The following is a 40,845-nucleotide window of genomic DNA, read 5'->3' as shown; positions in this document are numbered from 1 at the left end:
CACCGGTCTTGAAAACCGGCAACCGTTAATAGCGGTTCTAGGGTTCAAATCCCTATCCCTCCACCACCATTAGAAAGCCCGCTGAGAAATCAGCGGGCTTTTTTCTTATCTGCGATATACATAAATAAAAGGGAAGGGCACTGACGTGCTCTTCCCTTTTTTGTATTTAAAACAATGACGACTAGTCCGCTAAATATTTTCCTTCTGCAACTTGCCAGAACGCTCGAATTAGAGGGTTATCTAGCTGTGCTCGCTTACAACATACGCCTAACTCAAATGGCTTGATAGGTTCTATCTTTAAGCGGCTTACTTTATCTCTTACAGGGCTGTTGTTTATGACCACATCAGGTGCGATGCCAACTCCACACCCTAGGGCCACCATACTTACAATCGCCTCATGGCCAGAAACTTGCGCGTATATGTTGGGTTTTATCTTCATCTTTTTAAACCATGCATTGGCTCGTTCACGCGCTGTACCCGCTTCAGGGATGATAAAAGGCACTTCATTCCAGTTTGGCTTGTCGGATTGTAGTTGTTGACCAAAACTACTGACGCCAGATGGGATGATGACAGATAGTGGTATATCACTGATGGTTTCGAATTCTAATCTTGAGGGGAGGATGTCTGGTTTCGCTGAAATCGCGATGTCTGCTTCGTCATTTAATATCTTATCGATAGATTGAGCAGGGTCGCCTGTAGAAAGCTTGAACTCGATATATGGATGAATGGCTCTGAACTCGGTAATTAGCTCAGGAAGATGGCTATAGCTTGCAGTCACGGAGCAAAATATCCTGATCTCCCCTTTTAACTCTTGTTCACCGCCTTTTAGGTGAAGGTTATATTGCTGCCACTCTCCAACAATACTCAACGCTACTGGCAATAGGTGTTTTCCCGCCGGAGTGAGATCAACGCTGCGGTTGTCCCTGATAAGCAGTTCCTGTCCTGTTTCTTCTTCAAGCTTTTGTATCTGACGGCTCAGTGCAGAAGGGCTGACATGCATGGCTGCAGCTGTTTTGCTGAAACTCTTGCTATCACATAAATGTATAAATAATTGTAGAGATTTTATGTTCATGTTTTGCGATCGTTTCCATGTTGCATTTATTGCAATAACTAATTGTGAATATATCACTTTCAGCAACGGAATGTCTGTTTTAGTATGAAGTCATTCGATAGAGAGATATCGACCTTACGGACTTATTTTTAAAGGAGTGCCTCAAATGGCTAACTATTTCAATACATTAAACCTTCGTGAACAACTAGACCAACTAGGTCGTTGCCGCTTCATGGATCGTGAAGAATTTGCGACAGAAGCTGAATACCTTGAAGGCAAGAAAATCGTAATTGTTGGTTGTGGTGCTCAAGGCCTTAACCAAGGTCTAAATATGCGTGATTCAGGCCTAAACGTGGCTTACGCTCTACGTCAGGCGGCGATTGACGAGCAACGTCAGTCTTACAAAAACGCAAAAGAGAACGGATTTGAAGTAGATAGCTACGAGAAGCTGATTCCTGAAGCGGATCTAGTAATCAACCTAACTCCAGACAAACAACACACTAACGTAGTTGAAACAGTAATGCCTCTAATGAAAGAAGGCGCTGCACTAGGTTACTCACACGGCTTCAACGTAGTTGAAGAGGGCATGCAAATCCGTAAAGACCTAACCGTTGTAATGGTTGCACCTAAGTGTCCAGGTACTGAAGTACGTGAAGAGTACAAGCGTGGTTTTGGTGTTCCAACACTAATCGCTGTTCACCCAGAGAATGACCCTAAGGGTGAAGGTTGGGATATCGCTAAAGCTTGGGCTGCTGGTACAGGTGGTCACCGCGCAGGTTGTCTAGAGTCTTCTTTCGTTGCTGAAGTTAAATCTGACCTTATGGGTGAGCAAACAATCCTTTGTGGCATGCTACAAGCGGGTTCTATCGTATCTTACGAGAAGATGGTTGCTGACGGTATCGACCCAAGCTACGCAGGTAAGCTTCTACAATACGGTTGGGAAACGATCACTGAAGCGCTTAAGTTTGGTGGCGTAACTCACATGATGGACCGTCTATCTAACCCAGCTAAAATCAAAGCATTTGAGCTTTCTGAAGAGCTAAAAGACCTAATGCGTCCGCTTTACAACAAGCACATGGACGACATCATCCAAGGCGAATTCTCTAGCACTATGATGGCTGACTGGGCGAACGACGATGCGAACCTACTAGGCTGGCGCGAAGAGACAGGCGAAACAGCATTCGAAAACTACCCAGCTTCTGATGTAGAAATCTCTGAGCAAGAGTACTTCGATAACGGCATCCTACTTGTTGCTATGGTTCGTGCGGGTGTTGAGCTAGCGTTCGAAGCAATGACAGCATCTGGCATCATTGATGAGTCTGCATACTACGAGTCTCTGCATGAGCTTCCACTAATCGCGAACACGGTTGCTCGTAAGCGCCTATACGAAATGAACGTTGTAATCTCAGATACTGCTGAATACGGTAACTACCTGTTCGCTAACGTTGCAACACCACTACTACGTGAGAAGTTCATGCCTTCAGTAGCAACAGACGTAATCGGTCGTGGTCTAGGTGAAGTATCTAACCAAGTAGATAACGCTAAACTAATCGAAGTTAACGAAGCTATCCGTAACCACCCAGTTGAGTACATCGGTGAAGAGCTACGTAGCTACATGAGCGACATGAAGCGCATCGCAGTAGGCGGTTAATCTCTTAACTCGATAACATCGAACAAATTTAAAGAGCTCCAAAAACTGGAGTCATAAATAAAAACACAACATCTAATTAAAAGGCTTGGTCGCCGTTGACCAAGCCTTTTTGTTTATTGGGAAAGATGTATCGCGACTCGGAGTGTTGTTTGGAGTCTAGACCGAAAAACTCGAGTGAATAAAAAAGGGCTGACGTTTTCACGTCAGCCCTCTTATCTTTGCTCGCTTGAGTGCTTACTTGTCTGCAAGCTTAGCTTCTAGCTCTGCAAGCTTTTGTTCCATTTCAGTCAGCTTTTGACGAGTGCGCAGTAGTACTTGAGTTTGAACATCAAACTCTTCACGGCTTACAACATCTAGTTTGTTTAGCTGGCCTTGGATAACTTGGCGAACTTTCTGGTCTACGTCTGAACCTAGTTCTTTCACTGGCTGAGGCATAGAGTCGTGGATCTGCTTAGCAATTTGCTCTAGTTTTTTTGGATCAAACATATCGATTAAAACTCCTGACTATTTATCACTATTCTATTTAATCACATCTAAGATGTCGCCTATCGCGTATAAAAAAAGGCCACCGAAGTAGCCTTTTTGATTGTTTTACGACTTAGCGATTACTTGTTGTCTGCTAATTCTCTGTGCGCTGCTTTTGCTTCATCAACGCGAGCTAGTTTTTCTAGATCTTTGTCTTCAACAAATACAGGAAGAGGTTTGTGTTTTTCAGCTAGGTAGCTGTAAATCACTGGCAGCACAAACAGCGTAAAGATAGTACCAATCGCCAGACCTGCAACGATAACAATACCGATACTGAAACGCTGAGCTGCACCCGCACCACTTGCGTACATCAGTGGGATTAGACCCGCGATCATCGCTGCGGTTGTCATCAGGATTGGACGAAGACGAACCTTCGCAGCTTCCATTACCGCTTCAATACGAGTCTTGTGGTGATGCAACTGTTCTTCTTTTGCAACCTCACAGATCAAGATACCGTGCTTGGTAATCAGGCCGACCAGCGTGATTAAACCTACTTGTGAGTAGATGTTCATCGTTGCCGCACCCCAAGCTAGAGCAATTAGGGCACCACAGATCGCCAGTGGTACCGATACCATGATAACCAATGGATCTTTTAGAGATTCGAACTGAATCGCTAGTACCAAGAAGATGATTGCTAACGCTAGACCAAAGGTTGCGTAAAGTGCGCTACCTTCTGTTACGTATTGACGTGCTTCACCCATGTAATCGTGGTTGTAGCCACTTGGTAGCTTGTTCGTTGCCGTATCTTCAAACCATGCAATCGCATCACCCATTGCAGCGCCTGGAGCCGGTACTGCACCGATCGTAGCTGAGTTCAATTGGTTGAAGTGAGGAAGAGAGCGAGGCTCTGCCACAACATCAATCGTAATTAAACTGCCCAGTGGCACCGCTTTACCATCCGCAGCACGTACATAGTAGTTATTCATCGATTCAGGGTTCAAACGGAACTTACGTTCTACTTGAGGGATAACCTCATAAGAACGACCGTTTAAGTCGATACGGTTTACGTAGCCATCAGACATCATAGTACCAAGTGTGATACCAATATCTTGCATGGTCACACCGTATGCGCCTGCTTTGTCTTTATCGATGTGTACCTTCATCGTTGCTGAGTCGTAGTTCAGATCAAGATCTGAGTAAACGAACAGCGGGTTCGATGCTACATCAGCCAAAATATCAGTAGTTATTTGGAACAAGCTCTCAAAACTGTTTGGTGTTGTAATAACAAACTGAATTGGAAGACCTGAACCTGCACCTGGTAGTTCTGGCATTTGGAATGCAGTTACCGCCATTCCCGGAACATCTTTAACTAAACCACCAACGCGGTTTGCTACGTCTGATTGGCTTGCCTCACGCTCACTCCATGGAACCATAGATGCGATACCAAACGCTTGGTTTGCATTAGGTACACCAGTAAACACCTGTGCGTAAGCGACTTCTGGCTGATCAGACAGAATCGCGTTTACGTCGTTCATGGTATTTTGCATGAAGTCTAAGTTCGCATTTGATGGCGCTGTACCCATCAGCATGATTACACCTTTATCTTCAGAAGGTGCTAGCTCACTTGGGATGAACTTAAACAGCATCGGTAAGCTGGCAAATACGATAACCGCAAAGCCAATGAATACTGGGCGATGGTTCATTACCGCACCAAGCATACGCTCGTAACGGTTAGTCATACCATCCAGTACGTTATGTACCTTTTGTTCAAACTTGCTTGGCTCTGCGTGAGCTTTAAGCATTTTTGAACACATCATTGGCGACAGCGTTAATGCCACGATACCGGATACAAATACTGAACCCGCTAGGGTTAGCGCGAACTCTTTAAATAGCGAGCCTGTGATACCACCCATCATCGCGATAGGAGCGTATACTGCGCCTAGCGTTAACGTCATTGCAATAACTGGTACCGCGATTTCACGCGTACCGATGATTGCAGCACGGAAAGGGGACTCCCCGAGCTTGATATGTCGGTCGACGTTCTCAAGTACTACGATCGCATCATCTACCACCAGACCGATGGCGAGTACCATTGCCAGTAGTGTCATCAGGTTCCAAGAGAAGCCCATCGCCTGCATTACCATTGCCACACCAATCAAAGATAGTGGGATAGTAACGATAGGGATAAGAACCGCACGGAACGAACCAAGGAACAAGGTGATGACAACCAGTACGATTAATGCCGCCTCAAGAATAGTCTTGATAACCTCTTGAATCGATTCGTTAATCGCAATCGTCGAGTCATACATTACGTTCATTGAGATGTTACTTGGTAGGTTCTTCTCTAGCTGAGGAAGAAGCTCAAGAACATCGGCTGCAATGTTGATAGGGTTAGCACTTGGTGCCGCGTTAATTGCTGCAACAACCGCTTCCTGACCGTTCGCACTTGCACGGTACACGTCGTGGCTTTTCTCTAGAGAAACCTTAGCAATGTCAGATAGACGGATGATTTCGCCTTCACCGCTACGAACTACAAGATTCTCTAACTCTTCAACGTTAGATACCTGGGTATCAGCACTGCCATTGTAGAGAACGAACTCACCGGTTGCTTGACCCGTTGCCGATTGGTAGTTGTTGGCATTCAGTACCGACATCACATCGCTAGCGGTTAGATCGACTGCAGCCATTTTTGACGGGTCTAGCCATACGCGTAGTGCGTATTTCATACCACCGTATAGGTCAACTTTCGATACACCGTTTACCGTAAATAGCTGCGGGTTGATTACACGCTCTAGATAATCGGTAATTTGGCTCGACACCAACTCATCACTAGTAAAACCAATGTAGAGTACCGCCGTTGTTGAACCGGTCGACATGGTTACCGTTGGATCTTCCGCTTCTTTTGGAAGCTGAGAACGAACCGAGTTTGTCTTAGCCAGTATGTCAGACAGCGCTGCGTTCGGGTCGGTGTTCAACTTCATGTTAACGGTAATCGTAGAGCTACCGAGTACAGAAGATGAAGTCATATAATCGATGTTATCCGCTTGTGCCACAGCTTGTTCGAGGGGCTGGGTGATAAAGCCTTGGATAAGATCGGCACTTGCACCGTAGTAACTCGTGGTCACGGTTACGACGGTATTCGTCATTTCAGGGTATTCACGCACCTGCATTTTGAAGATTGCTTGTAAGCCAAGCAGCGCAATCAAAAAGCTGATGGATACCGCTAGAACTGGACGTTTAATAAAAACATCAGTAAAGCGCATTGTGCCTCCGGTTACAGCATAGGTGTTTCAGATGGTGGTGTGATTGCATCACTTTCCACAACCTTAACTTTGGCACCGTTACTTAGACGTACTTGGCCAGAAGTCACAACGGTATCGCCCGCTTTCACACCTTCAAGGATGTGTGCGATATCAGCAGTACGTTCACCTACTTTTACAACATGTTGAGTAACGCGTTGAACGCCGTCTTCTTCAGTTAGGATGTAAACATTGTCGCCGTATAGAGTGAAAGTAATCGCTGTTTGAGGCAGAGTTACTTGGTTCTCTAATTTAGGCAGAATGATGTTAGCGCGTGCGAACATACCGCTACGAAGCTTGCCATCATTGTTTGGAATGTCTGCTTGAACTTGAATAAGACCACTTTGCACGCTTACTGCAGGTTCAATTGCGCTGATAGAGCCCTCAAATGGGATTTCTGGGTAAGCGTCAACGAAGATATCAACTGCTTGACCCACACTGATGCGAGAGATGTCAGTCTGAGAAACCGTGAAGCGTAGGCGCATAACACTGGTGTCTTCTAGACGAACAATATCAGTACCTGATTGTAGGTATTGGCCTAGGTAAACATTGCGGATACCAACGGTACCATCGAATGGTGCGCGAATTTCGCGACGATCGATAGACGCTTTTAGACTTTCAATATCAGCTGAAAGAGAGAAGTAGTTAGCTTCTGCTTCATCGTAAGCTTCTTTAGAGATAGAGCCTTTCTTGAATAGACCCTGGTAACGCTTGTACTTAGCTTTTGCTGCAGGTAAGCGAGCTTCAGAACTCTTAAGGTTCGCTTTCTCTACGTCTGAATCAAGGCGAACGAGTAGTTGATCGCTCTTAACTTCAGTACCTGACTCAAAAGAAATTTGGTCGATGACACCGCTAGTTTCGTTTGCTAGCGTGACACCTTGGTTTGGTTCAATGAAGCCGATAGCTTCAATCACCGGAACCCAATCGATCGGCTGAACTTCAGTAACCGTTACTGGAAACTCTGGTTCAGGGCGGTTTGCCATGTACTCAGCAATTTTTTGTTGTTTGAACATGTTGAACCCAATAACGCTGCCGAAAAGTAATACAGCGATGAGTAACATGAAGAAAGTCCACTTTTTCATTATGGTCAAAACTCCGATCTAGTGTTTAATTATTGCATCCCAACTCGCTTCTATTGCAGCTTCTAGTGCTGCCTCATCGAGTTGGTAAAATCCTAAAGAATGCTTTCGCGCTAGAGATACACTAGCCGCTAAGCTCAATCCGCTTAATACTTCATTATGCAGCGGTTTAAACAATCCTTGCTCTTTACCCTCATTAAATAGCAGCTCAACTTGGGCAAACATTTTGCGTTCAAGTTCCCTGAAGTTTAGGCTATTTGTGATAGGTAGAGAGTCATACTGAACTCGATTTTTAATCGCAGCTAAGTTGGTTCCCGCTAAGTTCCATATGTTGAGCCACATGGTTCTGTAGCGTTGCTTTATTGGATCCGAATCATTAACTCCGTCTTGTACAGCATCTGCTACTCGTTGTGTTACGAGCACTCGAACGTCTTCGATCAAGTGATCCTTATCATCAAAGTAGCGATAGATAGTGCCTGCAGCCACTCCCGCTTCTTTTGCTAGTTTTTGCATTGAGAGGCCTTGAAAACCGACCTCAGCAATTAGCTTCTCTGCTGCAGAAAGTATTTGTTGGCGTTTATCCTGAGGTGCATGAGTAGTCATATTTACATCACCGATGAATGAACGTTCATTCATTATAGCCTAAGAACCATACACATGTGCAACAAAGTTTTGCATAAATGACGTAAAATTCTTGTAGAAGAGAACGTAGCATTCGTGATGTTGCAGCATTATTATAGGCGCGCAACCAATTCGACCTTGTAAGAACAGATAGAGAATCAAATGAAACTGAACCCAAGACAAGATGAAGCCGTGAAGTATGTTTCAGGTCCCTGCTTAGTATTAGCGGGCGCTGGATCAGGCAAGACACGTGTTATCACCAACAAAATTGCTTATTTGGTTCAGGAGTGTGGCTACAAGGCGCGTAACATCGCGGCAGTAACCTTTACCAATAAAGCTGCGCGTGAGATGAAAGAGCGTGTTGGGCAAACCTTAGGTAAAGGTGAAGCGAAAGGACTTATCGTTTCGACGTTCCACACTATGGGCTTGACCATTATTCGTCGTGAGTACAAAGCGCTGGGCTTAAAAGCAGGCTTCTCTCTGTTTGATGACCAAGACCAGTTAGCCCTGTTAAAAGAGCTAACAGAAAGACAAATCGATGGCGATAAAGATTTATTGCGTGCATTGATGAGTGCGATTTCGAATTGGAAGAATGACATGCTGACGCCAGATCAGGCCAAAGCGCGCGCTCAAGGTGAGCAAGAGCAGCTATTTGCGTTCTGCTTCGAGATGTATCAAAAGCAGATGAAGGCCTACAACGCCCTCGACTTTGATGATTTGATTGCACTGCCGGTATTACTGCTGAAAACCAATCAAGAAGTGCGTGAACGTTGGCAGTCGCGTATTCGCTACCTACTTGTGGACGAATACCAAGATACCAACACCAGCCAGTACGAGTTGGTTCGCCTACTAGTTGGAGAGCGTGGTCGTTTGACGGTAGTAGGTGACGATGACCAATCTATTTACTCATGGCGTGGTGCGAAACCGCAAAACTTAGTGTTGCTGGGTGAGGACTATCCTAACCTTCGCCTGATCAAGCTAGAGCAAAACTACCGCTCAACCAGCCGAATCTTACGTGCAGCGAACATCTTGATCGCCAACAACCCGCACGTATATGAGAAGTCTCTATTCTCTGAGATCCCAGACGGCGAAAAGCTTAAGGTATTGAATGCCAAGAACGAGGAGCATGAGGCCGAGCGTATTACCGGTGAGATCATCGCGCACAAGTTTTTGAATCGTACTGAGTATAAAGATTATGCAGTGCTTTACCGTGGTAACTACCAATCGCGCTTAATTGAAAAAGCGTTGATGCAGAACCGTGTGCCTTACAAGATCTCTGGCGGCACCTCTTTCTTCGCTAGAGCCGAAATTAAAGACATCATGGCTTACCTACGAGTGTTGGTGAACCCTGATGATGATAATGCTTTCCTACGTATTGTAAACACGCCGCGCCGTGAGATCGGCCCGGTGACGCTAGAGAAGTTAGGTAGCTACGCCAATATGCGTGGTAAGAGCTTGTTTGAGGCCAGCTTTGAGATGGGCTTAGAGCAAACCTTAACTGGCCGAGGCTTGGAGAACCTGCGTCGATTCACTGATTGGATTGTTCGCATCTCGGATAACGCAGAGCGTGGCAATACCGTCGATGCAGTCCGTGCTTTGGTTCGTGATATTAACTACGAAGATTGGTTATACGAAACTTCAGCAAGCCCGAAAGCGGCAGAGATGCGTATGAAGAACGTCTCTGATCTCTATAGCTGGATTGTCGCCGATTTAGAAGGTGATAATTACGATAAAGAAGAGAAGTCGCTACGTGAGGTTGTGCAACGCTTAACCCTGCGCGACATGATGGAACGAGGTGAAGATGATGACGATGCTGACCAAGTACAGTTAATGACACTACACGCATCGAAAGGCTTGGAGTTCCCATATGTGTATTTGATGGGAACAGAAGAGGGCATCTTGCCGCACCAAACCAGTGTTGATGAAGGGAATGTGGAGGAAGAGCGTCGCCTGATGTATGTGGGTATCACTCGAGCGCAGAAAGAACTGACTTTTACTAAGTGTCGTGAACGTCGTCAGTTTGGTGAGTTAATTAAACCAACACAAAGTCGTTTTCTGGATGAATTGCCGCATGATGATGTGGAATGGGAAAGCGTGAAGAAGCCACAGTCCGCTGAAGAGCGAATGGAGAAAGGGCAGGCGCACATTGCCAATATTCGAGCGATGTTCAATAAGAAGTAATGTTCTGCTTGATGAGTACTATATAGAAGACAATAAAAAGGTGACCCGTTGGTCACCTTTTTTGAATTTTGCATTTTTAACTATAGCTCGGCAAATTACAGACCAGCAATCATGTGCTCGATAGCATCTTTGATTTCGTCGTCTGAACAGTCCATACATGAACCTTTCGCTGGCATCGCGTTAAAGCCGTTGATTGCATGGTCAGCTAGGATATCGCGACCTTGAGCAATACGAGGACCCCAGTCACCAGCATCACCTGTTTTAGGTGCGCCGCTTACGCCAGATGCGTGACAAGCGATACAAAAGGTACCATAAACTGTTGCGCCATCACGAGGGCCTGTTGGTTCAGCGGCTACTGGCTCACTGCCGACTAGGTATACTTGACCAACTGGTTTGATGCGCTCAGCAATTGCATCTTGCTCTGCTTCGCTAAGGCCTGAAGCCATTGCACCAGTTGAGAAGGTTAAAACTGCGATGACAACGCTTAAAATTCGACGAGACATATCCATTAAACTCACTTTACATTCCCAAGGTAAGTACATGCTTACCAAATTATAGTGTTGGAGGGGTGTTTTGGCTTTAACCAGTAAAGAGCAACTGTTAAACCAATGTAAATAATGGGTGATTATATCCCGATAAGTTGTTGCAATAAACAACAACTTATAAGCTGTGGCGGGTTGTAGTACTCAAATAAGGGGTTTATCACATATTAACTGTCGAAAAAGAGACCAAACAGAAAAAAAAGTTAAAAAAGTACTAGACGGCATTGGGTGATATACGTATTATTCCACTCCGCCGACAGGGCATGCGCCTGTAGCTCAGCTGGATAGAGCGTTGGCCTCCGGAGCCAAAGGCCGAAGGTTCGAATCCTTTCAGGCGCGCCATCCGGTCACTTACTTCGGTAAGCGAGAAATTGGCAAAAAAGAAATTATGGTGGCTATAGCTCAGTTGGTAGAGCCCTGGATTGTGATTCCGGTGGTCGCGAGTTCGAATCTCGTTAGCCACCCCATTCTTTCTTTACAAATTATCGGTAGCTTCGGCTTCCAGTGTTGATTCACTATCCCAAGAATCGATACAAAACTAGTCGGTGAATAGCGCAGCTTGGTAGCGCATCTGGTTTGGGACCAGAGGGTCGGGGGTTCGAATCCCTCTTCACCGACCACTATTTCAATAATCGCTTGTTAAGCGGTTATACAAAAAATTAGTGGTGGCTATAGCTCAGTTGGTAGAGCCCTGGATTGTGATTCCGGTGGTCGCGAGTTCGAATCTCGTTAGCCACCCCATTAATTTTGTCGGTGAATAGCGCAGCTTGGTAGCGCATCTGGTTTGGGACCAGAGGGTCGGGGGTTCGAATCCCTCTTCACCGACCACTATAAGAAAGCCTCGTCAGAAATGACGGGGCTTTTTTTCGTCTGGAGCTTAGATTACAAGAAAACTCACCTCTTCGAAGTGTTGCACGCTCAATGTGACCGCTCTTCTCCTCAGCTTTCTCCACACAAAACCATAATTCATTAAGCCGGTCGATCTATATCTAATTTTATATAATTTACTGGCTAATAAATTCGACAGATTGATAGGTTTGGTCTAGAGACTTTTACGAAAAATGAAATCTAACCCCCAAATTGTCGATTAATGGCTGTATTTAGCATTTTTCCTCCTCCCAAATCGCCGAAAATTCCAACTAATTTATCCATCCGCTTGTTTTGTTATCTTATATTTGCCATCTCTATGTTAGTGGTTGTAAATATGGCTTAACCAACGCTATACAGTTGTTTTGTTTGGGGTAAATAGATAAATTAGGTTTTGTTTCTATAGTGTTAATTGTTTTTTGGAATAATTATTTGTTTTTAGTGATTGGTAGTGAGATCTGCTCTTAACCATGACTTTAGCTCTACAAGTAAGTTGTGGTAAGGGTTTTGTGAGTATTTATTACCACTAATATAATGCTGTTTTTTCTTACTATATGCTTTTGTAGTGAATAGTTATGTGGTGGTTTTGCTTGTTAAGCGTTTAATGTCGACTTTTTATCCTATTTTTGTTGCTTTTCTGTGAATTATTTGCCAAATTGTCAGCCGTATAAAATATCAGAACAATATTCTGGTAAGAATGGATTCAATTTTGCAGACAGGGCAGAAAGCTGCCAAAGCAGTAGAGGTCTGGTAATGTCACTTTTAGAAGTAAAAAATCTTCGTATCGAATACCCATCTCGTCATGGAGTTCACGCCGCAGTTAAATCGCTTTCGTTCAATATTGAACGTGGTGAGATTGTTGGTGTTGTAGGCGAATCTGGTGCTGGTAAGTCAACGGTAGGTAACGCGGTTATCGATCTGCTGAGCCCTCCTGGTCGCATTGCTAGCGGCGAGGTATTTCTGGATGGCGAAAAAGTCTCTGGCTTATCTCCTGAACAGATGCGTTCTGTTCGCGGCTCAAAGATTGGTTTTATCTTCCAAGATCCAATGACGTCTCTTAACCCTCTATTCACCGTAGAACAGCAGTTAAAAGAAACGATTCACGCCAACATGAAGGTTTCCGATCAAGAAGCCTATGAGCGTTCCCTCGACTTGATGAATCAAGTAGGTATTCCACAGCCGGAAAACCGCTTAAAACAGTATCCTCACCAATTCTCTGGCGGTATGCGTCAGCGTGTGGTTATTGCGATTGCATTGGCAGGTGAGCCTGACCTTATCATCGCAGATGAACCAACCACCGCACTGGATGTATCTATCCAAGACCAAATTTTAGGTTTGATTCGCGATCTATGTATTAAGAAAAACGTAGGTTGTATGTTGGTAACGCACGATATGGGCGTGGTATCTAACGTAACCGATCGCGTAGCCGTAATGTATCGTGGTGACTTGGTTGAGTTTGGCCCAACAGCCAAAGTGCTTGGTACGCCAGAACACCCATATACACACAGCTTGATCTCTGCGGTTCCACGTTCAGACCGCAAACTCGACCGTTTCCCACTTGTGAGCTACATAGAAGAAGCACACGAGATGGAACCACTTGATGTGAAAAATCACTGGTTGGGTCAAAGCCAAGATCACCGTGATTACACAGGTCCATTATTAAATGTTGAAAACGTAAACCTGCGTTTCACCACTAAAGATTCATTCTTTGAGAGCCGTCGTGAGTACGTTCAGGCGTCAAACAATGTGAGCTTTGAAGTACATGAAGGCGAGACGTTTGGTTTGGTGGGTGAATCCGGCTCAGGTAAATCAACGATTGCTCGTGTAATTGCTGGTTTGTACGCACCAAACTCAGGCAAGGTAACGTTTGAAGGCGTTGACCTTACGGGCCTGAAATCTGAAAAAGAGCGTCGCCCTATGCGTCGCCAAATGCAGATGGTTTTCCAAAACCCTTACACATCAATGAACCCTCGAATGAAGATATTCGACATCATTGCTGAACCTATTCGATTCCATAAGCTTACTCGCAACGAAAATGAAACTCGTCAGATCGTTAATGACCTGCTAGAGCACGTTGGTTTAGGCAAAATGGCTGGGGTGAAGTACCCACACGAATTCTCAGGTGGTCAACGTCAGCGTATTTCTATCGCTCGCGCTTTGGCGACTCGCCCACGTCTTTTGATTTGTGATGAACCAACATCGGCACTGGATGTGTCTGTACAGGCTCAGATCCTTAACCTACTAAAAGACTTACAAGACGAGCTAAACCTAACCATGCTGTTCATCAGTCACGATTTACCGGTTATTCGCCAAATGTGTGACCGTGTTGGTGTGATGCAGATGGGGACACTATTGGAAGTTGCGCCTACAGAGCAACTGTTCCAATCACCTCAGCATGAATACAGCAAACAACTGATTTCTTTAATGCCTGAATTTACAGGTTTAAGAGAAGAAAAAGCAGTGGCACAAGCCGCGGTATAAAAATCAGCAGGCTGGAGTTTAGCTTGCTAACAACAATAAACAGACGCAAATACAACAACTAGGGATCTGGATTCCCGCATGAAGGAGTTATGCAATGAAAACCATGAAAAGCAAATTAGCAGTAGCTTTGATGGCAGCTGGCCTAAGCTTTAGTGCAGCAGCAGCAGATATTACCGTTGGCTACGCAGCTGACCCAGTATCACTTGACCCGCACGAGCAGCTGTCTGGTGGCACACTGCAAATGTCTCACATGGTGTTTGACCCTCTAGTACGTTTCACTCAAGAGATGGATTTCGAAGGCCGCCTAGCATCTAGCTGGGAGCGTGTTGATGAAACGACTTTCCGTTTCAACCTACGTAAAGGTGTGAAATTCCACTCTGGTAACGAACTGACTGCTGATGATGTTGTGTGGACTTTTGAACGTCTACAAGCTTCTCCAGACTTTAAGTCAATCTTTACGCCATACGAAAAGATGGTAAAAGTGGATGACTACACAGTTGAGCTAGTATCAAAAGCGGCTTACCCACTAGTACTACAAACAGCAACTTACATCTTCCCAATGGACAGCAAGTTCTACTCTGGTAAGACAGCGGAAGGTAAAGACAAGTCTGAGCTAGTTAAGCACGGTAACTCGTTCGCTTCGACTAACGTTTCAGGTACTGGTCCTTTCATCGTAACGCAGCGTGAGCAAGGCGTTAAAGTAACGTTCGAACGTTTCAACGATTACTGGGACACAGAGTCTGAAGGTAACGTAGACAAGCTAACACTTGTGCCAATCAAAGAAGACGCAACACGTGTTGCTGCACTTCTTTCTGGTGACGTAGATATGATTCACCCAGTAGCACCAAACGATCACAAGCGTGTTAAGAACGCTAAGAACATCGATCTGGTAACGCTACCTGGTACTCGTATCATCACGTTCCAAATGAACCAAAACAGCAACGAAGCTCTTAAAGATGTTCGCGTTCGTCAGGCGATTGTTCACGCAATCAACAACGAAGGTATCGTTAAGAAGATCATGAAAGGCTTTGCAACAGCTGCTGGTCAGCAAAGCCCAACAGGCTACGCGGGTCACAACGAAGAGCTAGTTCCTCGTTACGATCTTAAGAAAGCGAAAGAGCTGATGAAAGAAGCGGGCTACGAAGATGGCTTTACGCTAACTATGATGGCACCAAACAACCGTTACGTGAACGATGCGAAAGTAGCGCAAGCGTCTGCGGCAATGCTATCTAAGATTGGTATCAAAGTTGATCTTAAGACTATGCCTAAAGCACAGTACTGGCCTGAGTTTGACCTATGTTCTGCTGACATGATGATGATCGGCTGGCACTCAGATACTGAAGATTCAGCGAACTTCAACGAGTTCCTAACAATGACTCGTAACGAAGAGACTGGTCGTGGTCAATACAACTGTTCTGGCTACTCAAACCCAGAAATGGATGCGATTGTAGAAGCTTCTAACACTGAAACTGACCCAGTTAAACGTTCTAAGATGCTGAAAGGCGTTGAAGCAACACTATACAACGACGCTGCATTCGTACCGCTACACTGGCAAAGTGAAGCGTGGGGCGCGAAGTCTAACGTAGGTGCTGCAGACATCGTAAACCCAATGGTTATGCCTTACTTCGGCGACCTAGTTGTAAAATAATCTAGCTTGCTAGAATCGAGAGCCTGAGCTTTCAGGCTCTCAAATTATTAAGAAATAGATTTAAGTTTAGGTATTTGGTCTTCCTTCAGTCTGGCTAAATACCTTTTTTAAGACTGAATTTTTGTTATCTAGTCGCGGATTTCGATTAGATAGTCATGGATAGATAAGGGGCAAGGAATGGTTACGTTTCTGGTCAAGCGCCTGTTTCAGGCACTGATAGTGATGTTTGTGATCAGTTTGGTGGCGTTTGCCATTCAGGATAACCTGGGCGACCCGTTGCGTGAGTTAGTCGGTCAATCTGTGTCAGAATCGGAGCGTCAAGCGCTGCGTGATGAACTCGGCTTAAATGATCCCTTCATTACAAAATACACTCGCTTTGTAGGCGCTGCTCTACAAGGTGATCTTGGTACTTCATATTTCTTTAAACGCCCAGCTGTGGACGTAATCTTAGATAAGCTAGTAGCAACGCTTGAACTTGTGTTTGGCGCTTCTCTGATCATCGTTTGTCTGTCGATTCCTCTTGGCGTTTATTCTGCAATACACCCAAAAAGCTTCTTCACTAAACTGGTGATGGCGGGCAGTAGTGTCGGCATTTCTGTACCCGTTTTCTTAACCGCAATCATGTTGATGTATGTATTCTCCATTGAATTAGGTTGGCTGCCGTCGTTTGGCCGTGGTGAAACGGCAAACTGGTTTGGTTGGGAGTCTGGTTTCCTAACGCTAGATGGCCTGGCACACTTAGTTCTGCCAAGTATTGCTCTAGCATCTATCATGCTGCCTCTCTTCATTCGTCTAGTTCGCTCTGAAATGCTCGAAGTTCTTAGCTCTGAGTACATTAAGTTTGGTAAAGCGAAAGGCCTAGCGCTGAACAAGATTTACTACCAACACGCTCTGAAAAACACAATGCTGCCAGTACTAACGGTAGGTGGTGTTCAGATTGGTACTATGGTGGCTTACACCATTCTTACTGAAACCGTATTCCAGTGGCCGGGCACCGGCTTCCTATTCCTTGAAGCGATTAACCGAGTGGATACACCACTGATTACCGCATACGTTATCTTCGTTGGCCTTATCTTCGTAGTAACGAACACCATTGTTGACCTGCTATACGGCATCATTAACCCAACAGTGAACATCACAGGGAAAGGAGCATAATCATGGAACAAACTACAACAGCTCCATCTCGTTGGGAGCGATTTAAGCAGTCAGACATTCTGTACTACTTCTTACGTGACAAAGTGGCAATGTTCAGCTTTGCTGTATTCACTGCTTTCTTGGTGATGGCATTGGCGGCACCTATTCTAGCGCCAACAGACCCGTATGACGTGACGTCTATCGACATCATGGACTCTGAGCTACCACCGTCTTGGATGGAAGATGGCGAAGAGCGTTTCCTACTGGGTACCGATGAGCAGGGTCGTGACATTCTATCGACCATGCTTTACGGCTCTCGCTTATCACTGACGATTGGTTTCCTAGCCGTTGGTCTACAACTGACTCTAGGTATCATTATTGGTCTGTCTGCGGGTTACTTCGGTGGTCGTATCGATAGCTTCTTGATGCGTTTTGCTGATGTTCAGCTTTCGTTCTCAACCATGATGGTTGCGATCATTGTCTCGGCTATCTTTAAGGCGAGTTTCGGCAGTGACTTCTACGCGCAATATGCGGTAGTGATGCTGGTGGTGATTATCGGTATTGCCGAATGGCCACAATATGCTCGTACGATTCGTGCATCAGTATTGGCTGAGAAGAAGAAAGAGTATGTAGAAGCAGCACGCGTGATGGGCTTCAGAGCACCACGCATTATGTTCCGTCATATTCTACCGAACTGTTTATCGCCAATTTTGGTTATCTCTACGGTACAGGTGGCAAATGCCATCATGTCAGAAGCGGCACTTTCTTTCCTAGGTTTGGGCCTACCGGTAGACCAACCGTCACTGGGCGCACTAATCAGTACTGGTTTTAACTACATTTTCTCTGGTGCGTGGTGGATTACAGCCTTCCCTGGTGTCGTATTGGTGACGCTAGTACTGGTGATCAACCTGCTGGGTGACTGGTTACGTGACGTGTTTAACCCTAAAATTTATAAAGGGTGATAGCTTGGTTTGATTTTTAGTAAAAAAAATCACTAAACTAAGAGCCGTAAGCAATTACGGCTCTTTTTTTGCTTAATGGATCTTGAACTAAGTATCATTGATAGTGTCAATAGTACTTAAAATGGAATTCATGTTTTATCGACATTAATTCGGTAACAATTAACCCGTAAGGGTTTAAGTGGTGGTTATGAAATTGACAATGAATGATGTATGTCGCGCTGTGATTAGAAATTATCGTATGGGGCTTATTGCTGCATCCCTCTTGGTATCGAGCCAAGTTAATGCAGAATCGGTTTTATGTGATGCTACTCAGGCAAGTACCAATCAATTACCACAGCTAGAGCAATCATGTCCGATCGGTAAGGGTGTTTGGGGTAATAAAGCGCCTAAACGTCATTCAGATAACGAGCTGTTTTGGGTTCAATGTGGCTTGCTGAACAAGCCTTTGTCACTGAGCCAAGCAAAACCTCTTTACGGCAAAATTTCGACCAACGTATGGATGAAACCTGAGGGTGGTGATTATCGTTGTTTGATTGGTCCTTACTCTACATTTTCAGATGCAAGAAAAGATCTAGCTCAGGTTCGTAAGGTGCCAGGTTATGGCGAAGCCTTTATTCGTATGGTTGATAAGTCGCAGACCTCATCACAACCTATCGTGGCAAAAGCGGCCAAGCCTAAAGCAGCAAAACCGACACCGATTAAGGCTCCTATAAAACCTGCAACTAAGCCTGCGGCGAAACCCGTAGCTGCGAAGTCAGCGGCAGCAGTGACCAGTGCGGCTGCCATTCAGGCATTGCCAAGTGGTGGCAAAAATTCAGATAACGATCTAGATATTGAAGTTCGCGTGACGGCAAATGTTGCTGGTAGCCAATATGCGATCCCTTACCTGCTAGACCATGAGCAGCAGTTCTACATGGAGCAAGGTAAGCCTTGGAGTCGTTTGGATTACGGTAGTGCAGAGCTGGTATGTAATAAGCTCAACATGAAGCTGATGACTGAAAAGCAATGGCAGAGCATCCTAGGCTCAAAAGTGATGGAAAACCAGAACTGGCCAATGCACCTACCTTATTGGGGAGCGGATAAGAAAGGCCTGTTCACTAATGGTAACGTAAACCAACTCAAAGGCTCTTCACTACTTAACGTGATGTGTGTGAAGTAACAAGTCGGATTGAAACCTTACTTAAGCCTCAGCGATTGCTGGGGCTTTGTTGTTTTTAGGTCTCGTAATTCAAAGGCTAGGGGTACTTGGTTAAGCAGTGTATCGATAGCTGATGGCAGACGCCTTCAAATGAATTTGATCAAAAATCACTAAAAATTGCTCAAATAGTGCGGTTGGTGCGTAGAAAACCATAACTCAGCAACAAGGTGATTGAGATTATGAGTTTGAAAAAACGATTAGAAGATGTGGCTCCTAGCTTCGAAGCTGGGGGGAAGTACGAGAAGCTCTACCCAGTGTATGAGGCATTTGCGACCATATTTTACACGCCAGGGAATGTGAACCGAGGTATAACCCATGTCCGGGACAGCATTGACCTAAAACGGATTATGATTCTGGTGTGGCTAGCCACTTTCCCCGCGATGTTTTGGGGTATGTACAACGTAGGTCATCAATCCGTGATGGGGTTAACCGCTACCTATTCCGGTGCCGAGCTTGCTTCTATCATCGATAGTAGTTGGCGCCTATCGTGGGCGTTTGGTGATGCACCGTCGTTAGTAGCAAGCGGCTGGGGAAGCCAGATGTTTTTGGGGGCGCTCTACTTTTTACCTGTTTATGCCACCGTGTTTGTGGTCGGGGGCTTCTGGGAAGTTTTATTTGCCGTTGTAAGAAAACACGAGGTGAATGAAGGCTTTTTTGTAAGCTCAGTACTGTTCGCACTTATTCTCCCGCCAACAATCCCGCTGTGGCAAGCCGCTTTGGGTATTACCTTTGGTATTGTCGTTGCCAAGGAGTTGTTCGGTGGTACAGGGCGAAACTTCCTCAACCCTGCACTGGCGGGGCGAGCGTTTCTTTACTTTGCCTATCCTGCCAACATGTCCGGCGGCTTGGTATGGGTTGCCGCTGACGGCTACTCAGGAGCGACACCGCTCAGCCAATGGTATGAAGGTGGCGGCTCGTCGCTGATCAATAACATGACAGGTGAGGCAATCACTTGGATGGACGCCTTTATCGGTAATATTCCGGGATCAATGGGTGAAGTATCTTCACTGCTTATTATGCTGACCGGTGTGATTCTGATTGTCATGAAGATAGCATCGTGGCGCATTGTGGCTGGTGTGATTGTTGGTCTTGTGGCAACCTCGAGCTTACTAAACTTGATTGGTTCAGATACTAACTCAATGTTTTCGATGCCGTTCTACTGGCACTTTGTGTTAGGTGGCGTCGCGTTTGGTACCTTCTTCATGGCGACCGATCCAGTATCTGCCGCCTTCACTAATAACAGTAAATGGGCCTACGGGATTCTGATAGGTGTGATGACGGTCGGTATTCGAGTACTCAACCCTGCATACCCAGAGGGCATCATGCTCGCTATCTTATTTGCGAACCTGTTTGCTCCGCTATTTGATTTCATGGTGAAAGAACAGAATATTAAGCGTAGGCAAAAACGCATGGCGCGTTAAGCCACTAAAGAAAAAGGCTTGCCGATGTGCAAGCCTTTCTATTGATAAAGAAACATAAAAGCCATTCAACTCCACTTCAAATCAATCTCGAATGGTTGTGTACTGCCACAGTGTTCGCCACACATTTCATCGTAAGCGCTGTTATGTATCAGTGTTGCTGACGATACGCCTTGATCGCTAAAGTGGTCACGCGCTTGATTGACACTCAAAAACTTCATCGGATGGTGGTGGTCGTCTTTAATTAACTGCTTCTGCTCGCCAACGACTTGGTAAGCTAAATAAATCCCGCCTTCAAATGATTCAATTAGTAGATTCATCACAAACTCCATTTTTGTTCTAGATAGGTCTTTGTTTTGGTATCTACGTTAATAGTTGTTTGAAGGTTCATGTGGCTTTAAAAATGAAAAAACCAGAAGCTCGGCTTCTGGTTTCTGATTAGGCCATCAAACTAACTCAGTGACTAGTTGATCTTCTGCATGATGCTAACACGACCGTTGGTATCACCTTGGTTATCCATCTTACGGCGGATAAGTAGGCCTTCATCCCAGTTAGTGCCTGCAGGTTGGTATTCCCACTTAACGAAGTATTCATTCTTGCTATCGCAAGTATTGTCCTCAGGAATGCTTGAATCTGGATCAAAATCATCTTGGTCGCAGAAACGAACAACGGTGTTCAGTTCTGTTAGTGTCGCTTTTGAAGCTCGGTCTGTTTGACCAAACCACCAGTAATCGATAGCGCCTAACTCCGCGTAGGTTGCATCAAACTGCCCCATATCTTCTGGCGAAGATTGACCATCGTTTTCACTGCCACATTCAGAACCAGATGTCGTTACTTTTGTTGCGCCGAACACCATAGTACTCACTGCAACTTCGCCATTGTCACAGTACTCTTTCGTTTCCCATGTACCAGTGAAATCTACGTAACGTTCAGAATCTTTTGTTGGGATCTCGTAGTAGTAAGCAACACGCTCCGTTACGCGAGGTTGGGGGTTGTTTGCGTCGCTACCCAGCGTCTCTTTCTTAACAATCTCAGAATAAATGCCAGTTACAGGGTCGAAAGAGCCAGAAGTGGTATCACGAATCCAGTTTGATGTGTTGCTGTCTTCGTCTTTGTCATCCCAGACATTGTTTGCTGTGTAGTGATTCAAATCTGAAGCTTTTTGTACATCAAATGGCTTCCACCCTTCGATGTCTTCGGCTGTGAACTCTTCATCAGCGGTTGCTGATTTTGCTAAGTCTCGAAGTTTGTATGCGAAAGCACTATTGAGAACGAACGCGCTATCAGGGTTAAGGTCGCCATTCTCAAGATCTATTTGGTCGTCACCGTCAATATCACAGCCGCTTCTTTCAGGTTCTTTCTCATCGATCCACTGATTTGTAGAATCAGCAACACATGTTAGGTATTGCTCAGCAAAGCTTTCTGATAATGAATAGTCGTTAGAGCCTGCAAGCGTAGTGACTGATTCTGCAGAGTTCACTTTGAACGTCATCTCGGTCATGCCGCGAGTACGCTCGAACATGTCTTCTTCCATTAGCTTGTCAGCGTGGACGTAAATGAATTCGTTAGAGTTCTGGGTGACATCAATGTAACGAACGAATTTGCCAGCAGTGATAAATGGATTTGCAGAGTCATCACCGCGTTCCATTGATCCAAATGCAGATTGCATGTGTGTTAGAGCGTCGTTTTCTGAAGCGATATTTGCAGCTTCTACACCAACAGCTACTAGGAAGTCCGTTACGCTTGTAGTGTCATCTAGGCTTAGATCTTTCATCTTTGTTAACGTAGCAGCATCAGGTTCTCGCAGCATATCTGGAATTGTCAGAATTTCATCTGAAGTGTTACCAAACTGGTTGTCCAAAGACTGAAGTAAAATTGCTAGGTTAAGTGCACGAGCGTATTTACCCGCCGCTTCAAATGGAGTCAGTACATCACGGTTTGATGCTGCACCTACTTTTAAGCCGTTTTCACCGCCAATGAAGAAGGTAATTGTGTCGCTAGTTTTAGCGGTAAATTCGCCTTCACTAGTTGTAACACCGTTTAAGCCAGAGCTAGTGCTGTAGTAGATACCTTCAACAGCTGCGTCGATAAACTTATTGGTAGTTGATGTTTCAGTTGGTGTTGTGACACTTGAACTGTCGCTACCACAACCTGTTAAAGCCACTGCAATCGCCGCTGCGAGAATACTCACTTTTTTCATTACTCGTACATCCCTTATGTAGTTGAGTTATTTTTGTTGTTATGTGTGTGTTTTTATAGCGCGCGATTGTATTGTGATCTTTATTCCAAGTTAAGTGGGTAAAATACTGTTCGGTTAACAAATATTCGAACCATACGGTAAAAAACAAAAAAAGCCGACAGATGTCGGCTTTTTTGTAATATTTCTTTGACTTACAAAGAGTTAACGCATAGTTACGAACTCTTCGCTGCCCGTTGGGTGAATTGCCACAACAGAGTCGAAGTCTGCTTTGGTTGCGCCCATCTTCATTGCAACGCCGAAGCCTTGAATCATCTCATCAACCGTGAAGCCGATGCCGTGTAGGCCGACTACTGTCTCTTCTTCGCCAGCACATACTAGCTTCATCTTACAAGGTTGACGGTGCTTGGTTACTGCTGTGTACATCGCAGTGAAGCCAGATGTGTAAACCTTGATGTTGTCTTTGCCGTACTTCTCTTCAGCTTCTTGAGTCGTTAGACCAATAGTACCGATAGGTGGGTGGCTGAATACAACAGTAGGAACTAGGTTGTAGTCCATTTTCGCGTTAGTTTGACCGTTGAATAGGCGCTCAGAAAGCTGACGACCTGCTTTAACCGCTACAGGAGTTAGCTCGATACCGCCTTCCATGATGTCACCAACACAGTAGATGCCAGGAACGTTAGTCGCTTGGAATTCGTCTACCTTGATGTAGCCACGGTCGTTTGTCTCCACGCCAGTTGATGCTAGGTTGATAGCATCGGTCGCTGGGTGACGGCCGATAGCCCAGATTAGGTGGTCAACATTTTGAGTGTTGCCATTCTCTAGGTGCAGAGTCAGCGTGCCATCCGCTTCTTTCACAACTTCTTTAGGCACAGAGTGCGTGTGAAGTGTTGGACCTTCTGCTTCCATTACTTCTACTAGCGTTTCGATGATCATTGGATCGAAGCTACGTAGTGGAGATTCTTTACGGCAGAATAGGTGTGTTTCTGTGCCAAGTGCGCTTAGAACGCCAGCGATCTCAACTGCGATGTAACCCGCGCCGATAACAGCAACGCTTTTTGGTTGCTCCATCAGGTCGAAGAAGCCATTTGAATCGATGCCGTATTCTGCACCTGGGATGTTTGGAATCGTTGGACGACCACCTACCGCGATCAGGATGTGATCTGCTGTGTAGTGTTCGCCGTTAACTTCAACCGTCTTTTCGTCAACGAACTTAGCAAAACCTTTGATTACGTTTACTTTATTGTTACCAAGTACGCGATCGTAAGATTGGTGGATACGACCAATGTACGCTTGGCGGTTCTCAATCAGTTTGCTCCAGTTGAACTTCTTCACTTCAACATCAAAGCCGTAGTCTTCAGAGTATAGGTTGATCGCTTCAGCTACTTGAGCGCCGTGCCACATTACCTTTTTAGGAACACAACCAACGTTTACACAAGTACCACCAAGGTCTTGAGCTTCGATAAGTGCAACTTTTGCACCGTGCATTGCCGCGCGGTTTGCTGATGCGATGCCGCCTGAACCGCCACCGATACAGATGTAATCAAAATGAGTCGCCATTACTTTCTCCATTTATTGAGGGTTGTAGTCACAGTGAGCACACTGGATCCCTACGTCCTATAGATTCTAAAATTGTCTAATTATTATATTGAGGGCAGATTGGTTGAACTCAATCTCCCTGTTCTAAATTTATTCGTCCACATCACAGTCTTTTGACTGCTCTTTGAGCTTCGATGTGGCGTCGAGATTACTCAGGTACGATCCACTCTACTTTGTAGTGACCGGTTGCTGGTGCAATTGCTTCCTTCAAGAATGGAAGAATCTCGTTCATTTGGCTTTCTAGCTTCCAAGGAGGGTTGATAACAATCATGCCTGATGCTGTCATGCCACGCTCGTTGGTGTCTGGTGATACGCCAAGCTCGATCTGTAGAATTTTGTTGATGCCCAAGCTTTCTAAGCCTTCGATCATGTCTTCGATGTCACAACGGTTCACTACCGGGTACCAAATTGCGTAGATACCGGTTGCCCAGCGCTTATGGCTTTGAGCAATGGCTGTCACTACATCACGGTACTCTTTTGCAAGTTCGTACGGTGGATCGATCAGTACTAAGCCGCGGCGCTCTTTTGGCGGCAGGCTTGCCTTTAGACGCTTAAAGCCATCTTCTTTGTAGATCGATACCTGACGATCACGGTGGAACTCTTGCTCAAGCAGTGGGTGGTCTGCTGGGTGAAGCTCGGTCAGTACCATGCGGTCCTGGTCACGCAGGTGGGCACGTGCAACACGTGGCGAACCTGGGTAGTAGCGCAGCTTGTCACTGTTGTTTAGCGTTGAGATAGACTCAAGGTAGCTTTGAATGTCTTCAGGAAGATTTTGCTGTTCCCAGACGCGAGCGATACCTTGTTTGTATTCACCGGTTTTTTCAGACCATTCATGCGTTAAGTCGTAACGACCTACACCAGAGTGAGTGTCATGGTAAACAAAAGGCTTATCCTTCTGTTTCAAAGAATTAAGAATAAGGCTCTGTACGATATGCTTTACTACGTCGGCATGATTGCCTGCGTGGAAGCTGTGGCGATAACTTAACAAATTAAACTCTCGTAACACTCTCGTTTTAGAGTGTGGTTAGTGTAGGTGGGTTAATCTGATTATTATAACCCTCAATGGACCATAAATTCTCGAACAATTCGGGGACAGTCGTCAGCTATCTGCAGTTAGTTATTGGTTCTACTATTGAAATTTGCCTTTATGGGCACTATTTAATAACTATTCGCAGGTGATTTTTTAGGGCGCTGCTTAGCCTGATGACTGTAAGACGACCTCATTACAAAAAAGACGAAAGTCTCTAACGCCAAAGGAATGTTTATATGTCTAATCCGCTATTAACCTTCACGGACTTACCTCCGTTTTCACAAATCAAACCTGAGCATGTTAAGCCAGCGGTTGAGCAAGTGATTGAAGCGTGTCGCAACAAGATAGAACAAGTACTTGAAGGTAATGCTTCGCCAAGCTGGGACAACCTAGTTGCTCCAATTGAAGAAGTGGATGATCGTTTAGGCCGTGTTTGGTCACCAGTAAGTCACATGAACTCGGTTGTGAACAGTGACGAGCTGCGTGAAGCGTATGAAAGCTGTTTACCTCTGTTGTCTGAGTACGGCACGTGGGTTGGTCAACACAAAGGTCTGTTTGAAGCGTACAAAGCGATCAAGGCGAGCGAGGCGTTCTCTGGGTTAAATCGAGCTCAACAAAAAACTATTACTGATGCACTGCGTGATTTCGAACTGTCGGGCATTGGCTTACCAGCAGACGAACAGCACCGCTATGGCGAGATCAGCAAACGTCAGTCTGAGCTGGGTTCTCAATTTTCAAACAACGTACTTGATGCAACCATGGGTTGGAGCAAGCAGGTCACTGATGTTGCTGAATTGGCAGGCATGCCTGAATCAGCACTGGCGGCGGCAAAAGCGGCGGCAGAGGCTAAAGAGCAAGAAGGTTACCTGCTGACTTTAGATATCCCATCGTACCTACCAGTAATGACCTACTGTGATAACCAAGAGCTGCGTAAAGAGCTGTACGAAGCTTACGTTACTCGCGCTTCAGACCGCGGCCCAAACGCAGGTAAGTGGGACAACACAGAGATCATTACCGAACAGCTTAAGTTGCGTCACGAGATCGCACGTATGCTTGGCTTTGGCACTTACAGCGAGAAATCTCTGGCAACCAAAATGGCAGAGACGCCAGATCAGGTTCTAGGCTTCTTAAATGATTTAGCGGTGAAAGCGAAACCTCAAGGTGAGCGTGAAGTGGAAGAGCTGCGCCAGTTCGCTGAAAAAGAGTTTGGTGTGTCTGAGCTAGAACTTTGGGACATCCCTTACTACAGCGAAAAACAGAAGCAGCACCTATTCCAAATTTCAGATGAAGAGCTACGCCCTTACTTCCCTGAATCGAAAGCGGTATCGGGCCTGTTTGAAGTACTGAATCGTGTATTCGGTATGACAGTGAAAGAGCGTGAAGGCGTCGACACATGGCATGAGTCGGTACGCTTCTTTGATATCTTTGATGCTAATGGCACACTGCGTGGTAGCTTCTACCTAGATTTGTACGCTCGTGAACACAAGCGTGGTGGTGCATGGATGGATGACTGCCGCGGTCGCCGTATTACCGCTGCAGGTGAACTACAAACGCCAGTCGCTTACCTAACGTGTAACTTCAATAAACCAGTTGGCGACAAGCCAGCATTGTTTACCCACGATGAAGTTGTGACTCTGTTCCATGAGTTCGGCCATGGTATCCACCACATGCTGACTCAAGTAGAAGCTGGCGCGGTTGCAGGTATCAATGGTGTGCCTTGGGATGCGGTTGAGTTGCCAAGTCAGTTCCTAGAAAACTGGTGTTGGGAAGAAGAGGCATTGGCGTTCATCTCTGGTCATTTCGAGACCGGTGAAGCGCTACCTAAAGAGATGCTAGAGAAGATGCTAGCGGCGAAGAACTTCCAATCTGCGATGTTTATTTTGCGTCAGCTAGAATTCGGCCTGTTCGACTTTACGCTACACACTACTTACGACCCAGAAGTGGGTGCGCGCGTACTTGAAACACTGGCTGATGTGAAGTCTAAAGTGGCAGTACTGCCAAGCCTTGATTGGAACCGTTTCTCACACAGCTTTAGCCACATCTTCGCTGGTGGTTATAGCGCGGGTTACTACAGCTACCTTTGGGCTGAAGTGCTATCAGCAGATGCGTTCTCAGCATTTGAAGAAGAGGGTATCTTCAACACTGAAACGGGTAACCGCTTCCTGAATAACATCCTAGAAATGGGTGGCAGTGAAGAGCCAATGGAGCTATTCAAACGCTTCCGTGGTCGTGAGCCTCAAATCAATGCGATGCTGCGCCATGCAGGTATCAGCGCGTAATATTGTGCTGGTTAGAATGTAAAAAGAGCCTTCTAGAGAGGCTCTTTTTGTATCTGTTTATCAAGCGACTATGGGTTCACATTACGATTGATTGGGTTTTGCAGTGAGATTAGCGTCTCGGTTGATTGCACTTCATCAATTGCCTGCAACTTATCGATCAGGACGAACTGCAGCTCTTCAATCGACTTACACATCAACTTAACGAAAATATTGTAGGCACCAGTGGTGTAGTAGGCTTCAACTACTTCATCTAGAGCATTCAGTTTGGCGATTGCCGAGTGGTAATCTTTGGCTGCATTCAGGTTGATACCAATAAAGCAACATACGTCGTAACCTAGCTTTTTCGTGTTTACCACCACCTCGGTACGCTCAATAATGTCGGCCGATCTCATTTTCTCGATACGGACGTGAATAGTCGCAGGGCTTACGTCAAACTGCTTGGCCATCTCGGCGTAAGGCGTACGAGCATCTTCCATCAAGGTTTTCAGAATGGCACGGTCTAGGTCATCGAGACGAGCGGTGGTTGTGGACATGCGTAACCCTTAGATTTAATGAAAATATATCGGCTAGAGTACATATCATAGCCAAGGGTGATAATATTAGCAGCAACAATGGTGTTAGGGTGAATTCAGTGCGATTTTGGGTGTTATTTATTGCGATGTGTTGGAGCGTATTCGCTTCGGCGCAGACAAAAGATGTATTGGTTATCCACTCCTACCATCAAGGATTTTTCTGGACGGATGATTTCCATAAAGGGTTATCCGAAGAACTCGATCGCGACGGGTTGTCTTACCGCGTCGTTTACCTCGACAGCAAACGCTCTCAAAATCCTGAATACCTAGAGCGCGTGTACCAGCTTTACCACACCAAATTAATGCACGAAGAGTTTGCAGCGGTTGTGGTGAGTGATAACAACGCCCTAAACCTGATGAAGCGTTTAGCGTCAGATCTCGATGGAACCCCGGTCATCTTTGGTGGCATCAACAACTTCTCTCCTAAAATGATCGAAGGTTTGAACGCAACCGGTATCACTGAAGACATCGATCTGGTTGGTAACATCGAACTGATCAAGCGCCTCCAGACGACCGTGAAAAAAGTCTACATGGTGACCGATCATTCGGTGACTGGTGAGGCCATTCGTGCGCAAATCGATCTGTTTATTGAAACTAACCCTCAATTTGCAGATTTGATTGAACATTATGTTCCAGACTCATACCAAGAACTGACGACTTTTTCGCAGCGTGCAGACCTAGGGAAAAGCTTGCTGTTTTGGGCGTATTACCGAGATGCGAAAGGTGAAGTGAGTAGTGATGAAGATTGGCGACAACTGAACATTAAAACGCAAATGCCGCTGTATATGGTGCATGACTTAGGCCTAGGTTTTGGGGCCATTGGCGGGGTGATTCAAAGCGGTGAAACTCAAGGACGTAACACGGGGCGCGTTTTGTTGCAGGTGTTGGCGAATCCTAATGATCCGTTACCTCCTGTAGTTGCTGGTGCACCGGAGATTAAGCTCGACTATCAACAAATATCGCGTTGGGATCTCGGCGCTGAGAATGAAGCTGCAGTGACATTCCTCAACAAGCCTAAGTCTTTCCTGACGCGCTACCGCGATGAAATTCGCACCATAGGTTTAATGTTCCTTGGTATGTCGTGCGTGATCGCCACCTTGGTGTATTACCTCAATCGTCTTAAGAAAAGCGAACGTGCAAGCCGCCAAAGCCAACGACTGTTGGAGTCGATATTCGACCAGAGCCTTCAGTTTATGGGCATTATCGACAAAGACGGTGTATTGCTGTCGAGTAACAGCAAGCTGCATGAACTGCTCTACAATCAGGGTTACAAGTTAGGAACACCTTTGCAAGAACATCAGCACTGGGAAGATTCTGCCAGTGAGGTGTTGAAAGAGTATTTTGTTGAGCGAGATGATCACCCATCTTTACGCTTTGAAGCTGAGGTTTGGTGTCGAGATCGCGGTGCGATGGTGCTGGATATCTCACTGAAGCCGATGCCGGGCAGCGAAGAAGGTGATATTCAGTTCTTGTTTGAAGCGCGCGATGTGACTTCACGTAAGTTGGCTGAGAACAAGCTGTTCCAACGTGAAGCGAACCTAAAACTCTATTACGACAAACAACCGGTGATGATGATTACCTTGGATGGCAATAACCGCATCCAACAAGTGAACCAGTTTGCCGAAGAGCTGCTTGGTTACCCACTGGATGAACTTTTAGGTCATCGCCCTAGAGAGTTCTATGTCGATGAGAACGCGATGATTCCACGTCATATCTTGTTGCAGCCACAGCATAAGATCCGCGGGGTATGGCGTCGTGATATTGAATATCGTCATGCTGATGGCAGTACGATCTGGATTCGAGAAAATATTCGTCCGCTGGTGGAGTCTGATCAGTTGCTGATTGTGGGTGAAGACATCACCGAGACACATGAGCTTTCTGAGAAATTGGAGTATCAGGCGCGCTATGACTTGCTGACTGATACCTTTAACCGCAACCACTTTGAGCAAGAGCTACAGAAGGCACTCAAAGAGGTTGAGAGCCACATGCGTACCCACGCAATGCTGTTTTTAGACCTAGACCAACTGAAAGTTCTGAACGATACCGCAGGGCATGAAGCGGGCGATGCTGCGATCTTGTTTAGCGCGCAGTTATTGGAAGAGGTACTGCCATACAATGCGGTATTGGCGCGTATGGGTGGTGACGAGTTTGCTGTACTCATCAAAGACTGTACTGAGCGAGATGCGGTGAATGTGTGTCGCAGTATTATCTCGACGATGGGCGACAATCCATTCTTGTGGGATGACATCCGACTAAACTTGACCTGCTCTATCGGTATTCGATTGATTGACCATACCGCGGCTTCACCACAAATGGTGCATGCTCAGGCAGACGCGGCATGTCATGCAGCCAAAGAGGAAGGGCGTAACCGTTATCACCTTTACCATCAAGATGATGAAGACTTGCGTCGTCGTCACCTAGAGATGGAGTGCGTCAATTTAGTACATGAAGCTTTAGCTAATGATCGCTTGGAGTTGTTTGCGCAGCGTATTTTAGGTTTAGACGAAGACAGCGACAAAATGCACTTCGAGATCTTGGTCCGCATTAAGAACGTCGATGGGGAATACATCTCTCCAGGGATCTTCATGCCAGCTTCTGAGCGCTACAACATTGCGCATTTGATTGATCGCCAAGTGATCGGCCAGACACTGAGCTGGTTGGAACAACGTCCACATCTGATTGATGAGCTAGGGATGTGCTCTATCAACCTTTCTGGTCACTCGATGGGTAACCGAGAGTTTGTTGAGTTCTTGATTGAAAGCTTGAGTAACTCGTCGATTCCGTGTCATAAGATCTGCTTAGAGATCACCGAAACAGCGGCGATGAGTAACATGAAACAGGCGATCAAGTTCTTCACTCGAATCAAAGACCTCGGCTGCATGATCGCGCTGGATGACTTCGGATCTGGTTTATCGTCGTTTGGTTACTTGAAGAAGTTGCCAGTCGACATCGTTAAGATCGATGGCCTGTTCGTGCGTGATATTGATGTCAATGAGATGGACCATGTGATGGTTCGTTCTATCAATGATCTAGCCAAGCAGATGGGTAAGCACACAGTGGCCGAGTTCGTTGAAAACACCCAGATCATCGACAAGTTGATTGAACTCGGTGTGAACTACGCACAGGGTTATATCATTGGTCGACCTAAGCCGCTTGCTGAGCTGGTTGATGAACTTCAGCAAGAACGAGCGTTAGAAAACGCAAACTAACTAGGCCTTGTGTACAGCCTTGTTTTAATCTCGTGACTTTCGGTGCTAATAGTTTGCACCGCTAATATGTATTGTTGAGGCAATCAGGTAAACTGGTTGCCTCTTTTGTTTTGAATACTACTGTCTGTTGGAGACGACCTTGCAACTACAACTGATTTGCGAAGATGCTACCCAAATCGATCATCTGAATGACTTAGCGACTCGTTGGAATTTATCTCACGCTGAAAACAGCGAATTTGCTTTGGTGCTGACTAGCGAGCGACTTGAGCTGCGCAAAGTAGACGAGCCCAAGTTAGGCGCTATCTTCGTTGATTTAGTTGGCGGCGCGGTTGGTCATCGACGTAAGTTTGGTGGCGGTAAAGGTCAAGCTATTGCCAAGGCGGCAGGTTTAAATAAAGGGGCTACGCCAACCATTCTTGATGGCACGGCTGGCTTAGGGCGCGATGCATTTGTACTGGCTTCTCTAGGTTGTAAGGTGCAGATGGTCGAGCGTCATCCTGTTGTTGCAGCGCTGCTTGATGATGGATTACAGCGTGCGCAGCAAGACCCTGATATCGGTGGCTGGGTTAGCGAACGTATGAAATTGATTCACGCTTCAAGCCACGATGCGCTGGATAAACTCAGTGACGATCCTAACTTTGAGCAACCGGATGTGGTGTATCTAGATCCAATGTACCCACATCCAGAGAACAAAAAGAAATCGGCTCTAGTCAAAAAAGAGATGCGCGTATTCCAATCTTTGGTCGGTGCAGACTTAGATGCTGATGCTCTATTGGCACCTGCAATGAAGCTCGCATCAAAGCGAGTTGTGGTCAAAAGACCTGATTGTGCGGCTTGGTTAGATGAGCAAAAACCGAGTATGGCGATCGAAACCAAAAAGAACCGTTTTGACGTGTATGTGAAAGCATCAATGACTTAATTGAAGCATCAATAACTTAGACACACGCTAAGAAAATTTCCCGTCATAAATACGATAAATTGCTATTTAACACTTGCGATAGTCGCGTTACGGATGTATATCTAACTAAGAATCATTATTATTCTTAGCTGGAGTTGTAGCATGGCTAAACGCTTTTGTAAGTTAAACCGTCGAGATATTACCGAACACCTAGGCGAGATCCACAGCTTGGTTACTGAACCTAAGTTTGTGTGTCGCTCTTGTGCGCGTTCATCGGCGGACGAAGCGAACCTATGCAAACCATCTGCAATCCCACCGCTTGGCTGCCAGAATAAGCCGATTGAAGAAAAGGCGGCTTGTGGTCTGTTAGCCGAAACGCTACCAAAGCCTGAAGTCACCTTGGCAGAGGTCCCAGATTCATCAGTACAACTGTTTGACCCAGCCGCTGCTCTTGGAGACGCAGACAAACAAGCGTCACCGAAAAAAGCCAAACTGAAAAAACGCATTGCTAACGCGAGTGGTGCTGAGAAATCAGAACTGAAGCGAGCGAAGAAAGCGGCTAAGAAACAAGAGAAATACAATAAGAAGCTGGCGAAGATGATTAAGAAGCAGCAAAAGCTGTTTAAGAAAAGCCAGAAGCTGGAAAGTGAATTGGAACGCATCAACCTACGACTTGATGATGTAGCCTTCACGGAAAACCAGGCTGTGGTTGTGAATCACATCCACTAACAACAGCTGTTGAACATTATTCAACGCGTTAGCCAGATCTAAAAAGAGCGACCTTAGGTCGCTCTTTTGCTTTTTGTCTCCTAAGAGAACTTGGCCGCGCTGGCGCATTTAAATCTGTTGGGCGTTGCTCGCCGATCTCGCGACACGCTTTTTCACCCACGTCTCATTTACGATGAGAGAAAGCAAGATAACCCCGCCGCCAATCGAAAGTCGCACCAAATCAACGTCTCGGTTCCAGATCAGGATGTTTACGACTAGACCTGCAGGTACCAACACGTTATTCATTACGGCAAGTGCACCTGCATTTACCATGCATGCGCCTTTGTTCCACATAAAGTAGCCCAATCCAGAAGCGATTAAGCCAAGGTAGATCAGGATTCCCCATTGAAGTGAAGTGGTCGGTAGTTTTTCAGGGTTGCCTAGTAGTAAGAAAGCAACCGAAGCCACACATAGAGCGCCGAGGTAGAAATAGCCAAATACGGTATGTTGAGGAAGTTCTGTCGATTCCTTCTCCATCACAACTTTATAGCCCACCTGACCAATCGCAAAGCATAGGTTCGCGCCCTGTACGACTAGGAAGCCAACTAAAAAGTTGTCGTTGATGCCGGCGAACTTAATGAATACCGCGCCTAATACCGCAATCGCAGCCGTGACTAAGTACCAAGGTGAGAACTGCCCTTTGAGAAAGTCATAAATCAGTGTGACATAAATTGGGGTAAAGACAGTAAATAGCAAAACTTCCGGTACGGATAGCAGCAAGAAAGATTGGTAATAGAAGCAGTACATCAGGCCAAGCTGAATACCACCAATTGCCATCAATTTGCCGATCAATTTCCCAGGGATGCCACGGAATTTCAGGAAAGGAAGAAACACGATACCTGCCAGAGCAACACGCATCAGAACAGAGAACCAAGAATCAACCTGACCAGCAAGGTAGACGCCGATCAGGCTAAAAGAGAAGGCCCATAGGAGGGTAACACCAGCTAAATAGCTCATAGTAAAACTTCGTTAATAAGATATGAGCTGTATGTTACCTAACCTTAAATCATTAGTCTTCTGAATCTCTCAGAGGCACGACCAGCATATCCACCGGAGAGGCGTTGATCAGTTGTCGTGTTGAAGAGAGCAGCTTGCTCCAAAAATCTTGATGGTGCCCACATACCACTAAATCAACGTTGTATTCTGTGATGGTATCGCACAGTTCATGGCTCAAATCACCGCTACCTACAAGCGTATGAGTGATCGGGTATTGAGCGTGTTCCGCAAAGTTTTGTAGCTGAATGCGAGACGCTTCCATCGCGTTGTGTTGGGTCTCTGCCATATTGATGTCAATCAGTCCGGTATAGAGCTCTGCGTAGTTAATATCGATATGGATAAAAGAGACTTTGGCTTCTAATGGCTTTGCCAATGCTACCGCTTTATCCACAATTAATTTGCTGTCATCTGATAAATCGACCGCGACCAAAATATGTTTGTAACTCATATCGCTACCTCCTTTATTCATTGTCTGATTAAAGATTAGCACTATGCGATGCCTTTTTTTGCTGAAGTGATCTCATATCCATCGTCTTGCGTAGTGAAGGTTCGAAATATCGGTTAACTAATGGTCAGCGAGATATTAATAAAATAGTGATATAGTAAAGAAAATTGAGGATGTACTTAGGAGTCTTAAATGCTGTCAAAAACTATGGTTGAGCAACTGAACGATCAAATTAATCTAGAATTTTTCTCATCCAATCTATACTTACAAATGAGTGCTTGGTGTGAAGACAAAGGATTTGAAGGTGCAGCAGAGTTTCTGCGTGCTCATGCGGTAGAAGAAATGGAACACATGCAGCGTCTTTTTACTTACGTAAGTGAAACAGGTGCAATGCCAATTCTGGGTGCGATTGAAGCACCAAAACATGAATTTGAAAGCCTTGGCGCAGTATTCCGTGAAACCTACGAACACGAGCAGATGATTACTGAAAAGATCAATAAGCTGGCTCACGTTGCTTTCAGCACACAAGACTACTCAACCTTTAACTTCCTGCAATGGTACGTTGCAGAGCAACACGAAGAAGAGAAGTTGTTTAAAGGTGTATTGGATAAGCTAGAGCTTGTTGGTGAAGACGGTAAAGCACTGTTCTTTATTGATAAAGACTTAGCGCAATTGGCAAAAGATGGTTCATCTTCAATCATGGATGCTCCTGCAGTCTAGGCTGTAAGAAAAAGACTCTGATTATCTTTTTCTTTTGAGTTTTCCTTTGAAGATGTAGGGAGGAAAGGATGATCAGCGGCGACACTATTCTATTTGCACTAATGGTTGTGACTTGCGTGAACTGGGCACGTTATTTTACGGCGCTACGCACGCTTATTTATATTATGCGAGAAGCACATCCTCTACTTTATCAACAAGTAGACGGAGGTGGGTTCTTCACAACTCATGGCAATATGACCAAACAAGTACGCTTGTTTAGTTACATCAAAAGCAAAGAGTACCACCATCACCACGACGAAGTGTTCACTTCCAAGTGTGATCGTGTAAGACAGTTGTTCATACTCTCTTCTGCTCTGCTGGGTGTAACGTTATTGTCTGCGTTTATCGTTTAGGTGAGCGATACGTGTGATTAGAGCGTCGGTTGTTCGTTTGGCGAGCTTAGCAATGTTAGACAAGCTTCTCGCGCAATAGCAGCTGTCTGAGATTTGTACGATTGAACACCAATTGCAAAGTTTAAAATTGCCGCTAAAATAGCGAGCAATTAGTAAGGATGTGCTGTTAACGCACATCCTTTTTTATTGATGGCATTTTGAGAACAGGGCGTACTCGGAATGCAAAGTGAAGAAAGCAGAGCCACAATGAGTGAAAAATTTGATGTAATCGTGATTGGTGCGGGCGCCGCAGGCTTAATGTGTGCCGCGGAAGCTGGTAAACGCGGCCGACGAGTGCTGGTGGTTGATCATGCGAAAAAGCCAGGCAGAAAAATTTTAATCTCAGGTGGTGGCCGCTGTAACTTCACTAACTATGATGTGTCTGCGAATAACTTCCTGTGTAACAACCCTCACTTCGTGAAGTCAGCTTTATCTCAATACACCAACTGGGATTTTATCTCGATGGTGAGCAAGTACGGCATTGAGTTTGAAGAGCGCGACCACGGCCAGTTGTTCTGTGTAAATGACCACACCGCAAAAGACATCGTGAGCATGTTGCTTGATGAGTGTAAGCAAGTGAAAGTCGAACAGCGCTACCGATGCGATGTTCATTCCATTGAAAAGACCGATTCTGGCTTCAAAATGCACCTCAATACCGACCAAGTTGAGTGTGATTCACTGGTGGTAGCGACCGGTGGTTTGTCGATGCCTAAGCTGGGCGCCACGCCATTTGGCTACAAGATTGCCGAGCAGTTTGGTTTGTCTGTGATGCCAACTACGGCGGGCTTAGTGCCGTTTACGCTGCATAAAGAAGACAAAGAAGACTTCGCTGAGCTTTCTGGTATCGCGATTCCTGCGGAGATCACGGCGCAAGACGGTACCTTATTCAAAGAAGCGCTGCTGTTTACGCACCGTGGTCTATCTGGTCCTTCAGTATTGCAAATCTCTTCGTTCTGGAAAGCGGGTCAGTCGGTTTCGATTAATCTAGTACCTGAAGTCGATGTTGCTGAACTGCTGGCTAACTCTCGCGAGAAGCACCCAAATCAGAGCCTGAAAAACACCTTGGCGAAAGCACTGCCGAAGCGTTTTGTGGAAGTGTTGATTGACCGTAAAGAGCTGGAAGACAAACCGCTTAAGCAGTTCAACGAAAAGCAGCTTAATGGCATTGTTGAGCACCTAGAAAACTGGAAGATCGCACCCAATGGCACAGAGGGCTACCGCACTGCGGAAGTTACGCTCGGCGGTGTCGATACCGATCATTTATCTTCAAAAACCATGGAATGTAAGAACATCAAAGGCTTGTTCTTCGTTGGTGAGGTGATGGACGTAACTGGCTGGCTTGGTGGCTACAACTTCCAATGGTGTTGGTCGAGCGGCTTTGCGGCGGGCCAGTGGGTATAAGCGTTTCGCTTATTCATTAGTTCAGATTACATAAAAATGGCGAGTCATACGACTCGCTATTTTTGTATCTAGTTTAGAGTTAAAGGTAACTCAATTGATGGCTTTCGCGACCAATCGAGTATTTTCGCTCTTATTTACGCAGCTTTGTCTTTTGAGAATTTGATTTGTTGAATCACTAAGCCAGCAATAATCAGCACTAAACCAAACAGGGTTGATGGATGAATTTCTTCGCCGATAATGGTGGAAAGTAGCATCAAAGAGATAAAAGGTGATGCGAAAATTAGGTTACTGATGCGTGCTGTGTTGTTGGTGAGCTTCAATGCCGATAGCCACAACACAAAGGTAATTCCCATCTCAAACAGGCCAACGTAAGTCACCGCCATCCAACCTTTCGCCGTGATTTGGCTAAAGCTCTCGCCCTCGAAAATGGTTAAACCAATCGCAAAGGGTAGCGCCACTAAGAATCCAAGCAGTACGCCCACCACAGGATCAGCCTTGTTTTTGGTGTTAAGTATCCAGTAGCCCGCCCAAAGCAGGGTTGAAAGCAGCGCCAATGCGACGCCAAGTGGGCTATCGAACTGCATACCTAGTACATCGCCTTTGGTGGCAATAACTACCACACCCGCATAACTGAAGGTACAAGCCACCCAATCTTGCCTACGAATCTTTTGTCCCAGAAAAACCGCTGCCATCAGCGTTAGCGTGATAGCCCAGCTGTAGTTGATGGCTTGAGCTTGAGAAGCTGGCAACAGGTCGTAGGCTTTGAAGAGAATCAGGTAGTAGGCCAGTGGGTTAACCAAACCAAGCAGTAGGTAGTACCAAGGGTTTGAAAGGAACGTAGTACTCAGCTGAGAGAGCTTACCTTGGAAGGCGCAGACCGCGATCAGCGCAATCGACGACACAATGCTGGCAATGGTCAGCATTTGGATAGGTGAAAACTCAGCAAGGGTCAGCTTAAAAGCAGTAGCGACCGTTGACCACAGTAGCACTGCGGAAAGGCCAAAGCCCAAGGCACGACGTTCGTTCATGGCAACTCATTCTAATTGGGTGGGACAGAATACGGAGCGCTTAGTCTATCTGTCGAATTTTAATACGGCAAACTGGACATTTATCCAGTATCAAAATACCATTTAATGAGTTATTTCCAATTAGGCTAAATCATTATCATGCAATGGATTATCGAACATCAGGCAACGCTTATTGCTGCAATTTCTGGCGCACTCGTCAGTGGCGGCGTCGTGGGTTGGTGGGTTAAACAGAAACTCTCTTTTCAGCAGCGATTGCTCGAGCAGCAACTTGAGTCTGATCGTTTGTTGCATGAATCACAGCAGTCACAGCTCAAGTCCTCTCTGGCAGAGGCGCAACAAGAGCTCGATGAGCTAGATGATGAGCGAGACAAAGCCGCATTCGAGCTTAAACAAGCGCACGGCAAGGTGATGGCTGCGATGGAAAAGCTTCGCTATTTCGAAGCGGTCAAACAAGAACGCCAGCAGTACGCTGATGAGATCAATGTGTTGAAAGATCATAAATCTGAGTTGGAGGCTGAACTGCGTGAGCAAGAAGCAAGGCACGATCAAGAAAATCTTGCCAATAGCGAAAAGCTGCAATTGTTAGAGCAGGCTGAATCACGCCTGAAGCAGCAGTTTGAGCATCTTGCCAATCAGCTGTTTGAAACCAAAACCGCTAAGGTCGACCAACAAAACAAGCAGAGCCTAGAGGGGCTACTCTCACCGTTAAGAGAGCAATTAGAAGGCTTTAAGAAGCAGGTTAATGACAGCTTTAGCCAAGAAGCCAAAGAGCGTCACACCTTGGTGCATGAACTGAAGAATCTACAGCGCCTTAATGAAAGTATGACTCGCGAAGCGGTTAACCTGACTCAAGCGCTCAAGGGTGATAACAAGCAACAAGGTAACTGGGGTGAAGTAGTATTGGCTCGTGTGCTTGCTGAGTCTGGCCTGCGAGAAGGGCATGAGTACCAAACGCAAGTGAATCTACAAAACGATGCTGGTAAGCGTTATCAACCGGATGTGATTGTCCACTTGCCGCAAGATAAGCAAGTGGTCGTGGATTCAAAAATGGCGTTGGTTGCGTTTGAACGCTACTTCAATGCCGAAACCGATCAACAGCGTGATGCCGCATTGCGTGATCACTTGGTCTCACTGAGAGCGCACATCAAAGGACTGAGCCAGAAGGATTATCATCAGCTCAAAGGCATCCAAAGCTTGGATTACGTGTTGATGTTTATTCCGGTCGAGCCTGCATTCCAAGTGGCGATTCAGGCTGACCCTAGCTTGGTGAAAGACGCGATGGAGCAAAACATTATTTTGGTTAGCCCAACCACCTTGCTGGTGGCACTGCGTACCATTGATAACTTGTGGCGCAATGAAAGGCAAAACCAGAACGCTCAGGTGATTGCCGAACGCGCAAGCAAGCTTTACGACAAGCTACGCCTGTTTGTCGATGATATGGAAGGTCTTGGTAGCTCGCTAGATAGGGCGAACCAAAGCTACCAAGGCGCGATGAATAAGCTGGTAACAGGCCGAGGTAACGTGATTCGTCAGGCAGAAAGCTTCAAGCAATTAGGCGTTGAGGTGAAGAAACCTATCTCTATTGGCTTGGCAGAAATGGCGCAAAATGAGGCTTTTTCAGAAAATGCCTCCTTAGTAGAAAGACAACCCGCTGAGGATAAAGTAAACTAATCGGCCGCAGCGCCTCTAAACACAGAGCGTGCTGTCGATGAGAACTTACCATGGTAGATAACAGCATTATGGACACAAGCGTGCAGACAAATTCAGCAGTAGAGTCAGAAACCACACACTTTGGTTTCGAAACAGTCGCGAAAGACGAAAAAGTCGCGAAAGTAGCAGAGGTATTTCACTCTGTAGCCGCTAAATACGACATCATGAATGACTTAATGTCGGGTGGTGTTCACCGTTTGTGGAAACGATTCACGATTGATTGCAGTGGCGTTCGCCCTGGTCAGCGTATTCTAGACCTTGGTGGTGGTACTGGTGACCTGACGGCGAAATTCTCGCGCATCGTTGGTGAAAAAGGCCACGTAGTTCTTGCTGATATCAACAATTCAATGCTGAATGTTGGCCGCGATAAGCTGCGTGATAGCGGTATTGTCGGCAACGTACATTACGTACAAGCGAATGCTGAAGAGTTGCCTTTCCCAGACAACTACTTCGATTGCATTACTATCAGCTTCTGTCTGCGTAACGTAACCGATAAAGATAAAGCACTTCGTTCTATGTACCGCGTGCTTAAGCCGGGTGGGCGTCTATTGGTTCTAGAGTTTTCTAAGCCAGTGCTTGAGCCACTTTCTAAAGTGTACGATGCGTACTCATTCCACCTATTGCCAAAAATGGGTGAGCTGATTGCTAATGATGCAGACAGCTACCGTTACCTTGCAGAATCTATCCGCATGCACCCAGACCAAGAAACACTGGAAGGCATGATGCAAGAAGCCGGTTTTGAGAATACGAAATACTACAACCTAACGGGTGGCATTGTTGCGCTGCACCGAGGTTACAAGTTCTAGTTGAACTTGGTAGCAAGCGCTTTGAGCGTGTTAGATCGAAAATAAGAATAAAGATAGAACGGATAGGTTAAGGCTTATCCGTTTTCAAAGGTAAGGACAGTCATGCCATTTGATCCATTGGTAACCGCGGTTATTGAAACCTCTTTGAATACGTTAGTA

31 protein-coding genes, 5 tRNA genes and 1 pseudogene (1 of these 37 running past the window's edge) are annotated in these 40,845 nt (G+C 45.8%); 23 read left to right on the top strand and 14 right to left on the bottom strand.

Features of this window, described 5'->3' with window-relative positions; genetic code table 11:
* Positions 1–181: 181 nt before the first annotated feature.
* The gene (gene ilvY, locus F0228_RS11675; protein WP_061033074.1) at positions 182–1,072 is read right to left on the bottom strand and encodes an HTH-type transcriptional activator IlvY; all 891 of its coding nucleotides are present in this window, start codon (positions 1,070–1,072) and stop codon (positions 182–184) included.
* 145 nt (positions 1,073–1,217) lie between these two features.
* On the opposite strand from ilvY, the gene ilvC reads away from it, so the two are divergent.
* Positions 1,218–2,702, top strand: coding sequence for a ketol-acid reductoisomerase (ilvC, locus tag F0228_RS11670; RefSeq protein ID WP_008224071.1), 1,485 nt, complete (start codon positions 1,218–1,220; stop codon positions 2,700–2,702).
* Positions 2,703–2,936: 234 nt separating this feature from the next.
* Here ilvC and F0228_RS11665 read toward each other — a convergent pair whose 3' ends face one another.
* The 4 genes from F0228_RS11665 to F0228_RS11650 form a co-directional block, all read right to left on the bottom strand.
* A complete protein-coding gene (locus F0228_RS11665; RefSeq protein WP_004740921.1) occupies positions 2,937–3,188 on the bottom strand; it encodes an accessory factor UbiK family protein in 252 nt (83 codons plus the stop codon).
* A gap of 119 nt (positions 3,189–3,307) precedes the next feature.
* Positions 3,308–6,430, bottom strand: coding sequence for a multidrug efflux RND transporter permease subunit (locus F0228_RS11660; RefSeq protein WP_171730378.1), 3,123 nt, complete (start codon positions 6,428–6,430; stop codon positions 3,308–3,310).
* Between the two features lie 11 nt (positions 6,431–6,441).
* Positions 6,442–7,548 carry an efflux RND transporter periplasmic adaptor subunit gene (locus tag F0228_RS11655; protein WP_061033076.1) on the bottom strand — a complete coding sequence of 369 codons (1,107 nt, stop codon included), beginning with the start codon at positions 7,546–7,548 and terminating at the stop codon, positions 6,442–6,444.
* 18 nt (positions 7,549–7,566) lie between these two features.
* Positions 7,567–8,148 (bottom strand): TetR/AcrR family transcriptional regulator, encoded by a 582-nt coding sequence (locus F0228_RS11650; RefSeq protein ID WP_205416604.1) that lies wholly within the window; start codon positions 8,146–8,148, stop codon positions 7,567–7,569.
* Between the two features lie 180 nt (positions 8,149–8,328).
* Here F0228_RS11650 and rep point away from each other — a divergent pair, with 180 nt between their 5' ends.
* A complete protein-coding gene (gene rep, locus F0228_RS11645) occupies positions 8,329–10,347 on the top strand; it encodes a DNA helicase Rep (protein ID WP_171762247.1) in 2,019 nt (672 codons plus the stop codon).
* A 95-nt stretch (positions 10,348–10,442) separates the two neighbouring features.
* Here rep and F0228_RS11640 read toward each other — a convergent pair whose 3' ends face one another.
* Positions 10,443–10,856: a cytochrome c5 family protein gene (locus F0228_RS11640; RefSeq protein ID WP_008224061.1), complete on the bottom strand. Its 414-nt coding sequence runs from the start codon at positions 10,854–10,856 to the stop codon at positions 10,443–10,445.
* Between the two features lie 298 nt (positions 10,857–11,154).
* Between F0228_RS11640 and F0228_RS11635 the strand changes: the two genes are divergently transcribed.
* From F0228_RS11635 to F0228_RS11585, 11 genes are all read left to right on the top strand, one after another.
* Positions 11,155–11,231: transfer RNA gene (locus F0228_RS11635), tRNA-Arg, on the top strand.
* 49 nt (positions 11,232–11,280) lie between these two features.
* Positions 11,281–11,356: transfer RNA gene (locus F0228_RS11630), tRNA-His, on the top strand.
* A gap of 76 nt (positions 11,357–11,432) precedes the next feature.
* Positions 11,433–11,509: transfer RNA gene (locus tag F0228_RS11625), tRNA-Pro, on the top strand.
* Positions 11,510–11,554: 45 nt separating this feature from the next.
* Positions 11,555–11,630 (top strand) — tRNA-His (locus F0228_RS11620).
* A 10-nt stretch (positions 11,631–11,640) separates the two neighbouring features.
* Positions 11,641–11,717, top strand: a tRNA-Pro gene (locus F0228_RS11615).
* Positions 11,718–12,509: 792 nt separating this feature from the next.
* Positions 12,510–14,237 carry an ABC transporter ATP-binding protein gene (locus F0228_RS11610; RefSeq protein ID WP_061033079.1) on the top strand — a complete coding sequence of 576 codons (1,728 nt, stop codon included), beginning with the start codon at positions 12,510–12,512 and terminating at the stop codon, positions 14,235–14,237.
* Positions 14,238–14,331: 94 nt separating this feature from the next.
* On the top strand, positions 14,332–15,885 hold the full coding sequence (locus tag F0228_RS11605) for an ABC transporter substrate-binding protein (protein ID WP_102425727.1): 1,554 nt from the start codon (positions 14,332–14,334) through the stop codon (positions 15,883–15,885).
* 177 nt (positions 15,886–16,062) lie between these two features.
* Positions 16,063–17,040, top strand: a complete 978-nt coding sequence (locus F0228_RS11600) for an ABC transporter permease (RefSeq protein WP_105057715.1) — start codon at positions 16,063–16,065, stop codon at positions 17,038–17,040.
* A gap of 2 nt (positions 17,041–17,042) precedes the next feature.
* Entirely contained in the window at positions 17,043–17,981 is a 939-nt protein-coding gene (locus F0228_RS11595; RefSeq protein WP_008218598.1) for an ABC transporter permease, read from the top strand.
* A 187-nt stretch (positions 17,982–18,168) separates the two neighbouring features.
* Positions 18,169–19,140, top strand: coding sequence for an SPOR domain-containing protein (locus tag F0228_RS11590; RefSeq protein WP_116869860.1), 972 nt, complete (start codon positions 18,169–18,171; stop codon positions 19,138–19,140).
* A gap of 218 nt (positions 19,141–19,358) precedes the next feature.
* Entirely contained in the window at positions 19,359–20,600 is a 1,242-nt protein-coding gene (locus F0228_RS11585) for an NADH:ubiquinone reductase (Na(+)-transporting) subunit B (RefSeq protein ID WP_171730379.1), read from the top strand.
* A gap of 65 nt (positions 20,601–20,665) precedes the next feature.
* Here the strand turns inward: F0228_RS11585 and F0228_RS11580 are convergent.
* The 4 genes and pseudogenes from F0228_RS11580 to F0228_RS11565 all read right to left on the bottom strand — a co-directional run.
* Positions 20,666–20,932, bottom strand: a pseudogene (locus tag F0228_RS11580) (DUF6482 family protein); the annotation flags it as partial.
* A gap of 128 nt (positions 20,933–21,060) precedes the next feature.
* The gene (locus F0228_RS11575) at positions 21,061–22,797 is read right to left on the bottom strand and encodes a hypothetical protein (protein WP_171730380.1); all 1,737 of its coding nucleotides are present in this window, start codon (positions 22,795–22,797) and stop codon (positions 21,061–21,063) included.
* A 201-nt stretch (positions 22,798–22,998) separates the two neighbouring features.
* Positions 22,999–24,354 carry a glutathione-disulfide reductase gene (gene gorA, locus F0228_RS11570; RefSeq protein ID WP_116869859.1) on the bottom strand — a complete coding sequence of 452 codons (1,356 nt, stop codon included), beginning with the start codon at positions 24,352–24,354 and terminating at the stop codon, positions 22,999–23,001.
* A gap of 187 nt (positions 24,355–24,541) precedes the next feature.
* The gene (locus F0228_RS11565; protein WP_116869858.1) at positions 24,542–25,381 is read right to left on the bottom strand and encodes a 23S rRNA (adenine(2030)-N(6))-methyltransferase RlmJ; all 840 of its coding nucleotides are present in this window, start codon (positions 25,379–25,381) and stop codon (positions 24,542–24,544) included.
* Between the two features lie 278 nt (positions 25,382–25,659).
* Between F0228_RS11565 and prlC the strand changes: the two genes are divergently transcribed.
* Positions 25,660–27,702 carry an oligopeptidase A gene (gene prlC / locus F0228_RS11560; RefSeq protein ID WP_171730388.1) on the top strand — a complete coding sequence of 681 codons (2,043 nt, stop codon included), beginning with the start codon at positions 25,660–25,662 and terminating at the stop codon, positions 27,700–27,702.
* Positions 27,703–27,770: 68 nt separating this feature from the next.
* Here prlC and asnC read toward each other — a convergent pair whose 3' ends face one another.
* A complete protein-coding gene (gene asnC, locus F0228_RS11555; RefSeq protein ID WP_008218581.1) occupies positions 27,771–28,235 on the bottom strand; it encodes a transcriptional regulator AsnC in 465 nt (154 codons plus the stop codon).
* A 125-nt stretch (positions 28,236–28,360) separates the two neighbouring features.
* Here asnC and F0228_RS11550 point away from each other — a divergent pair, with 125 nt between their 5' ends.
* The 3 genes from F0228_RS11550 to F0228_RS11540 all read left to right on the top strand — a co-directional run bounded on the left by F0228_RS11550 (position 28,361) and on the right by F0228_RS11540 (position 33,110).
* Positions 28,361–31,483 carry a bifunctional diguanylate cyclase/phosphodiesterase gene (locus F0228_RS11550; RefSeq protein WP_171762249.1) on the top strand — a complete coding sequence of 1,041 codons (3,123 nt, stop codon included), beginning with the start codon at positions 28,361–28,363 and terminating at the stop codon, positions 31,481–31,483.
* Positions 31,484–31,622: 139 nt separating this feature from the next.
* Complete coding sequence (locus F0228_RS11545) at positions 31,623–32,402, top strand: class I SAM-dependent methyltransferase (protein WP_171730389.1); 780 nt, start codon at positions 31,623–31,625, stop codon at positions 32,400–32,402.
* 141 nt (positions 32,403–32,543) lie between these two features.
* The gene (locus F0228_RS11540) at positions 32,544–33,110 is read left to right on the top strand and encodes a hypothetical protein (RefSeq protein WP_171730390.1); all 567 of its coding nucleotides are present in this window, start codon (positions 32,544–32,546) and stop codon (positions 33,108–33,110) included.
* 108 nt (positions 33,111–33,218) lie between these two features.
* Here the strand turns inward: F0228_RS11540 and F0228_RS11535 are convergent, their stop codons facing one another.
* Both F0228_RS11535 and uspA read right to left on the bottom strand, forming a co-directional pair.
* Positions 33,219–34,106 carry a carboxylate/amino acid/amine transporter gene (locus F0228_RS11535; RefSeq protein ID WP_105057723.1) on the bottom strand — a complete coding sequence of 296 codons (888 nt, stop codon included), beginning with the start codon at positions 34,104–34,106 and terminating at the stop codon, positions 33,219–33,221.
* A gap of 52 nt (positions 34,107–34,158) precedes the next feature.
* On the bottom strand, positions 34,159–34,593 hold the full coding sequence (gene uspA / locus F0228_RS11530; RefSeq protein ID WP_061033089.1) for a universal stress protein UspA: 435 nt from the start codon (positions 34,591–34,593) through the stop codon (positions 34,159–34,161).
* Between the two features lie 189 nt (positions 34,594–34,782).
* On the opposite strand from uspA, the gene ftnA reads away from it, so the two are divergent.
* From ftnA to F0228_RS11515, 3 genes are all read left to right on the top strand, one after another.
* On the top strand, positions 34,783–35,310 hold the full coding sequence (ftnA, locus tag F0228_RS11525; protein ID WP_008218572.1) for a non-heme ferritin: 528 nt from the start codon (positions 34,783–34,785) through the stop codon (positions 35,308–35,310).
* A 68-nt stretch (positions 35,311–35,378) separates the two neighbouring features.
* Positions 35,379–35,702, top strand: coding sequence for a universal stress protein UspB (gene uspB / locus F0228_RS11520; protein ID WP_061033090.1), 324 nt, complete (start codon positions 35,379–35,381; stop codon positions 35,700–35,702).
* A gap of 246 nt (positions 35,703–35,948) precedes the next feature.
* Positions 35,949–37,142 (top strand): NAD(P)/FAD-dependent oxidoreductase, encoded by a 1,194-nt coding sequence (locus tag F0228_RS11515; RefSeq protein WP_171730391.1) that lies wholly within the window; start codon positions 35,949–35,951, stop codon positions 37,140–37,142.
* A 134-nt stretch (positions 37,143–37,276) separates the two neighbouring features.
* On the opposite strand, the gene F0228_RS11510 is transcribed toward F0228_RS11515, so the two are convergent.
* Positions 37,277–38,170 (bottom strand): DMT family transporter, encoded by an 894-nt coding sequence (locus tag F0228_RS11510; protein ID WP_171730392.1) that lies wholly within the window; start codon positions 38,168–38,170, stop codon positions 37,277–37,279.
* A gap of 138 nt (positions 38,171–38,308) precedes the next feature.
* Between F0228_RS11510 and rmuC the strand changes: the two genes are divergently transcribed.
* The 3 genes from rmuC to F0228_RS11495 form a co-directional block, all read left to right on the top strand.
* Positions 38,309–39,841, top strand: a complete 1,533-nt coding sequence (rmuC, locus tag F0228_RS11505; protein WP_061033092.1) for a DNA recombination protein RmuC — start codon at positions 38,309–38,311, stop codon at positions 39,839–39,841.
* A 65-nt stretch (positions 39,842–39,906) separates the two neighbouring features.
* On the top strand, positions 39,907–40,686 hold the full coding sequence (gene ubiE / locus F0228_RS11500) for a bifunctional demethylmenaquinone methyltransferase/2-methoxy-6-polyprenyl-1,4-benzoquinol methylase UbiE (protein ID WP_032554326.1): 780 nt from the start codon (positions 39,907–39,909) through the stop codon (positions 40,684–40,686).
* A 102-nt stretch (positions 40,687–40,788) separates the two neighbouring features.
* Positions 40,789–40,845: the 5' end (the start) of an SCP2 domain-containing protein gene (locus F0228_RS11495; protein WP_004740977.1), read on the top strand. It continues 549 nt past the right edge of the window; the window shows 57 of its 606 coding nt (coding positions 1–57); its start codon is at positions 40,789–40,791; its stop codon lies off the right edge, out of view.

This window comes from Vibrio sp. 99K-1 (genome assembly GCF_013114585.1).
GTDB lineage: Bacteria > Pseudomonadota > Gammaproteobacteria > Enterobacterales > Vibrionaceae > Vibrio > Vibrio chagasii_B.
This window is presented reverse-complemented; position numbering and strand designations above follow the sequence as displayed.

What these genes read in the sequence shown, in the direction of transcription:
- ilvY (WP_061033074.1), bottom strand. Translation starts at nt 1,072, where the DNA reads ATGAACATAAAATCTCTACAATTATTTATACATTTATGTGATAGCAAG.
- F0228_RS11595 (WP_008218598.1), top strand. Translation starts at nt 17,043, where the DNA reads ATGGAACAAACTACAACAGCTCCATCTCGTTGGGAGCGATTTAAGCAG.
- F0228_RS11605 (WP_102425727.1), top strand. Translation starts at nt 14,332, where the DNA reads ATGAAAACCATGAAAAGCAAATTAGCAGTAGCTTTGATGGCAGCTGGC.
- ilvC (WP_008224071.1), top strand. Translation starts at nt 1,218, where the DNA reads ATGGCTAACTATTTCAATACATTAAACCTTCGTGAACAACTAGACCAA.
- F0228_RS11510 (WP_171730392.1), bottom strand. Translation starts at nt 38,170, where the DNA reads ATGAACGAACGTCGTGCCTTGGGCTTTGGCCTTTCCGCAGTGCTACTG.
- uspA (WP_061033089.1), bottom strand. Translation starts at nt 34,593, where the DNA reads ATGAGTTACAAACATATTTTGGTCGCGGTCGATTTATCAGATGACAGC.
- F0228_RS11600 (WP_105057715.1), top strand. Translation starts at nt 16,063, where the DNA reads ATGGTTACGTTTCTGGTCAAGCGCCTGTTTCAGGCACTGATAGTGATG.
- F0228_RS11585 (WP_171730379.1), top strand. Translation starts at nt 19,359, where the DNA reads ATGAGTTTGAAAAAACGATTAGAAGATGTGGCTCCTAGCTTCGAAGCT.
- rmuC (WP_061033092.1), top strand. Translation starts at nt 38,309, where the DNA reads ATGCAATGGATTATCGAACATCAGGCAACGCTTATTGCTGCAATTTCT.
- F0228_RS11660 (WP_171730378.1), bottom strand. Translation starts at nt 6,430, where the DNA reads ATGCGCTTTACTGATGTTTTTATTAAACGTCCAGTTCTAGCGGTATCC.
- F0228_RS11575 (WP_171730380.1), bottom strand. Translation starts at nt 22,797, where the DNA reads ATGAAAAAAGTGAGTATTCTCGCAGCGGCGATTGCAGTGGCTTTAACA.
- F0228_RS11590 (WP_116869860.1), top strand. Translation starts at nt 18,169, where the DNA reads ATGAAATTGACAATGAATGATGTATGTCGCGCTGTGATTAGAAATTAT.
- F0228_RS11640 (WP_008224061.1), bottom strand. Translation starts at nt 10,856, where the DNA reads ATGGATATGTCTCGTCGAATTTTAAGCGTTGTCATCGCAGTTTTAACC.
- ftnA (WP_008218572.1), top strand. Translation starts at nt 34,783, where the DNA reads ATGCTGTCAAAAACTATGGTTGAGCAACTGAACGATCAAATTAATCTA.
- F0228_RS11665 (WP_004740921.1), bottom strand. Translation starts at nt 3,188, where the DNA reads ATGTTTGATCCAAAAAAACTAGAGCAAATTGCTAAGCAGATCCACGAC.
- gorA (WP_116869859.1), bottom strand. Translation starts at nt 24,354, where the DNA reads ATGGCGACTCATTTTGATTACATCTGTATCGGTGGCGGTTCAGGCGGC.
- F0228_RS11655 (WP_061033076.1), bottom strand. Translation starts at nt 7,548, where the DNA reads ATGAAAAAGTGGACTTTCTTCATGTTACTCATCGCTGTATTACTTTTC.
- F0228_RS11540 (WP_171730390.1), top strand. Translation starts at nt 32,544, where the DNA reads ATGGCTAAACGCTTTTGTAAGTTAAACCGTCGAGATATTACCGAACAC.
- prlC (WP_171730388.1), top strand. Translation starts at nt 25,660, where the DNA reads ATGTCTAATCCGCTATTAACCTTCACGGACTTACCTCCGTTTTCACAA.
- F0228_RS11515 (WP_171730391.1), top strand. Translation starts at nt 35,949, where the DNA reads ATGAGTGAAAAATTTGATGTAATCGTGATTGGTGCGGGCGCCGCAGGC.
- uspB (WP_061033090.1), top strand. Translation starts at nt 35,379, where the DNA reads ATGATCAGCGGCGACACTATTCTATTTGCACTAATGGTTGTGACTTGC.
- asnC (WP_008218581.1), bottom strand. Translation starts at nt 28,235, where the DNA reads ATGTCCACAACCACCGCTCGTCTCGATGACCTAGACCGTGCCATTCTG.
- F0228_RS11550 (WP_171762249.1), top strand. Translation starts at nt 28,361, where the DNA reads ATGTGTTGGAGCGTATTCGCTTCGGCGCAGACAAAAGATGTATTGGTT.
- F0228_RS11650 (WP_205416604.1), bottom strand. Translation starts at nt 8,148, where the DNA reads ATGACTACTCATGCACCTCAGGATAAACGCCAACAAATACTTTCTGCA.
- rep (WP_171762247.1), top strand. Translation starts at nt 8,329, where the DNA reads ATGAAACTGAACCCAAGACAAGATGAAGCCGTGAAGTATGTTTCAGGT.
- F0228_RS11610 (WP_061033079.1), top strand. Translation starts at nt 12,510, where the DNA reads ATGTCACTTTTAGAAGTAAAAAATCTTCGTATCGAATACCCATCTCGT.
- F0228_RS11535 (WP_105057723.1), bottom strand. Translation starts at nt 34,106, where the DNA reads ATGAGCTATTTAGCTGGTGTTACCCTCCTATGGGCCTTCTCTTTTAGC.